The following is a 57,671-nucleotide window of genomic DNA, read 5'->3' as shown; positions in this document are numbered from 1 at the left end:
GTGAAGAACATCCGAGCATCGAAACACCGATCGGCGATTTCTTCGGCATGGGCCATGCCCGCACCCGCAATTTTGCCAGCCTGCCGGTGCAGGCAAGTCCAGAGGATGGCAAGGCCTTCAACTGCTATTTTCCGATGCCGTTTGCCAGCCATATGCGCTTCACCGTCACCAATGAAGCTGAGGACGACCTGCTTTTCTATTACTATGTCGATCTCGAACTGCATGAGGAACTCGAGGAAGGCCTGGGCCGCTTCCACGCCCAATACAGGCAGCAGCGACCCGATGGCATCGACGAGACGGGGCTGGCCAACGAGCAGGTCCTGTTTGGCGGGGAAAATACCGACGGGAACGGCAACTACACCATCCTGGAGGCGGAGGGTCACGGCCACTATGTCGGCCTGCTCTATTCGGTCTATTCGCGGCGCCGTTCCCCTCTATGGGACTGGTATGGCGAGGGCGACGACATGATCTTCGTCGATGGCGAGCCGGGCATTTCCGTGCCGGATGCGGTGCGCAAGCCCGATCCGCGTATCGGCCCGAAGGCCGAACTGGTCGGCGATCGTGGCGAGACCAGCCCCGGCGCCAACGACGCATGGCCGCCGACGCTGCACGGCACCGGCACGGAAGATTATTTCAATACGGCATGGTGCCCGACACAGGACTACAGTGCGTCCTATCACGGCATCATCGCCGCCGGCGGGCCGAACTGGACCGAGCCGGTTACGCTCTATCGCTGGCACATAGAAGACCCGGTCATCTTTCACAAACGCATCCGGGTGACCATCGAGCACGGTCACGCCAATCGCCGCTCTGACGACATCTCGTCGGTCGCTTTCTGGTATCAGGCGGAACCGCACAAGCCGTTCGAAGCGCTTGCCGATGTCGAGAACCGCATCCCCACCTTTCGCGCGCCTTATCACAATTGGAACGCCGCCTTCGACGAGAAGAGGCGTTAGGCCGGGATGCGTTCGAGTTGAAGCGTGCATCCCGCGCTATCTGCGTCGGGGCGCGACCCTGCCGTAGCGCGCCGCCTCAGCTGCGAGGTGGAAGTTGCTGGACAGACCAGGTGTTGCCGTCGGGATCCTCAAAGAAGACAAATCTGCCCCAGGGAAAATCCTTGATATCGCTGACCACGATACCTTGAGCGGCCAGGTGCCGGTGTGCCTCATCAATATCGGGCACGACCAGTTGCAGGCCTCTTATGGATCCCGGGGGGCTGTCGACGAGGCCCTTGCCCATGGCAATCGAACAGGCCGAACCGGGCGGCGTCAATTGCACGAAACGTATCTCGTCGCTTACGGTGTGGTCGTGATCGAGATGAAAGCCGACCTTGCCAACATAAAAGCCGATTGCTCTATCGACGTCCGATACGGGGACCGGGACCAGTTCCAGCTTCCAATCCATCACAGCCCTTTCGCAGCTTGATCGCCAAGTGGTGCCGAACACCGTGGGCGACATCCCGCCATCTTCCCAATGCCATTGTCGGCGCGGGCCGCTCATTCAGTCAAGAGATGTCCGGCAAGAGATATCCGGTTCGGGCAACGTGAGGACTGGTCTCATTGCCGGCTTAGACGGCGAGGCGTTCGGAACCGATGAGCGCAAGCCCAGTTAGGGGGACAAAGACGCATTTCGGATCAGCAGAGACGGCTTTCATGATCGGAACGCAGATGGCCGGATACGACCATGGGAAGGTTGCGCGCGCCGTTGACGTTCGAAGAACTGCGCGCCTCGAGACGGCGCTCACCGAAGCTGGCGAAGCTCGTCGGCAGCGAAGCCGAAGCGCCAAGAGCAGACCTGACGCAAAGAGGCTCTCCGACCTAAACCGGCTTCCATCGCTTTGCCAGGCTATTTTCACAGGACCACGAAACAATTGTCTCCGGTCGCCGTTTCGCCCGCAGAACCTTTCGAGGAGGCGACGATGAGCACAACCGGCTTGGACGTTTTTGACAAAACGCTGCAACTAACAAACATCTGGCTCGACGAGATCATGGCGGATCTTGGTCCAGATCGCCACGTCGCCTGGCACACATTGGGCGCCGTTCTGCGAACCCTGCGGGACAGGCTACAGATCGGACTGGCGGCCAAATTGGGAGCCGAACTGCCGCTGCTCGTGCGCGGCGCCTACTATGATCGCTATCGGCCCGCCGACATGCCCGACAAGACACGCTCGCTCGAGGAGTTCCTGCAACACATCGCCGATGAATTGAAATCGACCCGTCCTGTCGATCCCGAGGATGCAGTACGCTCGGTATTTCGCGTGCTTGCACGGCATATCGACCTTGGCCAGTCGGCAAAGGTGCGAGATGCGCTGCCAAAGGAAATCCAGGCGCTCTGGCCTGAAAGCGTGGGCGTCAAATAGCGGCGATCCTGCTCATGCGGACGTGCGACGGACCAACTGCCACGAAACGCTGAAAAGGGTAGGTATTGCGCCCGGTGTTGCCGAAATCAATGAGATCAGATGATCGGCAAAATGGTCGTAGTGGGCCGTTTCAGGACCGATCGTCGTCAATGCCGTATGACTGAATTCGCCCTCGTCGATATTGCCACACCCGATGACCGCTATGTCGCCCGGCACGGAGAGCCCGGCCTCCTCGAATGCGTGCAGGGCGGTCACGGCGGCAAGATCGGATTCGACGAAAAGCGCGGTCGGCCGGTCCATGCGGGCGGCCAGCGCCGTGACATTGGCAAACGCAGCCTTGCGCGCCTCTGCACCGCCGATCACAAGATCATCTCGCAGCGGAAGGCCGCGTGCTTGCAGGAAGCTGTGATAGGCGGCGTGACGGCTTCCGTCCACCGCTTGGGGGTTTAGAAACCTGCCGACGGTGTCCAGGTCGTCACGAACGCCGCACGATGTGTTCCGCAAGGCGATGGGCCTCCTCGGCAATCGCCAATATTATGCCTGATTTGCGCGTGGAGGCGAAATCCAACCCGGCGAAGTAGATGCCTGGCAGGGCGGCCACGCCATCCTCGTGAACAGGCTGTCCTTCCGGGTCGAGCAGACCGGAAAGCCTCACCCAACTGAAATCGCCCTTGAATCCGGTGCACCACACCACGGTCGTGATGCCGGACTCGGCAGCATCAAGAGAACGGACAGCCGGATTCGGCAGCTGCGCTGCGACAGTCTCCGCTGGGTCGGGTTCCGAAACGGGGGCATCGATTCCGGAGCGGCTGATGTATTCGTCGATATAGCGTTTGACGTTGGCGGAGGCCTCATCCGCAAAACGAACATGCTCTTCGAGATCGTCGGCGAATGACAGACGGCCGTCATCTTCGACGCCTGCGAACCGCCCCAGCAGCACGACACCTTGGGCGCCGAGCCCTTGCAGGCTTATCGTGTGTTCTACCCCAAGCAGACCACGAGGTGGAATGCGCCCCGCAAGTCGAATGATCTCGTCTCGACGCACGTCGAGAAATCCGCTTTCGACGAGCCAGAGCATGATGTCGCGACCTCGGTAGTGCCGCGAGAGCCGCCCGACCCGGCTGGTGGCAAGGAAGACTGTTCGGCCTGCTTCCGCCAGTTCTTCCGCGATCTGGGCACCGGACTGGCCGCTTCCGACCACCAGCACCGCTCCAGCCGGGAGATCAGCGGCGCTGCGATAATCAGAAGCATCGATCTGGCGCAGGCCCGGCGGCAACGCAGCGGCCCAAACTGGGCGCACCGGACAATTCAAGTTGCCGCTGGCGATCACCACGTTGCGTGCCAAAAGTGTTCCGCGCGAGGTGATCAGCCGATAGCCGCCATTCTCGTGCCCGCCGGCGAGCTCGGTCACCACAGTGTCCGGTTCGACCGGCAATTCGTTTCGCCTGGCGAAATCCTCAAGCAGGGCGACGAACTGGTTGCGCGTCAGGGCACCGAACGGATCCGAACCGTCATAGCAGTCGCCGGGCATGACGGTCTGCACGTTGGGCGTATTCATCCGGAAGGAATCCCACCGCTGGGTGCGCCAGGTCTCTCCGATGCGGCCGCGCTCCAATACGGCATGGCGCAAGCCTTGCCGAGCCAGCGAATAGCTGACGCCCAGACCGGCCCAGCCGGCCCCGACTACTACTGCATCAAGGACGTTGGCATTATCCGTCATTTGCCGCGGATCCGGAGGCTAGCGCCGTTGCAGCGCTGTGAGGCGGCACTGGCGCCATCAGCGTAACGCCTCTGCCAACGGACAACCGCCAAACAGCGGCCGATGCTGCCCGAACCCATCCCCTCGATCTGCATGGTTTCGCCCCCGACGCGAGGGCACGATAACAGTTTTATCGGGTCACGGCACGATCAAATACTCATCCGAAACCGGCAATGGTTGCGGCTTAACCTGGAAAGATTGTGAAACCGCCATCGACACGGATTACCTGCCCGTTGATGAAGCGCGCGCGCGGACCGGCGAGGAAGGCCACCGCTTCGGCGATCTCTTCAGGCTCCGCATACCGGTTCAGCGATTTCTTGCTCGAATCCATGCGCTGCGGATCGACCACGCGACTCGCCTGGAACCGTGCCGTCTTGGTGGCGCCAGGGCTTACCGCATTGACGCGTACGCCATCGTCGATCAATTCCTTGGCGAGGCAGCGCGTATAATGGACGACGGCCGCCTTAAGCGTTGAGTAGACCACCTCGGGTGAGCAGCCGATATGCGCTGCCGCCGAGGCGATGTTGATCACCGAGCCCGAGCCCCGCTTGACCATCGGCGGAACGAACGCCTGGCAAACCAACATCGTGCCGATGAGATTGTTCTCGGTTAGAACCTTGATGTCGTCGTAGTCGATGTCGAGTGCGTTGTTGGGACTGGGCTTTACGCCCTTGGCGCCGATGTCGCCGCCGGCGCAGTTGACCAGAATGTGCACGTCGCCGAGGTCCGCCTCGATCTTCCTCTTCATTTCGGCGACAGCTTGCTTGTCGCCTATATTGCCGGTGACCGCGGTCACCCGTGTCCCATGCTTCTCCAAGCCCCGGGCAGAGTCGCCGAGGTCCGCGAATTCACCATATTGAGATGGCCGGGCCCAATCGAGGTCGTGGACCGCGACGTTTGCGCCAAGTTCGGCCAAGCGGTCGGCCATCACGCGGCCGAGGCCGCGTCCCGAGCCGGTGACGAAGGCGGTCAGGCCGCTGAGGTCTCGGGTGGTCATGCTGATCTCTCCATTGCAATGAAACCGAACTTCTTCATATTGGCGGCGCTGCGGCGGATCATGTCGAGCTCATACGAAACGAGCGCGCCGTCATCGTCGCGCTCCCATGGCGTGCGGTAGTCGGCGTCGTCCGCAAGACGGTTCGCGCGCGCAGCACTCAGGCAGGCCGCGAACTCGCGTGCGGTCTTCGGCGCATATCCGTTCCACCAGTCGTCCGTGAGACAGCGAACGTGACGGGCCTCCAGCGCGCCCGGTTCGAGCACCGCCGTCAGCGTGTCGTGGTGCTCGCCAAGGATGGCTGCCAGTTCGCCAAAAGGCACGGCGCCGTCGCCGATCGCGCAGCGGACCAGACGGTAGCCCTCATCCGTGAACTGCACGCGATAGTCCTTGAGGTGAACGTGGCGGACATAGGGTGCGATCCGCTGCGTGAAGGCAAGCGGCGCCTCGCCGACAGGAAAAGTGTTGCCGGTGTCGTAGGTGATGCCGACGCCCGGTCCGCCGAGCTCGCAGAACGCGACCAGTTCGTCGCTGCCGAAGTCCTGATGGTTCTCGATGCCGAGTACCCGGCCCTCGGCCGCCGCACGCGGTCCCCAATCTGTCAACGCAGCGCGGATCGTCGTATTGAACTCACTCCATTTCCGGCCCCAGGCGTTGCGGTCGCCGCACAGGACAGGCGTCAGTGCGATACGGATCGTCGTCGCCTCGAGCAGGCGCGCAGCCCGAAATGCGTTGTCCAGCGGACCTGCCACCAGCAGCCCGCCGCTCACCACGGGGACAATATCGAGCGCACTCATACGCTTGCGCAGCGCGACGATTTCGGCATCCGGCAAGTCGGTCAACCAGGGTTCGTAGATCTCGAGCGTGCGTGCGCCCAGTTCCTGCGCCAGCGCGATGAAGCCTTCCAGTCCCACGCCGTCCGGATTGTGCCGCGGCGTGCCACGGCCCTGCAGTCCGAGATAGTAGGTCAGTCCGTAGGGGTTGAGGCCGAGACGAAGCATCAGCTTGGCGGTTCCAATGGAGGGCGGAGAGGGGTCACTAGCGCAGGCCGGCATCGACGGTGATGGACTGCTTCGTGATCATGCGGCTGTCATCCGCTGCCAGGAAGAGCACGGTCCGTGCAATCTCCTCGCCCAGGAGGACGCGACGGATCAATTGCCGCTGCACCGTCTGGTCGACTGCCTCCTGCGTCTTGAACCACAGCTCGCGCTGCCGCTCGGTCATGACGGCGCCGGGTTCGACTGCATTGACGCGGATGTTGTCGGGTCCGAACGACCGCGCCAACGCACGCGTCAGCGCCACCACAGCCCCTTTGGCGGTGGCGTAGGCCACCATCTGGTCCGCTCCGAAACGCCAGGCAATGGAGGAGAAGTTTATGATCGAGCCGAAGCCGAGTTCCTGCATATGCGGATGCACAGCTTGAGCGGCGAAGAAGTGATGCCGGAGATTGATGTCGAAGCTGCGGTCCCAATATTCGGCCGTCACGGCGTCGATGGGATGGCGCTGATCATTGGCAGCGTTATTCACCAGGACGGCGACCGGACCAAGCCGCGCGCGCACGCCTTCTACCGACGCCTTTAACGCATCGACGTCGGTCACGTCGCAATGGAGATATAAGGGAGCCCGCCCGGCGGCACCGCCGAGCTCGCGCAGCAACGCCTCCGCTGGTTCGTCCTGCACATCGAGAAAGGCTACCCGGGCGCCATTCGAGGCGAAGGCGCGGACCATATCGGCGCCGATGCCGGAGGCGCCGCCGGAGATCAGCACGACCCGATCGGCCAAGCTCGGATAGGTTGCGAATTGTACGGACATCAAATTACAGAAGCGCCTTGGTTGTTGGATCGAACAGGCAGGCGCGCGACATATCGATGCCCAGCGTTATCGTCTCGCCCATGACGGGAGCGTCGTCCGGCTCGAAGCGGCCGGTGATCTCCAGGTCACCCAGCCTGAGCACGGCAAGCGTCTCGGCCCCGGTCGGCTCGACCAGCTCGACCGGCGCCTGCATGGACGCCACAGCAGGTTTGCGCGACTTCAGGTCGGTCGTGAAACGGTAGATGTGTTCCGGCCGGATACCGAGCACGACGTCCTTTGGCGCACCGGCGGGCATCGGCGCAGCAAGGGCAAGGCTGGCGTCGCTGCCGTCAGCGGCGCGTACCGAGATGCTGGTCGAGCCGGTAAGCCGCGCCGGGATGAAATTCATCGCCGGCGATCCCATGAAACCGGCAACGAACATGTTTGTCGGCCGGTCGTAGATCCGCTTCGGCGTGTCGAACTGCTGTACCGAGCCCTGGTTCATCACCGCAATGCGGGATGCAAGCGTCATCGCCTCGACCTGATCGTGGGTGACATACACCGTGGTCTTGCCGACGCGATGGTGGAGCTTCTTGATTTCGGTACGCATGTCGACGCGCAGCTTGGCGTCGAGATTGGACAGGGGCTCGTCGAACAAAAACAGCTTCGGGTCGCGGACGAGGGCACGCCCCATCGCAACGCGCTGCCGCTGGCCGCCCGAGAGCTGGCCAGGCTTGCGTTTAAGCAGCTGTTCGATCTGCAGGAGTGCGGCAACGCGCTGGACAGCTTCCGCTTGCACCGCTTTGGGCACGCCGCGGCTTTCCATGCCGAAGGTGATGTTCTGGCGCACCGTCATCGTGGGATAGAGGGCGTATGACTGGAACACCATCGCAATGTCGCGGTCCTTGGGTTGCACCGAGTTCACCAGCCGGTCGCCGATCCAAATCTCTCCCGACGTGACGGTTTCCAGGCCGGCAATCATGGCGAGCAAGGTTGACTTGCCGCAACCCGACGGACCGACAAGCGCGACGAATTCTCCGGTCTTAGCCTCGAGATTGATGCCGGAAAGAATCTCGAGCGAGCCGTAGCTCTTGTGAAGGTTGCGGATCATCAACGCGGACATGGGCGACGCCTCATTTGATGGCGCCCTGCGTGAGGCCGCGCACGAAGTATTTGCCACCGAACAGATAGATCAGCAGCGGTGGCAACGCGCCGATCAGCACGGCTGCGCTCATCACATCGTAAGCACGTGCGGTCGTGCCGCCGGCCGTGAGCGCGACCAACGCCGCCGTAATCGGCTGCTGCTGGCCCGACGTGAAGACGACGCCGAACAGATACTCGTTCCAGATGCCGGTGAACTGCCAGATGACGGTGACAATCAGAATGGGCGGCGACAGGGGCAGGATGATCTTGCGGAAGATTCGCCAGAAGCCGGCGCCGTCAATGCGCGCCGCCTTGATAAGGTCGTCCGGTATGCTGACGTAGAAATTGCGGCAGAACAGGGTGGTGAACGAGATGCCCTGGACGACGTGGATCAACACCAGCCCATATGTGGAATTGGTCAGGCCGAGCTTGCCGAGCAGGAACGCCCACGGCATCAGCGAAATCTGGCCGGGCATGAATACGCCGAGCAGCATCAGATTGAAGGTCAGTTCGGAACCCCTGAAGCGCCATTTGGAGAGGATGTAGCCGTTCATGGCGCCGAGAATGGTCGAGATGATTGTGGCGGGGATCGTCATCGCCAGCGAGTTGAAGAAATTGCGCTTCATGCCCTCGCAGGTACCGCTGACACAGTAGGATCCCCAGGCCTGCGCCCACGCATCGAACCGGAAGCTGCGAGGTACGGAGATGAGGCCGTTGCGGGCAATCTCCGACTGCTCGCGCAATGAGTTGAAGATCACCACCAGCAACGGCACGAGATAGACCATCGCGAAAAGCGCCAGCACGGCATAGACAAGGAAGCGGCTCCAGAAATGCCGGCGCGTGGCTGCGGCAGCTTCCGGATCAAAGCCGGTCGGATTGGGGCGGGCCGGGTCAAAGCTGGCATTGGGGGCAATTTCAACCATTGCGGCCCTCCGCCCGCCGGCGCCAGACGATCCACAACGAGTACGGCACCAGCACCACCGCGACTGCCGCGAGCATCATCATCGCCGCGGCGGCACCCTCGCCGATTTGCCCGCGCTGGAACATCAGGTCGTAGACATAGATGGCGGGGAAGGTGGTGGACACGCCTGGCCCACCCCGCGTCAACGCCGCCACCAGGTCGAAGGTCTTGATGGCGAATTGTATCTGAATGACCGCCACCGCCAGGAATATCGGGGCGATGGTGGGCAGGATGACCCTGCGATAGGTCCGGAAAACCGACGCGCCGTCGATTTGCGCGGCTTTGACGAGATCCGGATCGACCGACCGCAGACCGGCCAGGAAAAGTGCCATCGCGAAGCCGGACGACTGCCAGATACCGGTTATGATCACCGCATAGATCGCCGTGTTGCGGTTGGCCGTCAGGGCGAAGCTGAAGTCGGTCCAGCCAAGCCCGCGAACGAAGGCCTGGATACCGTCGACAGGGTTATAGAGCCAGCTCCACACCGTACCGGTGACGATGAAGGACACCGCCAACGGATAGAGGAAGATAGTGCGCCAAACCGCCTCGCCGCGGACGCGCTGGTCGATCGCGATCGCGAGCAGCAGGCCAACCGCCATCGAGCCAACGATATAGAAGCCGCTGAACAGGAAGAGATTCGTATAGGCGATGTTCCAGCGCCGGTTTGCCCAGAGCGAAGCGTAATTGTCGAGGCCGACGAACCCATAGGTCGGCAACAGCGACGAATTGGACAGCGAGATGTAGAGCGTCCAGAGCGTGAAGACGAAAACATAGACGAAGCTCGCCGCTATCGACGGCGCCAGCACCAGAATGGGCACCATCGTGCCGAGGCGCTCGCGCCACGGCCGGGTCGTGGCGGCTGCTCCTGGCACAATCAGGTCATGGGTGGACATCGGGCTGCTCCGGCGAGGTCTGGCCGGGCGCTTCGCCCCCGGCCATCATCGGCAGCTTCACTTCTGCGCTTCTGCCGCATCCGCCATGGCATTGGCCGCGTCCTGCGCACTCATATCCGGCGTCGCCACAAACTCGGTGATGGTATCCATCATTGCGCCGCGGACTTTTTGCGGAACCGTCATGTTGTGCGCCATCGAACGGACGAGCGTGCCGGCGGCGATCGAGGCTTGCAGATCCTTTTGCGAGAGTTGCTGGCAGGGATTGAAGCCGTTCGAAAGATCGACGTCGAGGCGGGCCGGGATGGAGCCTTTGGTCTGATTGAAAATGGTCTGGAACTCGGGCGACAGGATGATGCTGGCAAGCAGCTTCTGTCCCTCGATGTAGTCCGGGTCCTTCTGCTTGAAGAACACGACCGAGTCTGAATTCAGGATGAAGCCGGGCTTGCCCCAATCGGTCGGCGCCTGGGCACAGACATAGTCGGCGCCCTCCTTGAAGCCGCCAGCCGTCAGCAGGCCGATCGTCCAGTCGCCCATGATGTGGAAGGCGGCCTCGCCGCGGCCGACCAGATGCGACATGGTATCCCAGTCGCGTCCGTTCATGCCGGGATCCATGTACTTCGAGGTCATGGTGCGGAACTGCTCGAAGGCCTTGACCATGCCGTCGCTGCGCATCGCCTCGACGTCGCCCTCGACGAAAGCCTTCTTGTACAGATCGAGGTCCTGACCGTACACGACAACTTCGAAAACGGTCGAGTCGGTCCAGTCGGCGGTCGAGTGCGAAATGCAGATCTTGCCGCTGGCCACGATCTTGTCGCAGGCGGCGTTGAATTCCGCCCATGTCTTCGGCATCTCGGTGACGCCCGCATCCTTCATGACCTTTGGCGATGCCCACAGCCAGTTGATGCGGTGGATGTTCATCGGCGCCGCCACCCAATTCCCCGTCGGCTTCATCACCGGCAGCAATTCGGGAGCGACGACCTTCTCCCAATTTTCCGCCTTCGCCAGGTCGTCGAGATTAGCTGTCATGCCCGTCTCGTTCCATTCGGCGATCTCGGGGCCTTTGAGCTGTACAGCGGGAGGTGCGTTGCCGGCGATCACATCGGCACGCAGTTTGGCCAATGTGTTGGCTGTATGGCCGGCGATGGAGGTCTGCTGCCAGGTGCCACCCTTGGCGGTAAACATCTCGCCGAGCTTGGCGATAGCCTGGGCGTCCGATCCGGTCGCCCATTGGTGCAAGAGGTTGGTCTTGGGCTCCGCGAGTGCTGCTCCGGTAAGCAAGGTGAAGGCGGTAGCGGCCGCAAAGGCCGTCCTCAGATATTTCATCGTTTCACTCCCATATGTGATGCACGGTTCGTATCGACCGCTTGTGGCCCGCGATTTGAGGTCGTGGCCGGTGAGATGCAGTAATCTCCGTTCTTTCCAAGATGACATATTTGGGCTATCAGTCAACGTCCTTTGTGCTCATCATGAACAAACCTTCGCTTAGAAATTGGCTGATCGACAGGCCGTCCGCGTCGCCGGAGAGCCTGATCGTCCGATGCCTGCGTGAGCGCGGCGTCCTTTCTGCGTCGCAAATTACCCGCATTACCGGTTTGGCGCGGTCGACGGTTTCAACCGCGCTCAATGGCTTGAGAAAATCGGGGATGGTGATCGAATCCTCGGCCCATCATGACGCGGCCAGGGGTATCGGCAGGCCTGCCACGGCATTGACGCTCAATCCCGCTGCGGGCACCTGCGTCGGCATCCATCTGGGCCTCGACGAAATGCGATGCGTCGTCGCCGACGTCTCGCATTCTTTCATTGTCGAACAAACTATCCCCATGGGCCTGGACTACCAGCCGCAGCAGGCGGCGCAGCTCGCCAAGTCAGTAATTGCCCGATGCTATGAAGAGAACGGTCTGCCGATGGCGGGGCTCCTGGGGGTTGGGGTCTCCGTCTCGGGCCCAGTCAGCCGCGAAGGAGTGGTGCTGCGCGCGAGTATCGTTCCGACCTGGGCCGGGGTCAACATCCGCGATGTGTTTGGGCCGACCCTCGAACAGCCGATCTTCGCCGACAATGAGAGCAACTGCTCGGCCATTGCGGAGTTGATGTGGGGTGCGGCCGTCGGCCAAGACGACTTCGTGCTCTTCAAGGTCGATCTGGGCGTCGGCGGGGCCATTGTCCAGCATGGCCGGCTGGTGAGCGGCATCGCCGGCGGCGCCGGCGAATTCGGGCATATCAGCATCGATCCCAGCGGTGACCTTTGCCGGTGCGGCAATCGCGGATGCCTGGAGCTCTATGCCAGCTTTGCCCGGCCGCTCGAGCAGATTTCGCGCATCGTGCGGCGGCCGGTCACGATGGACGACGTGATCATGATGGCCGAGCAGGGCGACGTAAGGGCGCTGCGGATGATCGAGGGACACCGCCGAGTTCGCCGGCCCGTGGGCTCGGCTTGATCGGTTCGGTGCTCAATCCGCCGCTCATTATCATCGGCGGCCGCATGGCCTTGGCGGGCGACATTCTCCTGGCGCCACTGATCGCGTCATATGAACGCCACACGCTCATCAAGTCCCGCGATGTGGCGCCCGCGCTGCGCACGCGGATAATCGTTGGCAAGCACACGGAGAACGATGCATTGCTCGGCGCGGTCGGCCTCGTGCTGCGCCACAACAGCCGACTGCGATGATATGGCTACGTTCCAGGTAAACCTTGCCGTACGAAGGCAGAGGTCATGGGTTCGAATCCCTTCGGGTGCACCAAACACCGCCATTTGCCGCCGCCTACGGCGCACGCGCCGGCCAGAGCACGCCAGCCTAGCAGGGGCGGCGACTGATTGAGTTCGAATCCTTTGAGGCGATGACGGCTCGGCCCTCATTTTGCGACATTTGGGGTCTGGTCGCACGTAAGCGGACATCACACTTCGGCGCCCACGACGCCCCAGCGATCGGCCCAGGATTCCAACGTACCCGCCCAAGGACTATCAGTCTGCATTGATTGGGTCTGCACCTTGTGGCCGTTGCGAGAGTTCAGCGATCAGATGGTCGGCAACGACCCTAACGGAGGGGAGCTGCCCGCGACGATGCGGCATCAGCAGAGTCGTCGCCACGCCACGCGCTGTCCAGTCCGGTAAGATGCGGACAAGCGCGCCGGACTCGATCAGCGGCGCACAGAAGCTGCCCGCCAGGCAAGCCACGCCGAGCCCGGCCCTCGCGGCTTCCCGCAAGGAGACGGTTTCGTTGGCGATATAGCGCGGAGATGGCGTGACCTCCGCAACGACGCCTTGCCCATCGTGAAGCGTCCAGACCCTCTCCGACGACGATGCCATAATCCCATCGAGCCCGTTCGCTTCCTCGGGTCGAGAAGGCATGCCGTTCTTCCGAATATAGTCGAGCGAGGCGACGAGCCAGGCGGGGTCGTAATCGATGCGACGTTGCACGAGTTCGGTATCCGGCAACGGGGCGAAGTGGTTGCGGATGGCGATGTCGAAACCTTCCTGCACGATGTCCACGAACCTGTCGGAGACGTCGAGCATGATGCGGACCTTCGGATAGCTCGCTGCGAGACGCGGGAGGATCGGCGCTAGACGGAACTGGGCGATCGGCAGCGATGCCGTGATCCGCACCGTTCCGCTCGGTTCCGCAAGGCGACCCTTGATCACATGCTCGGCCGCCTCCGCTTCGATCAGCATGGCGGCGGCATGACGATGAAAATCTCGGCCGATCTCGGTCACGGTGAAGCTGCGCGAGGTCCGCTGGACCAGACGCACGCCAATCGCCTTTTCCAGCTCGGAGAGCCGCTTGCTGAGAGTGGACTTGGGGATGCCCAGGGCACGCCCCGCCGCAGCGAAGCCGCCATGATCAACTACTTGAACGAAAACGAGGAGGTCGTTGAGATTCAGCATCCGGAGCTCTCATCGTTCCTAAATGTGGACGATAGGTCTACAGATAACCCACTACTGCTTCTGCGTCCAATATTGCATCTCTTTGTAGCCGCCGCCGTGGGGCGGGGCTGCAATTCGGAACGTAGAAGGACGCACGTACATGGCCAATATCTCGATCCTCGGCCTCGGGGCTATGGGGCAGGCGCTGACCGCCCGATTTCTTTCGCAGGGCCACACGGTCACGGTCTGGAACCGCACGCCCGGCAAGGCCGCATCACTGCTTGCCAAAGGCGCGCGCGAGGTGAAGTCCGCCGCCGACGCGACCGCCGCAAGTGACGTCACCGTGATGTGCGTGCTGGACTATGCCGCGTCGGATTCGGTGATCGATGATGCGGCATCGGCGCTCTCCGGGCGTTCGCTGGTCAATCTGACCAACGGCACGCCGGCACAGGCGCGCGCCACGGCCGAGCGGATTGCCAAGCTGGGCGCCGCCTATCTCGACGGCGGCATCATGGCGACGCCTCCGATGATCGGCGGCGAACATGCGCTTATCCTCTACAGCGGCTCCAAAGCGGCCTTCGATGCGCACGCCCGAACGCTCGAGGCGCTTGGCGCCGCGAACTATCTCGGCGGGGATGCCGGGCTGGCGTCGCTGCACGACTTGGCCCTTCTTAGCGGCATGTATGGCCTTTTCGCCGGCTTCTTCCACGCTACCGCGCTCGTAGATTCCGAAGGCATTGGCGCGGGCGCTTTCCTCAAGCTCCTTGGCCCATGGATGACCGCGATGATGGGCGAGCTGCCGGGATATGCGGAGAAGATCGACAGCGGCAGGCATGGCGTGAATGTGGTGTCGAACCTCGGGATGCAGGCCGCCTCACTGGACAACATCCTCACAGCTACCCGGGAGCAGGGCGTCGCCACCGATCTGCTCGACCCCATGCTGGACCTGTTCCGCAAACGGGTGGGAGGCGGATTCGGAGATGAGGATATTTCAGGTGTTTTCGAGCTGATCCGGCGAAAGAGCGGGAAAGGCGGGTGAAGCCGTCGTGGATGGCGCCATATCCCTCGCCGCTGCCGACATTCTCGGCCTCCCGGGGAGGCGGTGCACCAGCGTCCAAAATGAACCCAGCTTCGGGGTTCGCTGCCCGCCGGCAAGCGGTTCGTCATCCTCTCCTCGCGCGGCGATGCGGGATACACTCCCGGCGGTCGGCTGGAATTCGAGTTTTGCACGGGATGATGGCTGGAACACTCGGTCAGGCTCCGCTTGATCCGGACGACTTCCCTGCGTCCTCAATGACGTCGTAGTGGCATACACGCGGATCGAAGGAGAGCAGCTCGGCGACAGCGCCCGGTTCGACGACCGCCTTTTCGACATCTGACCCGGCAAATCTGCCGATGGCCTCCATCGATTGCCACCGGGTCTGCACCTGAAATTCGATTTCGGCATCAACTTTGCGCACGCTCAACTGCGCTCCGAGAAATCCGGCCGTCTGGAGCAATGCCGGAAGGACACTGGTTCTGAAGTGGTTGGGATAACCGTGCGGATTGGACGCCGCGGCGCGAGCGCGCCATTGACGAATAACCATCTTGCTCTCCTCGATGCGTTGCCGCCAAGCAGCGGCATGTGGACCTCAAATATCTAATGCACAACTCTGGCCGCGCTGAGCCAGGCTGGGCAACCACGTCGGCGACGTCAGCCAGCGTATCGTCGTCGACGCGGGGCAACTACAACTCGATTCGCTGTCGGCCCAAGGCGTCGCGGAACTCGATCGGGCCGGGGCGCGCGCTGCTGAGCAGTTCTGGTTTCGTAGACGCGTCTAAGCATCGGCACAGCCTACATATTGACTTGTATGATGCAACCCATATGGCCCGTCGCAGGCTGTGCCGCCTCGCGTTTGCGCATCTGGTAGGGGAGCCGCGACGGCGGCTCCCCAATTCCTCATACCCCGACGTGCACCGGCGCAGGGGCCGGCGTTCTGTCCCGCGAAAGAAGGAGCAGCGCAAGCGTTGCACCGGTGGCGGCGATGATCACACAGGCCCAAAAGCCCGCCGCATACCCTGCGGTCAGTGCTGCGGGGGTATCCGACGTCCCCGAGACAGCGACGGTGGCGGTGATAGCTACCCCCAGAGCAGCGCCAATCTGGAACATCGCGCTGTTTATCCCGGACGCGAGGCCTGCGTCGGCTTCCTTGACCTTCGAGAGAGCTGCAACGGAACCGGCAACGGCAGCCATTCCGATACCAGGCCCGAAGGCGATCAAGCCCGGAAGCAGATGCGCGAGGTAGGTGCCTTCGGGAACAATGAAGGTGAAGAGTGCGCACCCAGCGCCCATCAAGAGCATGGCGATCACGGCAATCGCACGCGCCCCGGCCCGACCGATCCATTTACCCGTCAGTGTTGAGGAGACGATCGACAGGATTGCATAGATCATCGTGCCAAGGCCAACGACAAGCGGCGAGTAACCCAGGACCTTCTGGGCATAAAGCGACACCAAAAGTGCCATGCCGAATACGAGCGCCCCGGCGAAGAGCATGGTCAGGTTCCCGCCGACAAATGAGCGAGACCGAAAGATGGCAAGGGGAACAAGCGGGTTATTCACCCGCCTTTCGATCAGCACGAATGCGCCGAGCAGTCCGAGCGTTGCACCCAACAGGCCCAGGGTTTGCGGATGGGCCCAGCCAACGCTGGGAACCTCGGTGATCGCCAGTACGAATGCCACGAGCGCCGCGGTAATCGTCACGGCGCCGCCGAGATCGAAGCCACCGCGGCTGCCGATAGCACGGCTCTCGCGCAGCGTGAACGGGCTGAGCCCCAGGATCATGGCGCAGATGGGGACATTAATGAAGAACACCCAGCGCCAACCGAGCCAATCGGCAAGCGGTCCACCCACCAGCAGCGCGGCGGTGGCCCCGCCGGCTCCCATCGCGGACCATAGCCCCAGGGCTCGATTCCGTTCATTTCCCTCGAAGGTTGTCATGAGGATCGATAGGGCGCTGGGGGTCAATACGGCAGCGGCAATTCCTTGAACAACCCGGGCACCGATGAGAAATCCTGGATTGCCGGAAAGCCCGCACGCCAGCGAGGCGACAAGGAAAGCAGCTGTGCTCGCCATGAACAGGCGCCGCCGACCCAACAGATCCGATACTCGACCCCCGAGAAGAAGAAGCCCGCCCAGAGCCAGCATGTAGGCGCTCATCACCCACTGCACCGCGGATGGGGTGAAACCGAGTTGTGCCTCGATCGAGGGTAAGGCGAGGAGGACGATCTGTCCGTCAAGGCAAACCATAAAGAAGGCTACGCAAAGTACCGCCAATGCAATCCAGCGTCGTGGATCGGGTGCGGCGGAAAAATTCTTGGATGGGATATCCGGCGGCGCCGGCGAATTCGGGCACATCAGCATCGATCCCGGCGGTGACCTTTGCCGGTGCGGCAATCGCGGATGCCTGGAGCTCTATGCCAGCTTTGCCCGGCCGCTCGAGCAGATTTCGCGCATCGTGCGGCGGCCGGTCACGATGGACGACGTGATCATGATGGCCGAGCAGGGCGACGTAAGGGCGCTGCGGATGATCGAGGGACACCGCCGAGTTCGCCGGCCCGTGGGCTCGGCTTGATCGGTTCGGTGCTCAATCCGCCGCTCATTATCATCGGCGGCCGCATGGCCTTGGCGGGCGACATTCTCCTGGCGCCACTGATCGCGTCATATGAACGCCACACGCTCATCAAGTCCCGCGATGTGGCGCCCGCGCTGCGCACGCGGATAATCGTTGGCAAGCACACGGAGAACGATGCATTGCTCGGCGCGGTCGGCCTCGTGCTGCGCCACAACAGCCGACTGCGATGATCCGGCTTCGCATCGATCGGTGCTTTGAGACTCGTTGTTTCACATCGGTGCGCACCCGCAACACGGCCAAGTCCCTCCGGCCGTTGGACTGGTTCACTCTGGCGCGTTAGAGCGTGGCTGATGATGAGCGTGCCGAGAGGTGTTATAAGGGTCGCGTGCGTTTATGGTGTTAACGGGCAAGCTTGGGAGCGGTTGTCAATGCCATATTGCTGCAGCAGGCCAAGCCCCACCCCTCGTCCGGCCGAGAAAACTGCAAGATGAAGCAGAGCGGAGTTGTCTTGCCGCACGGTGGTGGGCGGGTGGTGCCGGCTCTCGGGATCGACGTCCATGTGTGGCGGGTCGCCCTCGATGCTCCCCTTTCGCAGTCGGACCTGGCCGTGCTCAATCCAGCTGAATTGACCAGGGGCGGCCGGTTTGTTTTCGAGCAGGATCAGCGGCGCCATCTGGCAGCTCATGCCGGCTTACGCGGGGTGCTGTCCATTTACACCGGTCGGGCGCCGGGAGAGCTCGATCTGCGGCAGACCCCGCAGGGAAAGCCGTTCCTTGCTGACGGGCGCCTCTCCTTCAATCTTTCGCATTCGGGGGAGCTTGCCCTTGTGGCCGTGGCTGCCGCCGGGCAAGTCGGCGTGGATGTCGAACGCGTCGCCTCGAGGAGCGGGGAGATGTCCATTGCCCGTTCTCTGTTCGCGCCTGGCGAGATCGCACAACTTGAGTCGCTGGCGCCAGAGGCCCGCCGCCTCATGTTCTGCCGGCTTTGGACTTGTCGCGAAGCCGCGCTCAAGGCTGTCGGCGTCGGCCTCTCCGGAGAGGGACTCGAGATAGGGATGGACGGGAGCGGCGAAGCCTATATCCTCTCGCCGCCGCTGGAATTGGTTGAACCCCTCAGGCTCATTGAGTTCCGCCCAAGCGGGCACCACGTGGCCGCTGTCGCCTGGAGTGCACGCGGTCCTCAGGCCGTCGCACGCCGCTTCGATTTCGACTTGGGATTGCCTTGACGCTCCGGAACCGGATCTCGGTGACCCCTGTTGTTGGCGACGAGGATCGAGCGGACGGGTCCTCTTCAAAAGCAATCAGATCGGCTTAATAACTAGTCAAATTAGCCTAAAAAGTAGTCAGATCGGCTTAAATGACACATTTTGCGACAAAAATGCTAGGCTGGTGAATTTTGCTCTTGGACCTTCCGTTGGGACATGCACTTAAATACGCCGTGACTTAAATGCGCCGGGGGTTGGGCAATCCACGGTGTATACTAGGCGGGGGTCTGGGCATGAACATTCATCGTGGGGGCGATGCCCCTCAGCAGGTCATTGAGTCAACACAGCCAATCGCAGTTATCGGGATTGGCTGTCGGTTCCCCGGAGGGATCCAGGACGCGGACTCGTATTGGAACTTTCTCCTGGAGAAGAACTGCGGCATCGTCGATATCCCGGCAGATCGCTGGAATGTCGATGCTTTCTATGATCCGGAGCCCGATGCCCGGGGAAAGATGCGGACGCGCTGGGGTGGTTTTCTTGCCAGCGACGTTTTCGGCTTCGACCCGAGTTTCTTCGACATGTCGCCCCGCGAGGTGACAACGATGGACCCGCAGCAGCGCCTGGCGTTGCAAGTGGCCTTCGAGGCCGTGCAGGATTCCGATCTCACATTGGCCGATCTGCGCCGTGGACGCACCGGCGTGTTCATCGGCATCTCGACCAACGATTTCGCGCAGAACCTGCGCCGCGGACGTGTTGGCGGCGGCGACATCTTTGCCGGCACCGGTTCGGCGTTCTCGATCGCGGCCAACCGAATATCCCACCGTTTCGATCTGAAGGGGCCGAGTATCGCCGTCGACACGGCGTGCTCGTCGGCGCTCGTTGCCATCGACCAGGCAGTGCGCCACCTGAGCACCGGCACCTGTGAAACGGCGCTCGCCGGCGGCGTCAACTGCATGCTCGATCCAGGGCCGTTCATCGCATTCTCCAGCGCCAACATGCTCTCGCCGACCGGCGGTATCTACACCTTCGACGAAAGGGCGGACGGGTTCGTGCGCGGCGAAGGCTGCGGGTTCGTGTTGCTGAAGCTTCTCGACCGGGCAATTGCCGACGGCGACCGGATCTATGGCGTGATCCGTCATTCGATGGTCAATCAGGACGGGTATACGCCGACCCTGACGTCTCCGAGCGGGGAAGCACAGCAAGCGATGCTGGAGGCGCTGGTGGAAGGCGCCTCCATCGATCCGGCCGATGTCGACTATGTCGAGGCCCATGGAACCGGCACGCCGGTCGGCGATCCAATCGAGGCGGCTGCTATCGGCCGCGTATTCGGTGTGAATTCACGCCCAAAACCGGCCTATGTCGGATCGTTCAAGCCCAATCTCGGCCACCTCGAATCGGCGTCCGGCATTGCGGGTTTCATCAAGACGGTGCTGACGGCGGGAAAGGGCATCGTGCTGCCGAACCGGAATTTCGAGCGCCCGAATCCGAGCATTCCGTTCGACGCGCTCAACATCGCTGTGGCAACGAAGCCGACGCCGATCGACCACTACGGCCGGCCGATCCTGGCCGTCGTCAACTCCTTCGGCTTTGGCGGTACCAATGCCTCCATCGCCGTGGAAGGATGGCGGGGGTTGTCCGCCAACGCCAACCGTGCGCCAAGGCCGGTGATAGCCGGCCATCCGATAGCCGTCCCGATCTCGGCCGGCAGCACGGCGGGACTGGAACTGTGGGCCGGCCGTCTAGCCGATGCGCTGGAGCAGGGAGGCTCCCTTGCGGAGACGCCGGTCGAAGACATCACCGCCCATTTGAGCAGCGCGCGCGATAACTTCGCCCAACGGGCTGCGCTCATCGTCGAGCCGGAGCGCGCCACGCTCCAGACCCAACTGCGCGCATTGGCTAAGGGAGCCATCGAGCAAAGCGCGGAAGGGCCAACCATCATCACCGGCAGGGCATCCAACCGTCGGCTCGCCATCGCCTTCTCGGGCCAGGGCGGCCAGTGGTGGGCCATGGCGCGCCGCCTGTTGAAGGAAGACCGTGCGTTTCGCCGAACCGCCGAGATGTTCGACGAAGTGCTGCGTCCGATGGTCGGCTGGTCGACCGTCGAGGAGATGCTGCGGGACGAGAAAAAGACCCGCATCAACGATGCCGACGTCACCCAGGCATCCATCTTCACTACGCAGATATCCCTCTACGAACGCTGGATAAAGGCCGGCGTACGGCCTGAGCTTCTGATCGGCCACAGCTTCGGCGAGGTCGCGGCCACTTACGTTTCAGGTATCATCGATATCGAGACGGCGGCTCGCATCATCGCCAAACGCGGCCTCATACCGCTGAAGAGCGAGCGGCGCGGTGCAATGGCCACGATAGGGCTGACGGTTCAGCAACTCGAACCTTTGCTCCCCGGTGACGAAAGCGTCGTCATTGCCGCCTACAACGGCCCGATCGCGCAAACGATTTCCGGCATGGAGGACGCGGTGCTTGGCGTACTGGCCAAGGTCGCGGAAGCCTATCCCGATGCGACGGCCCGCCGGATGACCATGGATTTCGGATGGCACAGCGCGCATCTGGAAGACTGCAAGGAATGGTTCCTCGGCGAACTGGGTCCGGTCGGCTGGAAAGAAGGCCGTCTGCCGATCATCTCGACCGTCACCGGCATATTCGAGACGAAATTCGACGCCGACTACTGGTGGGCCAATTTGCGCCAACCCGTCAGCTTTACCAAGGCATTGGATTTCACCCTCGATTTCGGCATCAATACTTTCCTGGAAATCGGTCCGCACCGCACGCTAACGCCGCTCATCCGAGGCATCTCGCAGGAGCGCGGCGCAGACGCCGCCGCGGTGAACTCGCTCGATCGCAAAACTGACGATTTCTGGACGCTGGCGCGGGCCGAGGGCAGCCTGCATGTTGCCGGCGTCGAATTCGACCGGCCGAAATCGTCGAGTGGCCACGTGGCCGTTCCCAAGTTACCCTGGAACAACCAGCGCCTGCTGAATACATCCGAGGAAACCAAGAGCTTCCTGTTCGAGGCACCCCGGCACGCACTGCTTGGATGGCGCGACTTCACCGCGGGGCCGTCCTGGACGAACGAAATCACGCTTAGAGGCTTCAAATTCCTGGCTGACCATCGCGTCAGCGGCGATTGCCTGTTCCCGGCCGTCGGTTACATCGAAATCATGGGGGCCGCGCTGCGCGACCATTTCGGATCTGACTCCGTGGAACTGCGTGATTTCAAACTGTACGAAGCGCTTTCCATCGCAGAGGACGACGTCATATTGTTTACGACGACGTTCGATCCGGTCGGTAGCAGGCTGCGCATCTCCACGCTCCATCGGGGTTCGGACGACGGCTGGAGGACTCGTGCCGAAGCTTATGGCTTCAGCCACAAATATGAACTTGCACCAGCTCCCGCCGACCTCCTGCTGGATCGCCCGAACCTTGTCGAAAAGACGGAATTCTACCGTCTCGCCGAACGGCACGGGCTTGAATACGGTCCCTATTTCCAGTCGGTGAACGCACTCGACATTGTCGGCGACCGCCTAGTTGCCAGGCTGTCGAGCAAGGACCCCAACTTGTCGAAGCAGTATTTCGCCTTCCCCGGATTGCTCGACGCGGTGCTCCAGGCCGGCATCGGCCTGGCTTCGCATCGAGACGGCGTGTGGGTTCCAGGTGAATCGCTGCCGCCGGCTAATGAAGACAAGGCCCAGTATCAGTTGCGCCTGCCAACCGGCGCGCGCAAGATCCTGCTGGGCGCTCCGATGACGCCCGAGGTGATCGTCGACATCCAGCCGGGTCTCGACCCGTACTCAATGCGGTTCAGCGTATTCTCGCCGGAAGGGCAGCCGCTCATCGTTCTCGACAACCTTCAGACAAAGGCGCTGGGCAAGGTCAGGGGCAGCAGGGCCAAGCAGGGTGCCGGCTCGGGCTCCAGTGTTTTTGAGGAGCATTTCGAGAAGCAGGAAGCCAAACCCGCAGCGCCCTCATTGCGTTGCGCCCACTGGTTGGTGGTGGGTGATGGAACGCAGCGCCTCGAAACGACATTGGCTGAGTTGGTTAGCCGTGGAGCGACGGTCGAGGTCGCAAACCTGGCGCCGTTCCTGAACCTCGATGCGGATGAAGCGCTCGCCACGATCCGGGCATTCATGACCAAATCGGGTGGGAAAGGCGGCATCCTGTTCAGCGCCGCCGCCCCCGAAAAACTCGACGACAAAGCAGGCGGGGACGAGCTTCTCGCCAGGATCACGCCTATCGTCCACCAATTAATCACGCTTGGAAAAGTCATCGACCGGCTGCACAGTTCGTCCGAACCGCGGCCCGAACTGGTTGTCGTCACGTCCGGCAGCCGGCTTGTGCAAGGTGACCAGCCGATGAGCCTTTCAGGCCTGAGTGAGAGCGCCTTAATCGGCATTGCTCGCACAATGGCAAACGAGTTCAAAGGTTTGGGCATCCGTCTTATCGATGCGGATCCCACATCGCTGCACTCGGGGGTGAGCATTTCAGGTGCCGTGCTGGAGGAAACCGCAGAGACGGAATTCGTCCTGCGCGGCGCCGAACGCTACGTCCCGCGGTTGGAGCAGCTGGCTTTGCACGAAGTGGCGCCGTTGCGGCGGACGCTGGAGACGGCGCGGGATTCTTCCAACTTCGCCGTCACCATGACGGGGCCTGGTACCATCGACAACATCGTACTGCGCGAAATCGCTGATCCCGAATTGGCTTCGGACGAGGTCATGGTCGAGGTCGCCGCGGTCGGACTGAACTTCCGCGACATTATGGCGGCCACCAGCATCTTGCCGGACGAGTTGGAGAGTGACGAGGCATATTGGCGCAATCTCGGGCTGGAGTTCGCCGGCACCGTCCGCAGGGTCGGCGAACGGGTGACCAACCTCAAGCCCGGCGATCGCATCATGGGTATGGGCAAGGGCTACCTCAGGCGCTTCGCCAAGCTCCGGGCGGATCTCGCCATGCGCGTACCCGACGGCATCGATCTGATCGAGGCCGCGACCCTCCCGACAGCGTTCCTTACCGCTCACTACGCACTCAAACATATCGGCCGATTGGCACAGGACGAAATCGCGCTGATCCATCTGGCTTCGGGTGGTGTCGGCCTCGCCGCCATCCAGGTCGCGCATGATGTGGGGGCTCGAGTCTTCGGCACTGCAGGTAGCGACACAAAACGCGCCTTCCTGAAGAAATGGGGCGTGGACGAGGTCATGAATTCGCGCGCTCTCGATTTCGCCGACGAGGTGCGGTCCCTGACGCGTGGCCGCGGCGTGGACGTGGTGCTGAACGCGCTGTCTGGCAACGGCATCGACAAGAGCCTGGAGTGCCTGGCGCCCTTCGGCCGGATGGTCGAAATCGGCAAGCGCGATCTCGCCGACGACAAGCCGATCGGGCTTCGCTCGCTTTATCGCAACAACGCCTATTCGGTCATCGACCTCTCGACGCTCCCCGTGGAGAGGGAGAGCCTCTTCAGGCAATTGCTGGCGGAGGTCGAGGCAAAGGTTGCCGCCGGCGTCTACAAGCCGCTGGAGGCGACTCGCTTCCCGGCATCGCGCACGGCGGAAGCCATGCGCATGCTTTCGCGAGCGCTGCACATCGGCAAGGTGATCGTCACTTTCGACGAACCTTCCGTGGACATCGAACTTGACCTCGGCGCACAGTTCGCCGTCTCCGCTCGGGCCTCCTACCTCGTCACGGGTGGGCTCAAAGGCTTTGGCGTTGCGATCGCCGATTGGCTCAGTCAGAAAGGCGCGGGGACTATCATCCTTGCCAATCGAAGCGGTGTTCCAGATGCCGAAGCGGCTGTGGCTATCGAGATCATGGAGCAACGCGGCACGCGCATCGTTCGCGCGGCGCTGGACGTGACCGATGCTACCGCCGTTGCCAGGCTGATCGGCGAATATGCTGGGGGTGACGCTCCTCTGCGCGGCATCGTGCATGGCGCCGCGGTGATCGAGGACGCTTTCGTCTCGCAGCTCGATGCAGGCAAGATCGACCGCGTGCTGAGGCCGAAGATAGCCGGCGGGTGGAACTTGCATGTCGCCGTAGTCGAACACGATATCCCACTGGATTTCTTCGTGAATTTCTCTTCGATCGCGCAGGTTATCGGTTCGTCTGGGCAGGCCAACTACACAGCGGCCAACTCTGTTTTGAACGCAATCGCTACGTACCGCAGGGGTCGCAACCTGGCCGGCTCGTCGACCGCTTGGGGCATGATCGCCGGCAGTGGATTCGTTGCCAGGTCGGAAGCAATGACCAACTATCTCGATAGTGTCGGCATCAAGCCGGTTCAGGATTCTGAAGCGGCGGCGGCCCTGTCCTATCTCGTGCGCGCCAGATCGGAGAATCTCGGCTTTGCCAATATCGACTGGGCTGCGATCGCGCGCACGAACCCCGGCGCAGCGACGAATCCGAGGATTTCGCCGCTGCTTGGAGACAGAACCGGAGGGCGCTCTCGCATTCAGGCCGAGCTTGCAGCCGCGCCACGCGAGGCGTGGGACGACCTGCTCGCCGACATGATCCGGCGCGAAGTGGCGAAAGTCCTCAAGGTCGAGGCAAGCGCCTTGGCGGATGACCGCAAGCTCAGTGAGCTAGGTCTCGACTCCCTCTCATCATTCGAGCTGAAAAACCGCGTCGAGGCTCAGGTCGAAGTCGACATCCCTGTCGCCAAGTTCCTGCAAGCGCCGACGATCGCGGGACTGTCGCGCCTCGTCGCTTCCGCTTTCGAGGCGAAGCTGAAGGCGTCCGCCTTGCAGGTCCTGGCCGCACAATCGAGTTCCGATGGCGTTACAGCGCAGGAAGCCTTCCGGCCTCTGGGCCGCCAGGTCGATGCGATGATGCTGGATGGACGGCCGATGTCGTCGGCCGTCGCAAAGGCCGACAATCAGATCCTGGTCGAGACGAGTATTGAGCCCGGCGTGTCGCTGGCTGCGCTTGCGACAAGATTGGCGCGACTGGTCGAGAGACACGATGCGCTCCGGATGACGGGTGCGATATCGGCGTCCGGCGCCGTAGAGATCGGCTTCGAGGCTCAACCTGTTGTTGAAGTGCTTTCGCCGGGCGGTCGTTTGGGCGATGTGGCACTGCCTGGTCCGCTATGGCGGATCGGCGCGTGGCAGCGGCAGGATGGCGGTCACGACCTGCAAATCCGGGCTCATCGCGCGGCTGCCGACATGTTGTCGGTTCACCTTTTGCTCGCGCAGCTTGTGCAAGACGAAGCGGAAGCGGTCGAAGCAGCGCCTAGTTTTGCCGACTATGCGCGCGCAGTTCATCCAGTGCCCGGATCGAGCGAGTATCGTCGCGATTTCGCCTACTGGAAGGAGATCCTTCACCACGCGCCTGCGATCACACCGATCCCCGGCCGCAGTCGTGCCTCGTCTCCCGCCGGTATGGGAACGAACAGGGGCCGTGTCGGGTTGCTGGAAATTACGCTTCCCGCAGCAGCATTCGCGTCGAGATCGGAGTTGCCGTCCGCGCGCTTTCTGACCGCCTATGCCAAGGCCTTGGCAAACCGCCTCTCGCTCCAATCAATCGTCGTCGACCGCTGGTATAGCGAGCGCGGGGAGGGAGCACCAAGCGGATTGATAGGCCCCTTGGATGGGTCCTATCCGATTGTCCTGCGAGCCATGAATGAACTCGGTTACGATCTGCTGAGGAAGGTCGAGCGTGCCGACGCAAACGGCCACGCGCATCGGTCAATGGATACGTCGTCCCTGGAACTGGCGCTCGAAGAGGATCTGCGCATCCGCCATGTTTCGCTGCGCCAATTCGGCTTCGCTTTTCTCGACGGCAGCCAAGTTACGGCGCTCGCCGCCTTGGACCATCCTCTCGATGCGATCCCCGCATCCGCGCACGAGATTCAATTGTCCGCAGCGGCAAGCGACGCCGGTGTTGTCTGCCGGCTGAGCGTGGATCTCGACGTCGTCGAAGAAGCAACAGCGCGGTTGCTACTCGATCAGTTTCTGGACGAGCTTTCCTCCGAGTTCGAAACGTCAGGCCGCCTGCTGCCCACCGCAACGGGCTGGAGGCTGCGCGAGTGGTCTGGTCAGCCGAGTGGAAGCCAGGACGTCGAGCGCTCGCCGCTCGACGGCGTGCCCAACGTCGAAAGAGAGATTGCTGTGACCAGCACACAACTGGGGTTACTGCGTTTCCAGGAACATCCAGACGCGACTTCGCATGCGCGTGCCGCATTCATTGTAAGCAAGGAGTTCAAGATCCGGCCGCAGATGGACGCCGATCGTCTCAGACGAGCGATCGAAACGGTCATGGCGCGCCACGAGGTGATGCGTACCCGGTTCTTCCGCAAGGGGGCTAGATACGGCGCGTATCTGGAAAGGACGCCGACCGATTTCTTCAGGGTCGAGCAAGTCGCCGACGAGGCCGAAGCGATGGAGCGCGCAACCGAACTCGCGCAGGAAGGCATAGATATCGAGGCGCCGATGTTCCGTGTCACGATCATCCGGTTCGGCTCCGAGAGCGACCTTATCGTCGCCAAGGCACATCATCTCGTCGTTGACGGCTATTCCCTCGGCCTCATCGTCGAGGAGACAGTCAAGGCTTATCTCGGGCTGCCTCTTGATCCGGTGGAAATGAGTATCGACCGGTTCATCCGGGATTTCGACCATGTCGGAAAACCCGGTTCGTTCGAGCGGCGCGACGCATTCCTGCGCAAGGTATTCGTCGAGCCCTTGCCGCAGGTTCCCAATCTCGGGCGCAAGGCGAAAGGCTGGCGGACGAATGTCAATCTGATCGATTGCAGCCTCAGCGAGGACGTGACGCTCTCGATAGCCAGCGACCAGCAGGATGCGCTGCGCAAGCGTGCCAGGGCAGCCGGCACGACGGAAACGGCCATGATCATCGCGGCCTTTGCGCAGACCATCGGGGCGCGCGGCGGCGTGGACGACATGGTGATGCAGGTTCCAGCAGCCTTGCGCCACGACCGGCGGCTGGAGAACTATGTCAATTTCGTCGCCTCGGACGTGCCCGTGCGCGTGCGGCTGTCGCGGTTCGAGACGATCGAAGCGTTAGCCGGTTCGCTCGGAGAAGGGATCGAAGAGGCTATCCATTTCGCGCCCTTCATGGATTCGAACTACTTCGGAGACGTGCATGACGATGTCGTGGCCAAGGGGTCCTATACCTCCCTCTTCGTCGCCGGCACCCAAACAGTCGACAGATGGACACGCGCCACGCAGTCGGCCCCGCTTCAAAGGGCCCATGCCAGTGGCGAGCTTGATCTCGGCATGTTCAAAGTGACGCCCCTGCCTGACATGCGACGAGAAAAACCACGTACCAGCGAGATGGATCTGCGTACCTTTCCGACCGCGAACGGTCTCGGTCTGACCTTGATATTCGACCAATTAGGCTATGACCATGCGGAAGCAGAAGATATCCTAAGGGAAGTCATCGAACGGCTGTTGGCCGGGCAACCGGCGGTCGACGCCGCCGAGCAGGCGGCGATATAGCGATGCGTCGATCCAGGATCAGCGGGGCCGGTGGAAGCCGGTGCAGGTAAAGATACGTGATTCGCTTCATCTTAATTTTGTTTGCCGTTCTGGCGGCAGTCGGGCTCTTTTCTGGTTGGTATATCTGGCCTGCTCAGGTGGAGTCCTATGTCGCCCAGCGAAGGCTGATCGCGCGTGAAATCGCCGGACCCGGCCTCCTTGGTGCAACCAACCAGGTCATCGTGACGGCACGGATCCAGGCATTCCTGGCCGACGTTCGCGTCGACCGGAATGACGAGGTGAAGACCGGCGATATCCTCGCCACGCTAAACGCGACTGAAATCGAGTATCAGCTTGCCGCCGCGGTCGCCAACGACCGGGCTGCGGCGGAGAGCGTGCGCGAGGCCGAATTGGAGCGTGACCGGCTGGCTATCGCCGCCCGTACTGCAAAGGCAGATCTGGATCGCAGGAAGAGCCTGCTCGCCAGCAAATCGATTTCTCAGGCCGAGTTCGACCTCTTCGAAGGTACCCAGAAGCAAGCCGAGGCCGCATTGGCGCGAGCGACCGCTAGCATCGAGCGCGCAAAGGCCCAGGTCGCGGCCGCCTCCGCCGAGGTCGAGCAGATACGAAGCCGTTTCGGCGAAACCTCCATACGCTCGCCTGTCAACGGGGTGGTGGTTTCCCGCAGCCGCACGGTGGGGGACCTGCTTTCTCCGGGCGTCGAACTGATGCAGATTGTCGACCCGACGTCATTGCTGGTCATGGCACGCTTCGACGAATCCGCAATGGGGTCGCTTCGGCCGGGGCAAGTAGCCAAAGTCACCTTCTCATCGGATCCGCAACGACCCTACGCTGCTTCCATTGCGCGGATCGGCCGGCAGGTCGATCAAGAGACCCGCGAGTTTACGGTCGATCTTAAATTGCGTGAGGTGCCGGCGAACTGGGCTGTGGGTCAGCGTGCAAGCGTCACCATCCAAGCGGAATCGCCGTCACCAGGCATTGCGGTGCCACAGCGGTTCCTGGCGAGAAACCAGGGACGGGTGGGTCTATGGATTGCACATGACGGGCGGGCCTATTGGGCTCCTGTTTCACTGGGCTACTCCAGCGGCACCGATATTGAGATCACGCGCGGCCTAAAGGTAGGTGATGTCGTGCTCAGTCCGACAGGCCGCTTCCAGTACCAGGCGGTTAACCTCCAGGCATTGGGCAGGTGAATCTCGCGGTCAAAGATATCAGGCATAACCTGCTGAGGTTCATCCTGACCGTTTTCGGCGTCGGCCTGCTGATGGCGGCGACGATCGGCATGCTGGGCATGTATCGCGGCATCGTCTACGAAGCCTTGATCGTGATCGACGGCATTGGTGCCGACCTCTGGGTCGTCGAAGGGGGAAAGTCCGGACCGTTCGCCGAATCTTCCGCCGTTCCGGCCAATCTCGATCGCCGCGTGGCCGGTGTGGCCGGTGTGGCGGCAACGCGGCGGTTCATCCAATACAACCAGCAGTTCGAAATTGACGGGCTTCCGCTGCGCATGTCGGTCACTGGTGTGGACTATCCAAGCGACAGTGGCAGCTGGATACCGTTGATCGCCGGCCGGTACTTCCAATCAAATCGCTATGAGGCCATCGCCGACAAGACTCTCGGCCTGGTTGTGGGTGACGAGATCCGGCTTGGACGAGATAGCTATACGATTGTCGGCGTGTCGACCGGGCAGGTCGACATGGGTGGCGACGGATTGTTGTTCGTCACCATCCCGGACGCGCAGGTCATCAACCAACTGCTGCCCAGCGAGGCGATCCTCCTCAACCGTGCGGCCAAGGGCAAGACGCGCATGGGTCTCGGCGACGAGACCGGAAGTGTCGCTGCCGTCATCGTCGAAACTCTCCCGGGCGCGGACAAGGAGGTCGTGCGTGACTCGATCAAACGCTGGGGCGACGTCGAGGTCCTCACGCAGCAGGACCAGGAAACGCTTCTACTGGACGGCCGCCTCGGCAAGCTCCGCGTCCAGATCCTGGCTTTCACGACGATGACGCTGCTGATCTGCTGCGCCGTCATAGCACTGACCATCTATACGATGACGATCGAGAAGGTCGCGCAGATAGCACTTCTGAAGCTGATCGGCGCGCGTGACCGGGTGATCATCGGCATGATTGCGCAGCAGGCGGGGTTGATCGGCTTTTGCAGCCTCGTTCTGGCCATAGCCATCTCGTTTACGATCTATCCGAGGTTTCCAAGAACTGTGCTGATCACCGAATCCGATCTTGGCGTGTTGTCGTTCGTGCTGATGGCACTCAGCCTTGCGGCCAGCTGGTTTGCGATTCGTCGCGCGCTCGCGGTCCGTGCCCAGGAAGTGTTGGCCTGATGTCGAAGCGCCGCCTCGCCACGCTGGAGGTTCGGAACGCCAGCAAGGTCTACCAGAGCGGGGGCTCGCCGGTCACCGCGCTGGCGGCAGGTTCGCTGACCTTGAGCCCCGGCAGCGTTACCGGCATCGTCGGGCCCAGCGGCTCCGGCAAGACGACGCTGCTGATGATCGCCGGTCTGCTGGAGACACCGACCACGGGAGAGGTCCTGTTCGACGGCAAGGTGATTTCGCGTCCCGGTGCGAAGCTCAACGAGCTACGAGCCTTCAGGCGGAGCCATCTTGGGTTTGTGTTCCAGAAAGCGAACTTGATCCCCTTTCTCACGGCCGCCGAAAACATTGCCATCGCCATGCAGGTCAACGATGTCGGTCGCCAGCAGGCGCAGGCGCGAGCCAGCCGGCTTCTCGCCGCATTGGGCATTGAACATCGCGGCTCCAATTATCCTTCCCAACTTTCCGGCGGCGAGCAGCAGCGCGTTTCAATCGCCAGGGCCTTGGCAAACGATCCCACCGTTATTCTGGCCGATGAACCTACCGCCGCACTGGATGGTACACGGGCGGAGATGGTGATGAAGGTTTTCAGGCATCTGGCGGACAGCCGCAATGTCGCGATCTGCGTTGTGACTCACGATACGCGCTGGAAAACTTATTTCGATTCGATGCTCGAGCTCGAGGATGGGCGGGAACGAGCGCCGTCTCCCTTTGGCTTGATGGCTGAACGGCATTAATCAACGGGCGGCGTGGGCCAAGGCGCGGTACAGAGCCGGCTTCAATGATCCGGCTTCGCTTCGGGTGGTGCTTTGATTCTACGAACTGCTCGCCGAAGCGGCGGAACTGATGTTTGCCTAAGCGATACGCACCGTGCGCTGCCTCGGCTTGATCGCGGTGGCGAGCAGCAGGCCGGCGACGATGAAGGCGGCGCCGGCGAGATCGTAGTCGTGCAAGCTTTCGCCAAGGAACAGATAAGCGAGCACGGCGACGAAGGCGGTCTGCAGATAGAGCAGCATGCTGGCGCGCCCGGCGCCAAGCGTCTCGACGCTGCGGTTGTAGAGATAGTACATCAGAGCGCCGCCCGGGCCGGCAACATAGGCGAGGGCCAGAAGGCCGTTCGCATGCAGCGCCGAACGATCCCCGGAAAACAGTTCCCAGAGATAGAGAGGCAGTGCGGCCAGCGCGCCGGCTCCCAGCAGCAGGACCACCATCGGCAGAAGCTCAATGCCGAATTTCGCGCGACGCAGCAGCACGGTGTAGAGGCCCCAGCAAAGCGCGCTGCCGACGATCCACAACTCGCCGGGATTGAACCGTAGCTGCATCAGCGCGGCAAGGTCGCCGCGCGCCACGATCACCACCATCCCAGCCAGAGCGACCAGCGCTCCAAGCGCTTTCCAGACACCGAGGGGCTCGCCAAGCACGAAGCGGGCAAGCACCATGGTCATGATCGGCGACAGCGCCATGATGATGCCGGCGGTTGTCGCGTTGGTGTAGTTGAGGCCCGTGTAGATCATGCCCTGACACAAGGTCAGCCCGATGGCGCCGATGACCAGCACCTCGATCACCCGGGATTGGATCAGCACGAGCATCGCCCCGTGATGACGATGGACGATAGGCAGCAGGATCGCGCAGGCGAGCGTCAGCCGCCAGAAGCAGAGCGCCCAAGGCGGCATCTCGGGGGCAACCCACTTGGCGGCAATATAGACGCCGGCGGACAGGAGCCAGCAGAGCGTCGCGAGGGAATAGGCGAGCGGAAGTGATGCGCCGGGTGTCGCCTTAGCTACATTTGGCTGTGCTATCGGCAGTGATTGGATATCCGTCTCCTCCCATCGCAGACTTTAGCAGATTTGCAGCGTCTTGCTAAGCAGCAACAACAGCTGTTTCACCGGCTGGTGCAATCGGTGGGTCATTGTGGGTCCCGCCGTTCACGGTCTCGTTCCATTCGAACGCATGTTGGCCCATGAGCAACTCGATACCGAAAAGCGCAAGCCGTATCGATGTCGCGCGATACGAATCTGAGATTCATATTGCGCGACAGATATTCGCGCGGTTGCCACAATCTTCTCGCGCCATATTTCTGCCGAGAGCAGATCTGTCGCGAATTCCTGGCCCTCGGATCACGAGCGCCGCTGTTTTTTTCGAAGCAATTGGAAGAATAAGCCACTGACTTCCGTTTGCACAAAGAGCGCGACACATATCCATGCGGAGGACGTCCGATGCATGCCGGCTTCCGAGGGAGCGTACTCGTAGCGGTGTTGGGCGCCGTCATGGCAAGCTGCGCCGGCATCCCGGCGCAAAAAACCGGGGCAATAACCGGCTATGGCCCCAACCCCACTTTACCGAAACCAAGACCGACGCTGATCCCGACTGTTAACATCGCCGAGGCGAAAGGCTGGCAGAAAGGAGGTATGCCGACCCCGGCGAAGGGGCTGACAGTGAACGCCTTCGCCACCGGCCTCGACCATCCGCGCTGGCTGCATGTGCTTCCGAACGGCGACGTTCTGGTTGCTGAAACCAATGCCCCTGCCAAGCATGACGAAGGCTTCAGTCTTAGAAAGGTCTTCATGGACCTGGCTATGAAGCGGGCTGGCGCCGCGACCAAAAGCGCCAATCGCATCACGCTGCTGCGCGACACCGATGGCGACGGCATTGCGGATGTGGGCACGACGTTCGCGGAAGGCCTCAATTCGCCCTTCGGCATGACGCTGTCCAAAGGCAAGCTCTTTGTCGCGAACACCGATGCGCTCGTCGCTTTCCCCTACTCCAATGGCCAGACCCGAGTCAGCACGTCGCCGGAAAAGATCATCGACTTGCCGGCCGGGGACCTCAACCATCATTGGACCAAGGACGTGATCGCAAGTCCGGATGGACGCAAGCTCTATGTCACCGTTGGTTCCAACAGCAACGTTGGAGAAAACGGCATAGCCGCGGAGAAGAACCGCGCCACTGTCCTTGAAGTGGATCGGTCGACCCGCCGCACGCGGGTCTTCGCCTCGGGCCTGCGCAACCCGAACGGGCTCTCCTGGAATCCTGAAACTGGCGAGCTTTGGGTCGCCGTGAACGAGCGTGACGAGATCGGCGACGATCTCGTGCCGGATTACATGACCTCGGTTCGTGACGGCGCTTTCTACGGCTGGCCCTACAGCTACTACGGACAGAACGTCGACGAACGCGCTAAGCCGCAGCGCCCCGATCTCGTGGCGACGGCGGTCAAGCCCGATTACGCCCTGGGCTCTCATACCGCCTCGCTGGGACTGACCTTCTCCAAAGGCGCCCGGCTCGGTCCGACCTACGGCAACGGCGCCTTCGTCGGCCAGCACGGCTCGTGGAATAGAAGCGTGCACAGCGGCTACAAGGTGATCTTCGTGCCGTTCCATGGCGGCAAACCGAGCGGTCCTCCGAAAGATGTGCTCACTGGCTTCATCGGGCGTAATGGCGAGGCGATGGGCCGTCCGGTCGGCGTTGCTATCGATCAGACTGGCGCACTGCTCGTCGCCGACGACGTCGGTAACGTCATCTGGCGGGTCCGCCGGGCGAATGGCCGTTGAGCGCAGGTGCCTTTCTGATTCCGACCTCACCAGCCTTCGGCTACAGCGCCACGCCCGATATGGCTGCATTCGGCTACGATCTCGATGCATATGGCAGGCTGAGCGACCCGAGACATAGGTGACATTTTGTACCGGACACATGGGTAACACTTTTGGCTTTTGGCCGGAGGCATTTGGCTCGTCAGCTTCATGCACTATGATCTGGGATATCTCGACCTGGAACAGAGGACGTTGCAGACCATCGGCAATCCGTTCGGCACGAGATTGTCACCCATGTCTTAGGTACAAACTGTTACCCATGTCTCCGGGCTGGACAAATATCTGAATTTGGTAGCGGGAGACCGCTACATCGCAATACCCACTATCGAAGACGCGTCTTCCATTTTCGCCGGCATGCGGCGTAGCTGCAAACTACGAATCTGGGGTCAGGAGTTCGAATCTCTCCGGGCGCGCCAACATTTCAATGACTTAGAAGGACATCGCAGACTAGAGAGAGAAATTAGTCTGCGATTTAGTCTGCGGAGTTCATCGTCTTTCTCTGGTCTCGACATGTGAACGACGGAGAGTTCCTAGCCAAGGGTCCAGTCGCTAGGCTGATGCGCTCACCTCTCGACGTGAACGGTGCGCTGAGGCTTCTAACCAGGATTACACCTGCCGTAGCAGTAGGGAAGCTGAACGTCCGAAGTTGGCGCAATCGCGCAGTTCCCGAAACGAAAAGTCTGACCCGCAGACGACGAACGTCTGCCGCGACGTCAACGTCGGCTTTGCGGGGGCCTCGCCCTACGCCGGAATCCGTTTCGGCAACAAGGCACGAGCCCGGGATCCCAAACAACAACTGCAGAGGAGAGCGCTTTGATCCGGCGTTGCGTACAGGATCGAATGACGCAACGGATCGACAGCCGCACACTTGTGCCAGGAAGCGGATCGCCAGATTTGGCTCGAGAGCAGGCATTTCGGACTTTTGGGATAAGTCCGGTTCGGGGCATAGTTCATGCCGATGCTCGCGGGGCGCTTGAAGGTCTGGCTCTGACCTTCCGAGCCACGGAGCCGCAACTCCACTTTCGGCTACAGAACTGCTGGCCAACTCCAAGTTCAGATTCTGCCCAAAATGAGCGCCGCCAAGGAGAAGATGACTTTCGCCGATCTGGAGCCGCTGATCTGTGACGCGGACAACGTGGCCGACGTCTTGCTGACCATGCTGGAGGTCTTTTCCACAGTACCTGACGGGAATTTCGTTCTGACCCAAGCGAGGGGGAGCGCCTTTTCTTCATTGCCACCATTGCAGAGCAGATGACGCGGAAGGTTAAGAACGCCTATTACGAAACCCTCGGGGGCGCCGCGTCATGACCGCGCCTTCAGATGACCTCGACGACCTGCAATTCGATACTGGGAACCTGCACCACTTGCCCGAAGTGCTCTATGGCCAGACCATGGAACAGGAGTTCGAGCGCGACGGGAAGAGGGTCGCTTTGGCGGACCAAATAAGCGCGCTGGCCATGATCGCCCGCGACCTCGCCGAACGTCTGAACGAAGCGGCTGGAGCGTGTATCGACAACGCGATGGCCGACGCCAAGGCCAGAAAGGCGGCATCATGAGCGCCGTCCCGACCGTCGAACCGGTCTGCGTCTCTGACACGTTCGTCACTGGTGCCGGCCCACTCCAATTTATGGGCGACAATCTCAGGCTGACGCTGCATGTCCTGCAGCGCTCGACTTATGACGGCGGCACAGAAAATGCCGTGGTGTCAAAGATTGTTGGAAGTCGCACCGATATGCTGAAAATCGCCGCCGCCATTCTCAGTGCTTGCAACTCCCGGTCAACGCCAGCGGACAGAGCGGTGGAAAACTTCATGGAGTTCCTTGAAGGGCCCGCTGGGCGCCACTGAACCGGCACCCAGACGGAACTGCTAAGCCCGCCGCCTCACGGTGGCGGGCTTTTTCCTTGCGTGTTCCTGTCGCTTTTGTCACTCCCCGCCTGCAGCAGCGTATTTTTTCGCCACTAAATCTCCGTCCTTAAGCTTCTTAACGGTAGTGGTAACATACCCGCTCTTTAGATCCGGCTTTGATCCATCATAGTGGACAGACCAAAGGTCATATATCCTTTTTCCAGAACGCCAAAATTTGTTGCAGTCCCTGTAGATTTTTGGATCACCCTTTGGCTTATTCTTGGCGCACATCTCATTACCACTTACGCTCCAAGTGCCCTTAAAAGTTGCCGTTACCTTAGGTTTGCCAAAGATTCCTTTGGTTGTGCCGTCAGATGCATAGTAAATGCTAGAGACGTCATAAATACCGGTCTTGCCTGAATATATCGCCTTGACCTCGGCTGCGGTTAATTCGACCGCGTCCTTCGGCAGCTTGCCGGCCCATGCGGACGCACACACAAAACTAGTCAAAGCGCCGCCTAACAGAAAAATTGCAAATGCACGCATAAAGACCTCCGTCTCTTTGCCCAAGCAATGACTAATTTAGCATTTCCTAAGAGGAGAATCGAGGCAGGAAATCGCCGACGTGAGGCACTTGCGCTGGCACACCCCGCTGCGCTGCGGCGCCTGCGGGTCGGGCATGTCGGTCAAGGACAGGATGGGTCGCCTGACGCGCATCATGTGCACGCGCGCCAAGGAATCGCGCTCATGCACCAATGTCAGGCCCTATGCGCTCGATCATATCGAAGCGACGGTCATCGACGGGTTGCGCGCCAGGTTGAACGACAAGGCGCTGATCGACCACTATGTCGCTGCCTACAATGACGAGCATCAAAAGCTCTATTCGGGGCAGGGCGCCTCGCGAAAAGGCCGCCCAGCGGCTCGACGCCGCCAGGCGCGAATACGACCGCGTGCTGAACGCCTATGTCAAAGGCATGATTGCGGAAGCCGAAGCCGAGCAGCGCTTGCCAGTGCTACGCGAGGAGCGCCAGCACCTTGAGGCCGAGCTCGCCGTGCTGCCGCAGCCGCCGAAGGTCGTGACGCTGAAGCCGGCGCTTGTCGCCCGCTACATCCGCGATCTGGAAGCGCTCGCCGCCGCGATCGGAGAGAATGGCTTCGTCTCGGAAGAAGCCAAGAAGATCGTCCGCGACGTCGTGTCGACCGTGACAGTCTACCCGCCGAAGGCAGGCGAGCAGCCGTCGATCCTGATTGATGGATACCTGTCAAACATGGTCGACCAAGGCCTTGGCCACCTCGTCTCCGTTCGGGGGGAGCGATGGTAGCGGGAGAGCGCTACCGCCTTTCCCCAGACCCTATAATTTACCAGTTCAGGCTTCGTTGCTGCGGTTGAGTAGAGCCGTCTGCTGGGAATCAAATTCGGGGGTCAGCAGTCTAATCTCTTCGGTCGTGCCAGATATCTTAAACGAACCAAAATCCAGCGCTTTGGTCCGGTGTTGAAAGGCAGCTTCGCGCCTGATTTCGGTCATAGAGATCAGCTTCGCCGCGTCCTGAAAGCAGACATCGCAAGCGAGGACTCGGGAGGTCGCGGTTGTCGCGCAGATCGTGGCCGTTACCGCGCCGCCGATTTTCTGGAGTGATAAGCCGCGCCCGACGCGGCGAATTCGTAACCCTACTCGGCGGCCGTCTCCGATGGCGCCTCTGCCGGCCCCGAAGGCTCGGCCTCGGCACGGGGCTTGCGCCGTGAAAACAGCGACCTGAGCGTGACGTAGAACACCGGCGTCAGGAACAGGCCGACGAAGGTGACGCCGAGCATGCCGGAGAACACCGCGGTGCCCAGAGACTGGCGCATTTCTGCGCCCGGGCCCGTTGCGATCATCAGCGGCACGACGCCGAGGATGAACGAGAAAGCGGTCATCAGGATCGGCCGCAGCCTGAGCCGGCAGGCTTCGACGGCAGCCTCGGCGGCCGACAGGCCGCGTTCCTGCGCCTGGCGCGCGAATTCGACGATCAGGATCGCGTTCTTGGCGGCAAGCCCTATCAGCACGATGAGGCCGATCTGCACGAGGATGTTGTTGTCCAGCCCTCGGAAAGACACGCCGAGCAACGCCGCGAGCACGCCGAGCGGCACCACCAGCACAATGGCGAACGGCAGCACCCAGCTTTCATATTGCGCCGCCAGCGCCAGGAACACGAACAGCACCGACAGTCCGAAGATATAGACAGCGGCATTGCCGGTGTTGCGCTCCTGATAGGCGAGCTCGGTCCATTCATAGGAGGTACCGGCCGGCAGCGTCTTTGCCGTGATCCCTTCCATCAATGCCAGCGCGTCGCCCGTGGAAACGCCGGGCGCGGCGTTGCCCTGCAGCGGCACCGAGACGTACATGTTGTAGCGCTGGACCAGCGCCGGGCCGGTGACGTCGCGGATCTCGATCAACGTGCCGAGCGGAACCAGCGCGCCGGTCGCCGAGCGCACCTTCAGTTTCAAGATGTCGGCGCGATCGAGGCGGAACGCCTGGTCGGCCTGCGCCCGCACCTGGTAGACGCGCCCGAAAGCGTTGAAGTCGTTGACGTAGGCGGTGCCCAAATTGATCGACAGCGTCTCGAAGATGTTGGGGATCGGCACGTTCAGGATGCGCGCCTTGTCGCGATCGATCACCAGGAAGAATTGCGGGCTCGACGCGGAGAACGTGGTGAACACGCCCGTCAGCCCCGGCGTCTTGTTGGCCATGCCGGCGATTTCGTTGGCAAGCGCCAGGATCTGCCGCATGTCGGCGCTGTTGCGCTCCTGGATCTGCAGCTTGAAGCCGCCGGCATTGCCGACGCCGCGGATCGGCGGCGGCGGCAGTGCGATAATGAAGGCTTCCTTGATGCTTTGCAGGCTGCCGAACAGATTGCCGATGACCTGGGTCGCCGACTGGCCGGCTTTCAGTCGCTCGTCAAACGGCTTGAACCTGGCGAAGATCACGCCCGCGTTGCTGGCGTTGGTGAAGGTCGCGCCGGAGAAGCCGGCGAAGGCGACTGCGTAGTCGACGCCTGGCGTTTTCTGGATGATCTGCGACGCCTGCTGGATGACCGCATCGGTCCTCGACAGCGAGGCGCCGTCCGGCAACTGGACGACGACGATCGCATAGCCCTGGTCGAGCGACGGAATGAAACCGCGCGGCACCGCCTGCACCATGTAGACCGTGGCGTAGATGAGGGCCGCGAAAACGGTCAGCATGGCGGCGATCGTTATCCACGACCCGACTAGCACGCGGATGATGCTCGAATACCAGTGGGCGACCCTGTCGAAGCCGCGATTGAAGCCGTCGGCGAGCGCCCGTCCGAACCGCGCCAGGAAAAAGCGCGGCGGCGCCGCCGCAGCGTGATGCGGCTTGAACAGCAGTGCCGCCAGCGCCGGCGAAAGCGTCAGCGAATTGAATGCCGAGATCGCCGTCGACACCGCGATGGTGATCGCAAACTGCAGGTAGAACTGCCCAGAAATGCCGGGGATGAAGGCTGTCGGTACGAACACGGCTATCAGCACCAGCGAGATCGCGATGACCGCCGTTCCGACTTCGTCCATGGTCAGGTGCGACGCCGGATTGGGCGCCAGCCCTCTGGCGATATTGCGCTCGACGTTCTCGACCACGACGATCGCATCGTCGACGACGATGCCGATCGCCAGAACGAGGCCGAACAGCGTCAGCATGTTGAGCGAGAAGCCGGCGGCGTAAAGCACCGCCAGCGTGCCGATCAGCGACACGGGGATCGCCACGATCGGCACGATCGCCATGCGCCACGATTGCAGGAAGACGATGATGACGATGATGACCAGCAGCATCGCCTCGAGGATTGTCTTGTATACCTCCTGGATCGACTCGGCGACGAACTCGGTCGGATTGTAGACGATGTCGTAGCTCAACCCCTTCGGGAAGTCGCGGGAAAGCTCCTTCATCTTGTCCTGGATCTCCGCGGCTGCGGCGAGCGCATTGGTGCTCGGCCGCTGGAAGATGGCGAGCGCCACGGCCGGTTTGCCGTTGAGATAGGAGTTGGTGACGTAATCCTTGGCGCCGAGCTCGATGCGCGCCACGTCCTGCAGCGAGATCAGACGGCCGTCGTCGGTCGATTTGACGATCACGTATCGGAAGTCGCGTGCGTCGTTGAAGCGGCCTTGCGTGGTGACCGTGTACTGGAACGCCGTGCCGGTGCTGGTCGGCGGCGCGCCGATCGAGCCACCCGACACCTGGACGTTCTGGTCGCGCAGCGCCTGCACCACATCGCCCGAGGTCATCCCCAGGGCGGACAGTTTTTCCGGATCGAGCCAGATGCGCAGCGAATATTCGCGTTCGCCGAAGATGATGAGGTCGCCGACGCCGTCGAGTCTGAGCAGTATGTCGCGCACCCGCGAGCGGGCGTAGTTCGAGACGTAGAGCTGGTCGTAGGTATTGTCGGGCGACAGCAGGTGCACGACCATCATCAGGTCGGGCGAGGTCTTGGTGGTGGTGATGCCGAGGCGGCGGACTTCTTCGGGCAGGCGCGGCTCGGCGACCGACACGCGGTTCTGCACCAGCACCTGCGCCTGGTCGAGATCGGTGCCCAGCTTGAAGGTGATGGTCAGCGCCATCGCCCCGTCGCCCGATGAATAGGACGACATGTAGAGCATGCCCTCGACGCCGTTGATCTCCTGCTCGATCGGCGTTGCCACCGTCGCTGCGACCGTCTCGGCGTCGGCGCCCGGATACTGCGCGCGAACGACGATGGTCGGCGGCGCGATCTCGGGATATTGCGCGACCGGGAGCTGGGTATAAGCAATCCCGCCGAGGATCAGCAGGACGATCGAAACGACCGATGCGAAGATCGGACGGTCGACGAAGAAATGTGCGAACCTCATTGCTGCAACTCGGCGGTCTCGGCCTTGGGCGGCAACGTCACCATCTCGACCTTCACCTTGGTGCCGGGCCTGGCGTGCATCAGCCCGTTGACGATGATCGTCTCGTCGCCGGTCAGGCCCGCGCGGATCACCCGGTAGCCGTCGAGAAGCGGGCCGGTGCGCACAGGCTTGGCCGACACCATCCCGGCCTCATCCACCAGGAACACGATGCGGCGATCCTGATCGGCGCCGATCGCCTTGTCGGGCACCAGCACGCCGCTATGCGGCAGCGACCCCGGCACGTTGATGCGCCCAAACATGCCTGGCTGGAGAATGCCGTCGGCGTTGGGAAAACTTGCACGCACCCGCATGGTGCCGGTCGCGTTGTCGATCCGGTTCTCGGCAAAATCGAGCTTGCCTTTGAATACCGCCTCCGCGCGGTCGGCGACGCGAACCACCACCTCGAGCCCGCCGGCGCCTTCCTGCATGCTGCCGCCACGCTCCTTCGCGTCGCGGGCGTAGCTGAAATACAGGCGCTCATCGACGTCGAAATAGAAGTCGATCGGATCGCGCGTAACGATGGTCGTCAGCAAGGTGGAATCCGGCTGCACGAGGTTGCCGACCGACACCAGCCGGCGGTCGATGCGGCCGGACAAGGGCGCCTTGATCTCGGTGAATTCCATGTTCAGGCTGGCCGTCGTCAGCGCAGCCGTCGCGCCCTGCATCTGCGCCTGCGCCGAAAGGTATTCCCGCCGGCGGTCGTCGACCGTCGCGGTTGAGATATTGCCGGTCTTGGCGAGTTCGTCGGCGCGATCCAGCTGCATCTTGGAGAATTCGAGCAGACTCTTGGCGACGTCCACTTGCGATTTGGCGGCATCATAAGCCGCCTGGTACGGACGCTGGTCGATGGTGAAGAGCAGGTCGCCCTTGTTGACCAGTGCGCCGTCCTGGAAGCTGACCTTGTCCAGATAGCCGCTGACGCGCGAACGGATGGCGACCTGGTCGACGGCTTCGAAGCGCCCGACGAACTCGTCGTCCTCGACGATTTCACGGACCACCGGCTTGGCCGCCGTCACCACGGGAAGCTGCTGGTCCTGCGCAAACGCAGTGCTGCTGAAAGCCATGCCGAGCAGGAATGCCGTCGACATGGCGGCGCGGGCAAGCCAGCCGGCCGATCGACGGGGTCGCCCGCCCGCGTCGCGATGCAATTGCCCATTCTCTGGGGTGTCCATTTGCGTCCTCGCTCGCTGGACCGGAGGTCGGTTGATCCGCTTCTACGCTCAGGCTTCTCGTCGAGATCAGAGCACTGCAGTGTTGTGCATGGCAACATGATCATTTTCCATGTGGGCTGAAATGTCCACCCTGTGGCTGCCCCGCCACCGGCTAAAGTCAGTCGCGAATTAAGGGATTCAGGATTCCTTTGATGGACGGCTTATGATTCATATTGGTCGAAGGAGACCGATATGGGCATTACCACGCCGGCCGGATTCTAATGGACTGCAACACTTCGGCATCGAGCAGTGCGTTGACATATCCCTCCCGTTGCAGCCGTTGTTCCGTCTCGCTCGTTGAAGACGATACATCGACACAAAGAACCAGTTCGAGATCCACCGAGGAAACCTGCTCCGCCGTGGCCGACAGCGACGTTGTCAGGCTCACCGCCACAGCGAATAGCACGCCTCGTGCCCGTTCGGGTTTTCTCCGACCAGCGAAGCGTGGAATGAAGGACATCATCTCGGCGCGTCCATCCGGTTGGTCAACGGGAGGATGCTGCGGTGGCAATTGCACTCGGCGTCAGCCGCGAAACCGCGCGCACCCAGCTCAAAGAGGTATTCGCCAAAACCAACACATACCGTCAAGCGGAACTCGCCACGCTCGTCACCCGCCTTCGGCCACACGCATGATGACCGATTGGTAGGAGCGTATCACGGCCGGAAGCGTCAAGAGGCAGGTGCTGGCGCAAGGCGGCCAACGCGGCACCGCAGTTGTTTTCAGGCAATGGCAAGTAATGTCGTTGTGGCCAAGATGGGGCGCCAGCGGAATGGCACCTTCTGGCTAGTTGGTCCCGTCCGCTTCCGGCCCCAATTGCCCGTCAGCAAAGCGCCAAAAGCGAACCTTGGCTATCGGAAGCGCCCTCAAGCAATAGCGCCATGGTCATCCGGTGAGCAGGCAACGCCTGTTGCCATTGCGTTTGTGCCTCCCTCCACACCGGGGCTCTGTGGTCCGCGCGCATGACAAAACGGCACGCTCGTCCGTGCCAGTGTGCCAGCGATGTAAGCGCCAGCACCGGAGGCAGTCATGGACATTTACAGTCTCGTCGCAGCGAACCTTCATTCAGGGGTCCGTCCCGCGCTGAAGGATGCCAAGTCTGAAGACCGCTACTACTCGGATCAGGTCGCCTTGCCGCGATTGGGCCCCGGGCTGCTCGGGTCAATCGCCGTCTGCGCCTTGCTGATCCTTGTAGGCATGCCTCCGAGCTGAGGCCATGCCGCGAGAGATTGGCCGTGATATGCTGCCACGCGACGTTGCCGGAGAGCGGGTGATGGACAATAGCGAGGCCGATAAGGCCGCAGTCGTGGCGGTGATCCGCGCCGAGACCGAAGCCTGGCTGCAGCGGGATTTCGAGGCATTGGCGAGCCACTGGGTGCAGTCGCCGCAGACCCGGCGAATGGAGGCCTTTGCCTCACTCGGCGTTCGGGTCGACGAAGGCTGGGACGTTATCGCCGCCCGGCTCAAGAAGATCGTGGAGCGGTTCCCCGACAAGCACGCCTTCGAAGAGCGCGTGCGCTGGGAGAAGGTCAACATCGTCGTCGACGGAAACGTGGCCTGGATGACTTTCGACCAGATCGGCAGTGATACGGGCGAAGACCGCAAACGTCAGCTCCGGATTCTTCACCGGATCGGCGGCGACTGGAAGATCGGTTGCATGGTGATGATGGAGAGCAGCGTCGAGGAAGCGAATAGCCCGCTGATCGAGGTCGACGCAGACGCCCGAATACTCTGGACGAACCGGCCGGCACGCGAGCGGATAGCGGGCCACCCGGGCCTGGTCAACGCCGCCGGTCGCTTGCGTGCCCGGCGACACGAGCATGATCTGGAACTTCGCGACGCGGTGCGCCTGGCGTTCCGCGAGTTGCAGAGCCAGAGACCCCTGAACATATCGCCGAAACAGGCCTGGGCAGTGGCGCTTGGTGAGGACGCGGTGGGGGTGCCGCTGCATTGCTGGGTTCTGCTTGAGGACGGCAAGGTACTGGTGTCATTCGACGATGCCGCGACGATCGCGCGCCGGATCACTGGAGCGCAGGAAGTCTACGGACTCTCGCCGGCCCAGGTCAGGCTTGCCCGCCTGATTGTCGATGGTCACGATCTAGCGGCCGCCGCCGATCTGCTCGCAGTCAGCGTCAACACCCTGCGGACCCAGCTGCAGCGGATCTTCGACAAGACAGGAGTGCGCAGCCAGGCCGCATTGGTTCGTTCACTGCTTAGCGCTGAGGCGCCGAACAAGTAGCCCCGCCCCGCCCCAATGCCCTGCTCATGCCGCTCGCCCCCCGGGCGGGTGAAGGGAAGTGAACCCTCATCGTAAGCGTGAGAACTTGAGTGCACTGCCGGCATGAGTCTGCTTTTTGGGCCAGGAGCAGCCCTTCTGAACGGTCCGCTTCGCGCCAAGAAGCGGCCATCTAAGCTGACGATCAAACCCACATAGAGGATGGTCGTCATGTTTCGAGTAACACACCCGCCAAATTCGTCTTGCGCAATGCGCCCGATCTCGGCAATCACGCGCTCTCGATCAGGACGGAGCGTTACGTTGGAGTAGCTCGAATAGAGCTGCATCGTCCGATCTGGATCGAGTTCTATCTGCCAGGTGCTTGCCTGAACGTCGATCATGTCAAACGCTTGCGTCGCTTCTAAAGCGGCCAATGGCGCGACCTTATCAGCACCGAACTCAAGATTGGATGAGCCGCTGTTTGACGGGTTCACCGGACCATTAGAGAGAAGGACCTTCGTTGCTTCGTGGAATGGATCGTCGCGGTCAGGGTCGCCAAAAATGTTCCAGAATGGCGCCCACCACCCACCTACTCGAAGGGCATCAACGACCCTCTGCAGTGCGTCTGCTTCGTCGACCCAGTGAAACGCGGTTGCACTTGTCCCGAGGTCAAATGATGAACTCGCAAGCACAGCATCTTCAAAGGCGCTGTTGACGACGCGAAGTGCCGGTGATCCTGCCTTCTCTTTGAGAAAGCCTGCGAGGCGAGCATCCGGCCCTACGAAAATCTGATCATTTCGAAGACTTCGCCCGAGCTCGATGCGGAGCTTGAAGACCTCAAAATTGCCGAGACGCACCTCAGCATTGCGGTCGACACTTTCGCCCGCGAAGCCGAACGGATGAGAGACACCGAGGCGGAAGGCCGCGCCTTTGAGGATGCCAAGGCGATGACTGAAGCCAACGCCGCTTTCGCGAAGGCGCTAGGCACGCCGGTCGAATAATTCGCCACACTCATACCAAGGGGGGCGCCCGCGCGCGAGGGACACTGGCTAGTAGTTGACGCGAGCCCAGTCGATGTCGAAGCCCGCAACCTCTAGTTCCTTCGCCAGCTTCGGTTTCCAAGCGCCATGGTCGTCAAACGGTTCCCAGACGATCCCGACTGTGTCCGAGGGAAGTTCAACATCGCCTCGTTTCAACGCGCAAACCCGCTCACGACCCAATTGGCCTATGAAGAACCCCCATTCGAGAATTACGTTTTGACGCGCGCGATGCTTCGGAGGATGTCCGGCTGTCCCGCCAATAGCGTCGTCGGGCGTTAGTAGAAGGACGGCAAAACCCACTTTGCTGTTGGCTTCAAATTTCTCGATGATCGTTCGCCCGCGATTGGCCTGCTCGTGCAAAATGATGGGGTCGAAACCGATCCTTTCCAGAAAGCGGGCGACGGTTTCTTTTGCCGCCTCGTCGTGACCGTGGACGACGAATACCTTTCGTTGTGGAGCTGCTATGGCAGGCTTTGGTGCAGGCGTTAAACTCTCAGCTTGGACAAAGCCATCCGACGGAAAGGGAGATGGCAGCCAGGCACGCGGAGGCTTCGTCGGCCGCTGCCAGTTTGGCCGTGGCATGGCATTGGGAGGTGACGTTGACTGCGACAAGGCATTGGCGACTTTTTCGATCGCATCTTTATGATGAGCTTCTGCGTCTTTTTGAAGAGCCTCCTCGAACTTCACCCGCTCGGAAGATGTAACGTTCGGGATGTCACCAGGCAGCACGAAGCGTTTATTCTCTTCAACCGCCCGCTCTACAATCGCGTCCCAGAGATTTTGCTCTTCGGCGGTGTTGTCAGTGGGGTTTTCGATAGCGACTTGGCAAGCGAGTTTGCGCGTTCCTGTAGGCCCGATCCGCTGCCAGCATTCTTGTCGGAGAGGCCGAATTCGAGGAGCATCTGTTGAAATCCCGAGTGGCCAAGGGATTTGAGAATGCTCGAAGCGGCTAGAACCGTTCGTCGCGAGTATTTGCTTCCAGCCAATCAGTTAGCCTCCTGAGTCTTCGTCGGAACAGTACTCGACCCGAGTTCAAAGATCACCATCTAAGCCGCCTATGTCTGTGCAGGACGCGCGCGGACGACCCGGTGTAGCCGAAGGGCTGGGACGAGCTCGTCGCACGCCTACGGCCCTAGTTTTCGATCCTGGTAAAAATGCTTACGGGGTTCCCTCTCACTCCCATATGGAGCACCGGGAGCACAGTGGAGCACATTTGGATAACTGGATAACCGTAGAGCATAGGAAATTTTCAGTAAGTTTCTGATTTCGCTAACATAAAAAATTAAGCGCAACGTAAGTGTGCATTCGAGTTGACACCATACGTGCGAACTGTCATCGTTGAACTGCCTACATACGCCGATAGACCGTCGGTCAGACAGCAACTAAGTCATTGTAATTATTGGAAAATTTCTCTATGTTAGTGTTGTTCGATCAGCTCGGCCTCCACCCCCGAGTCAGAGAGCGACACAGACGGCTGCGGGGTCCAAACCCGCAGCCACTTATCTTGGAAGGCTAAAATGAACGTACCTAAACTCGGTGTCAAAAAAACGATTGAGATGAAGCAGGCTGAGCTTCGGAAAGAAGTCTTCGGCCCGATCAGTCAAGCGCACACTTGGTCGCGTAAAACTGCGAAGGGCTTCACCACTATTCCCCGAACCATGCCTTTGCTGGGCGCGATCATGGACGGTCTGTCGGGCAAGGGTAAGCCAGTTTCGACTACCTACCTGGAGCTCTGGTGTCGGAGCAATGACGAGGGATTTGTGACGCTCAGCAAGCAGGTCGAGACCGCTTATGCGTCCGGCTTCTCAGGAGAGCGAGCAGTATCGACGTGGAAGGAGCGCGTTCGGAAATTGGAAGAGTTGCAGTTTCTGATGACGAAGCCGGGGGTGTCGGGAAGCCTGCATTACGTCCAGCTTTGGAACCCATACCTAATAGTCAAGTTTCACAAAGCCCAATCTACACCTGGCTTTCGGCCGGAACTTTACAATGTGCTGTTTGAGCGAGTGCAGGACATCGGCGCGCGTGATCTCGACTAGTTCCCATTGCCGTTACCCCGGCAACGAAAATGAAAAACCCGCCATCTGGCGGGTTTGAATTATCCAGCTATTCCAGATACTTTTGGTAGCGGGAGAGCGCTACCGCCTTTCCCCCCCTCAGAGACCATGCGATATTGTCTACAGTGTCGGGCGTGATGAGCCTGTCTCGGTGCTGCAAAGACCCGTAGGGAACGGGAGAGTCTGACCCGAAAGCTATCCACAACCCGAACGGCAGCTTTGCGCCTATAAGTGGTCGTATCGCGAACTCGAGCCATTGCCTGAAAGCGGACATCCACCGGGAGTAATTCAAACTGCCTCGGGCTTCCTTTTCTCACGGGCCTTCGCGGAGCGCCTCTTCGCCGCAGCTGAAGGACTGCCTAGCCCAAGCTGCTCGAAGAACGCTCTATTCCTGACCTCGATCCCGCAGCATCTTGGCATAGGACATGACGCGTATTCGCGCCTTGTGCGGTATCGACCAACCGTAATACCCTTCACCATCGGGTGTACATGTAGCTTCATTGTCTCCGTGCCGCGGATTGCTCCTCCTCAATCCGACCGGAGGCGTGCGACCGCCAAGATCGATATGGACTTCGAAGTCAGCTATCGCGCAATGTTCTCGCTGATCGCTGAGGTGGATGTGTTTGGGCAAGTCCGCGGTGGCCAGCGCTTGGCCGATTCTATCGTTGCTGATGTCGGCGAGGTCAATCAATCCTCGACTTCGATGAGGTCACCGGGATCGTCAACCCGTCTCACGCCAAAGTCTGTGGGTGGCGCAGACGCGGCAGCGCCGGCTTGGTTAGGCCCAGCCTAAGCAGAATTATCGAAAATCATTATTTGTGCATCGCACACAGCGTGCTTTGCTCCATCCGCCGGCTGAAAGAGAACAAAAAGAACGTCAGGCGGCAGCCTTCGGCGATGCGTCCGAAGCGGGTTGTTTTGGCGCCGACAGCGCCTGACCTCAGAAAAGACAGGGGAACGTGATGACGACAATAATCTCGAAGTTTCGCCGCGCCGCACTGGCGGCCGGCATTGCCCTGAGTGCCCTTTCGGTGAGCCTCCACGCCGAAGCCGGCAGCTTGAAGCTGGGCATGACGACCTGGGTCGGATACGGCCCGCTCTTCCTTGCGCGTGACATGGGCTACTTCAAGGAAGGTGGGCTCGATGTCTCGCTCGAAATCATCGAGGAAGCCTCGCTGTACATGGCCGCCGTCGCCGCCGGCGAGCTCGACGGCAGCGCTTCCACCATAGACGAAATCATGAAGTACCGTTCGAAGGATGTCTGCTTCAAATCGGTCTATGCCCTGGACGACAGCCATGGCGGCGACGGCGTCCTGGCGCCGAGCGGGGTCAAGAGCATCGCCGACCTCAAGGGCATGGAGGTTGCGCTGAACGAAGGCTCGGTGTCCCAGTTCTGGTTCAACATCCTGCTCAAGCAGGCGGGTCTGAGCCAAGCCGACGTTAAGATCACCAACATGACGGCGGATGATGCCGCCGCTGCCTTCATGGCCGATCGCATTCCTGTTGCCGTCACCTGGGAACCGCACCTGACGCTGGCCAAGAAGGAAAACAAGGGGCAGGTGCTGATCGACTCCTCGAAGACACCCGGCTTGATCGTCGATGTGGTGGCGCTGAACTGCGACTACATCACCAAGAACCCTGGCGATGTCGAGGCGCTGGTGAAGGGGCTCTACAAGGCCAACGAGTTCATCAAGGAAAATCCTGCGAAGGCTTATGAAGTGATGGCCAAGGGCGTCGGCGGCTGGCTCAAGGATCCGAAGGACTTCGCCTCCTCCGCCGCGGGCGTGAACTTCTACGGCAAGGAGCGCAATGCGCAATTCTTCGCTGGTGGCGAGAGTGGTGAAGCCGGCAAGCTGATCAAGCTCGGCGGCGATGTCTGGGGCGGTTTCGGCAAGCTCAAGATGGACATCAAATTCGACGACCTCGTCGATCCGTCCTTTCTTGCGAAGTGATCTGGCCTTGTAAAGTGAGCTCGCTGGACCGCGGGCCGAGCCTCGCGCCTGCGGTCTATCCAGCCCAAAGGGTTTCCCTGTGACATTGGCACCGAATGCAACGTCTCCCATCAGCCATATCGTGACCACGAACGTGGATAAAAGTCAGCCCGGTCGATCCGCCTGGAAAGCTGTCACCACACCTTTTCAGGCCGTGTCGCGCCCTCTCTCCATCACGCTCAGCGTCCTGGTCTGGGGCGCGGTCATCGGCGGCTGGTTCGCCTTGACCTATTCCGGAGCGGTCAAGGAAATGTTCCTGCCGCGCCCCGAATCCGTATTGTTCACCACCATCAATATGGCGCTTGACGGGTCCTTGTGGGAGCACGTGCTCGCCAGCGTCCAGGTGGTGCTGATCGGCTTCGTCATTTCGAGCATCGTCGCGGTGCCGCTCGGATTGACCATGGGCACCTACCGCATCGTCCAGGCCGCGCTCGACCCGCTCGTCAATTTCATCCGCTATCTGCCGGTGACGTCCTTCGTGCCGCTGTTCATCCTGTGGATCGGCATCGGCATCGAGCAGCGTGTGGCCGTCATCATCTTCGGCATCTTCTTCCAGCAGCTGGTGATGATCGCCGACAGCGCCCGCAGCGTTCAGCGCGACCTCGTCAATGCGGCTTACACGCTTGGCACGAAACGCGGCGACACGGTCTTCCATATCGTCTTTCCGGCCACGCTTCCGAACGTGCTCGACGTGCTGCGCGTCACCATGGGCTGGGCCTGGACCTACCTCGTCGTTGCCGAACTCGTCGCCGCGCGCAGCGGACTTGGCTACATCTCGCTCAAGGCAATGCGCGGTTTCCAGGTCGACGTGATCTTCATGGCCATCGCCATGATCGGCATCCTTGGTCTTTGCACCGACCAATTGTTCCGGGGCATCCGCCGCCTCGTCGCTCCCTGGGCCAATTGAGGAGTACGCCGACATGGACGCCCTGACACTCGCGACGAAACCAAAGAGCGCCGACATCGGCGTCGACAATGTGGTCCTGCGCTATGGCAAGGGCGACAACGCCGTGCTGGCGCTGGACGGCATCTCCTTCCATGTCGTGCCCAATGAGTTCTGCGTGATCGTCGGTCCATCCGGCTGCGGCAAGTCGAGCCTGCTCTATCTCGTCGCCGGCCTCGAGGAGCGTACCGGCGGCATGATCTCGGTCGGCGGCAAGCCGGCTACCGAGCCGGGTCCGGATCGCGGCATGGTGTTTCAGGCCTATACGCTGTTCCCTTGGCTCACCGTGGCGCAGAACGTCGAATACGGTCCGAAGCGGAAGAGCATGCCGGCGGCCGAGCGCAGGGCCATCGTCGAGCATTTTCTCCAAGAGGTCGGCCTGGCGAAATTCGCCAACCATTATCCCTCGCAACTGTCGGGCGGCATGAAGCAGCGCGTGGCGATTGCGCGTGCGCTCGCCAACGATCCGCAGGTGCTGCTGATGGACGAACCCTTCGGAGCGCTCGACAGCCAGACCCGCCACTCAATGCAGAAGCTTTTGCTGAGGATCTGGGACCATTCCAAGAAAACGGTCCTGTTCGTCACCCATGACATTGACGAGGCGATCCTGCTGGCGGACCGGGTGCTCGTCATGTCCGGCCGGCCCGGCCAGATCAAGAAGGAAATCCGCGTCGGCCTCCCGCGTCCGCGCAGCATGGATCTGGTCATGGAGCCGAACTTCATCGGCATGAAGCGGGAAATCCTCGAGCTCTTGAAGAACGACGAAGACGACGAGCATTAGAAGGCATGAGCATAGCGACCGCGGAATTCGACTATATCGTCATTGGCGCGGGCTCGGCCGGTTGTGTCCTGGCCAACCGGCTGAGCGCCAACCCCGCCAACCGCGTCTGCCTGATCGAGGCCGGCGGCAGCGACGACCGCACAAGGGTGCGCGTGCCGGCCGGCATCCTCTCGCTCTACGGCAATCCGACTTTCGACTACGGCTACAAGGGCGTGCCGCAGCCGCTGCTCAACAACCGCCGCATACCGGTCAACCGCGGCAAGCTTCTCGGCGGATCGAGCTCGATCAATTCGATGGTCTACATTCGCGGCGCCGCGCAGGACTACGATGAGTGGGCAGCCCTTGGCTGCGCGGGGTGGTCTTATACCGATGTGCTGCCGGTGTTCAAGAGACTGGAGCGGAACCTCCTGTCGCAGAACCCGGACTATCACGGCTTCGACGGCGAACTGCTGGTCGACAATCCGCGTGATCCCAACGCCGTATCCAGCCTGTGGGTAGAGGCGGGCCGGGACGTGGGCCTGCCCGAAAACCGCGACTTCAACGCCGATGGTCAACTCGGCCTCGGCATCTACAATGTGACCCAGAACAAGGGGGAACGGTGCTCGGCCTATACCGCCTTCGTCCGGCCGGTTCTTGGCCGCCCGAACCTCCAGGTCCTGTCAGGCGTCGAAGTGCTTGATCTGGCAGTCGAAAGCGGGCGCGTCACCGGCGTCAATGTGATCAAGGACTGGGCAGCCCAGCGGCTGACATGTCGCGCCGAAGTGGTGCTGAGCGCGGGCGCGATCGGATCGCCGCGCATCCTGCTTGCTTCCGGCATCGGCCCGGCCGAGGAGCTGAAGGCGGCGGGGGTGGAGCCGGTGATGAACGTGCCCGGGGTCGGAAAGAATTTGCGCGACCATGTCGACGGCATGATCACGATGCGATCGAACAGCACCAGGACGCTCGGCCTGTCGCTCGCCAATCTGCCGGCAATGCTGGCCGCACCCTTCCAGTATTTCGTCCGGCGCAAGGGCATGCTGACGACCAACTATGTCGAGGCCGGCGGCTTCGCCAAAACCAGATATGCCGGCGATATTCCCGATGTCCAATTCCACTTTGTTCCGGGCTACCGCAGCCATCGCGGCCGGCTTGTCGAATATGGCCATGGCTATGCCGTGCACACCTGCGTGCTCAGACCCGGAAGCGTCGGCGAAATCACGCTCGAGCGCGACGGCACCCGCCGCAACGTTCTGATCGATCACCGCTTCTTCAGCGACGGGCAGGATGCTTTGACTCTGGTCGAGGGCATCAAGCTGGCGCGCTCGATCCTGGCCTCGCCGGTCTTTGCCGATATTCGCGGACCGGAAATCCTGCCGGGACCCGAGGTCGTCACCGACGACGAAATCCTCGCCTATCTGCGTGCCGAAGCGCTGACCGTCTATCACCCGATCGGCACGGCGAAGATGGGCACCGATACCATGGCGGTGGTCGATCCCGCCTGTCTCAAGGTGCGCGGCTTCGACAATCTGCGCGTGGCCGACGCTTCGGTCATGCCGACGCTGATCGGCGGCAACACCAATGCGCCATCCATGATGATCGGCGAAAAAGCGGCCAGGGCGATATTGTCGTAGCATTCCCCGGGGGGCATGGCGGCTCGCCAAACTCCGGATTGCACGCGAGGCGGAACGATCGGCGGGGGCGTTTCCTTCCAGCGTGCGGTTTCAGCGAGCGCTTGCATTGTAGGGCGCGCGAAGCGTGACCTGCCTGCGGCCCATCCCGTTGAACCCGACCGAGACCTCAGCGGCCCTGCCAATCTCGGCGGCATGGTGCGTCAATATCCGAAGCGTCTCTGACGCGTCTTCCTCGGTCAGTTTGCTCTTTGCGCCGCGCAGCCCCTGGCCACGGCGAAATTCGGCGGGGCTGCAGCCGAAGCGGGCTCTGAACTTGTTGTAGAAGACCGCCGGGTTGCCGAAACTGTTGCGCTCCATGATCACGCTGATGGTATGGTCGGTGATGCGAAGTTCATGCGCGGCGGTGTCCAGCCGCTGGTTCTGGCAATAGTCGCGATAGCCTATCCCCAGATGACGTTTGAACAGGCGCGAAAGGTGGCTGAGCGTCAGACCTTCGGCAGCCGCGATCTCGCTCAGGGATTGATTGTCCTGCTGTTCCCCGACCGTGTCCATGATCTTGAGTATTCGACTACGGCTGGCGGAACGGAGCTGAGCCGCGCCCCCATCCGGCTCTTCCCAGGGGGTCGCGCGGTAGACGAAACAGGCGAGGAGATTGGCGATTGTGTCTCGAACCATCATCTCCTCGGGATGCCCGGCCTGGTCGAGGACCAGCCGCGCCATCAGCGCCTTCATAGGAGCGATCCTGTTCATGAAAGAACGGCCGTGCAGGAAGGTGCGGCACAGATAATGCCGGGACGAAAAGCCGGGCAAACCCAGCCGCTCGAAATATGCGGCGTCGAGATGCACACCGCAGATCAGCGCATCGCGTGAGACCGACGTGGAGTTGTGCGGCACGTCCGAATTGATGACGATCACGTCGTCCTGGTTCATCTCGCAGACCTGTCCATCAACCACCAGTCGAAACCGGCCGCGCAGCACAAGAAGTATCTCCATCTCGCGATGCCAGTGATACGGAACGTCTATGGCGCCGTGGACGAAGGCCCAAAAGTGCCGTGTCGCCGTGGGGGCATGGCTTTCAAAGCCGGCATCCTGTTTGCCGCGCACCTCGCCGGGCCGCAAATAGGCGATGTTCATCTCTCGTCCTCCGTGAAGGCATCGCTCAATAAGCATCAAAAACTGTCGTACTTCCAGCACAAGTTTCGCGGCTAGATTTGCGCCCCGCCGGATGTCATCAAATCGTCGTCCTGAAAGAGATCGGACGCCTTGGTGCTGCCAGGCAATTCGCGGGCGGCGAGCCAGTGGCGCATGGCAAATCGGATGAAATGTGCATGAGCTGGAATGTTTCCGACAGGCAAATCAATGCCCTCGTTGCGGAAATGACCGTCGAAGAGAAGGTTGCTGCGGTCAGTGGTCACGGCTTGTGGCGCACCGCGACCAATTATCGCCTCAACATCCCCGAATTGCTGATGACGGACGGCACCTATGGGGTGCGCTATTCGATCGACCAGATCGACGGCATGCAGGATGGCGACGGGCAACTCGCCGCGTTCCTCGGTGTCGTCAACACTGATCTTTCGACGGGTGTCGAAAACGCATTCGGTTCCACCCGTCCGGCAACCTGCTTTCCGAACGGCTCCTCACTGGCGTGTTCGTGGGACGTTGGTCTGGCCTATGATCTCGGTCAAGCGCTGGCTGCCGAATGTCAGGCTTTCGGCGTCAACATTCTGCTCGGTCCCGGCATCAACATCCGCCGCACGCCACTTGCCGGCCGAAGCTACGAGTACTATTCGGAAGATCCGGCGTTGAGCGGCGAGATTGCCGCGGCCGTCATCAACGGTTTGCAGCAGAATGGCGTCGGTGCCTCGCTGAAGCACTTCGCCTGCAACAATTCGGAAGTCCAGCGCACGACAATGAGCTCTGTCGTCGATGAGCGCGCTCTGCGCGAGATTTATCTCGCGGGGTTCGAGCGGGCCATCCGCAAGGGCAATCCCTGGACGGTGATGAGCTCCTACAACCGGCTGAACGACGTCCAGGCGGCGGAGAACCATTGGCTGCTGACCGAGGTGCTGCGCGACGAGTGGGGCTACGACGGCGTTGTCGTTTCCGACTGGCACGGGATCAAGGATCGCCCCGCCTCGATGAATGCCGGCAACGATCTCGACATGCCGGAAAGCGGCGCGCGCAAGCAGGAATTGATCGACGCGGTCAAGGACGGCCGGGTGCCGATGGCAGCGCTCGACCGGTCCTGCCTACGTATCCTCAAGCTCGTTCGTACTGCGCGCAACGCCATCAGGCCGAACGCCGAGGCCGACCTCAAGAAGCATCACGCGCTCTCGCGGCGCATGGCGGCGGAATCGATCGTGCTTCTGAAAAACGAGAACGCGATCCTGCCCCTCGATGCGGCGAAGGCAGGCAAGATCGCCGTGGTCGGGGCTGCCGCAGCCGAACCGGTCATCCAGGGTTCCGGCTGCGCGACGACACGTCCGACCGAAGTGGATATTCCGCTGGATGAGATCCGCAAGCTTGCGCCCGGTGCCGCGGTCAGCGTCCATGCCGTAACCGATTTCGAAGCTGGCAGCACATCCGAACAATCGGCTCTCGCGGCCGTCGATGCGGCCGATGTGGTGCTGTTCTTCGGCAATACCGAGGTCGGCTACGACGGCGAGGGCTCCGACCGCACCCATCTCAATCTTCACGCCGGACAGGACGAGCTGATCGAGCGTCTCGGCAACCGCAATGGCAAGATCGTCGTCATCCTGTTTGCTCCAGATGCGGTCGTCATGCCGTGGATCGACAGCGTTCAGGCTGCGGTTGCTGCCTTCTTCGGCGGGCAGGGCATGGGCAAGGCCATTGCCGATGTCCTGTTCGGCAGGCAGAACCCCTGCGGCAAGCTGACGGTGACATTCCCGGTCCAGATGGAGGACATCCCCGGCTATCTCAGCTATCCGGGCGAGAATGGCCGCCATGTCTACAGCGAAGGCATTCATGTCGGCTACCGCCACTACGACAGGCGCAAGCTTGCCCCGCTGTTTCCATTCGGCTTCGGGCTCAGCTATTCGACGTTCACCTATTCCGACATCTCCACCAGCACCGACCGCATCGATGGTTCGGGCACGATCCGCATAGCGTTCGACATCACGAACACCGGCAGTGTCGCCGGCAAGGAAATCGCTCAGGTCTATGCCCGGCCGCACAGTCCGCGGTTGATGCGGCCGATCCGCGAACTCAAGGGTTTTGCCAAGGTCGAGCTGCAGCCCGGCGAGACCAGGCGCGTCGAGGTGACGATCGAGAGCGGCGATCTGCGCTATTACGACCCTGCCTATCGGCAATGGCTGCTCGATGCGGGCCAGATAAGCTTCGAGGTCGGAGCATCTTCGCGCGACATTCGTCTGGAGAAGACGGTCAAGGTGGACGCGCCGGCGCTGCCGTCCACGGTCCTCGACATGGAGAGCCAGCCTTTCCTCTTGCTGGAGCAGGACTTTGCTCGTCGCCGCTTCCGCGACTTCCTCAAGGCGCAGCTCGATCTCGACGACGAAGAGGCTGCAAAGATGATGGAGTACTGCGCCAGCTCCTTCCTGGGGATATACAAGACCGTGTCCTGGGTGGCCGGCGAAAAGATCTCCAAAGCCACGATGGCGGCATTTCTCGACAGTCTCAACAAGGAGATTGGAGAGGCGGTCAGCAAGGCAGCATGACGTGATGACGGCGCCGTTCGAAGCTGACCGAACAGGTAACCGGACCGCCGCCCCGGACGTCCCGGGGCTTGAGATCAACAAAGCATCAGGGGAACTGAGATGAATTTAAGACGCTTTACTTTCACGATATCCGCACTCGGCCTGCTCGCCGGCTCCAATGCCGCGCTCGCGCAAACCGTCGACGTGCAGCACTACTGGACGAGCTCCAGTGAATCCAAGGCGATGAACACGGTGGCCAACGCCTTCAAGTCGAAGGGCGGCAAGTGGATCGACAGCCCATCGGCCGACTTCGACGCCGCGCTTGCGGCCGCCACCAGCCGCATTGCCGGCGGTGAACCGCCCTCCGCCATCCTGATGACGCCGAGCTCCGCCTTGCGCGACCTTGCCGCTTCCGGCCAGCTTCGCGACTTCGACGATCTCGCCGCCAAGGAAGGTTGGCAGAAGGTGATGTCGCCCCTGGTGTGGAGCAAGCTCAATGTGGGCGACCAGCTCGTTGCGCTGCCCGTCGGCATCCATGCGCAGAACTGGGTCTGGTACTCCAAGCCCCTCCTGGACGAACTCAAGATCGAGCAGCCCAAGACCTTTGACGACCTCTTCGCGGCAGCCGACAAGATCCAGGCATCCGGCCGCGTCGGCATAGCCGTCGGCGGCGAGCCCTGGCAGGAAGTCGGCATCCTCTTCAGCTCGATCCTTGCGATCGGTGGCCCCGACTATTGGAACGAGCTGATCGTGAAGCGCTCGCCCGAGGCGCTCAAGTCGCCGGTCCTGGCAAAGGCCTTCGAAACCTTCCGCAAGGTATCGACCTATGCCGACCCCGCCAGCCCGGGCCGTTCCTGGAACGACACCACCAACCTCGTCGTCACCGGCAAGGCCGGCTTCCAGTTCATGGGCGACTGGGCGCGCGGCGAGTTTCTGGCCGCCGGCAAGGTTGCCGGCAAGGATTTCGGCTGCTTCCTCACGCCCGGCGAAAAACCGAGCTACGCGATTCTGATCGACGTCTTTGCCTTTCCGGTGAACAAGGATGAGGACCGCATCAAGGGCCAGACCTTGCTTGCCCAGGCCGTCATGGATCCTGCCGTCGAAGAGCAGATCGCCGAGGTCAAGGGCTCGGTGCCGTCCCGCACCGACGTGGATACGACCAAGCTCGATGTCTGCGCGCAGCTCGGCGCCAAGACGCTTGCCACGCCGGGTGCCGCGGTGCAGGCCGCCTATGATGCGCTGGCAGGCGATCTGAACGGGCAGGTGACCGACCTTGCCACCCAGTTCTGGACCGACAAGTCCATGACGACGCAAGCGGCGGTCGAGAGCTTATCGAAAATCCTGCAGAGTGAATAGTGAGCTGTGCCGGGCCGGGCTAGTGGGGGCCCGGGCCACGCGGCGGGGGGGGACTGTGAGGTACTGGGAGGTTATGGGTTATTTGGGCGCAC

Annotated in this window: 47 protein-coding genes and 5 pseudogenes (1 of these 52 running past the window's edge); 29 read left to right on the top strand and 23 right to left on the bottom strand. The window is 61.6% G+C overall.

Translation table 11 applies throughout. The features are described from left to right. Positions 1–956, top strand: partial view of a glycoside hydrolase family 172 protein gene (locus NKG95_RS11145; RefSeq protein WP_353040636.1) — the 3' portion only. Its footprint begins 241 nt before the window's first position; only the last 956 of its 1,197 coding nucleotides appear in the window; the start codon falls outside the window, past its left edge; its stop codon occupies positions 954–956. A 76-nt stretch (positions 957–1,032) separates the two neighbouring features. Here NKG95_RS11145 and NKG95_RS11140 read toward each other — a convergent pair whose 3' ends face one another. Next, positions 1,033–1,458, bottom strand: coding sequence for a VOC family protein (locus NKG95_RS11140; RefSeq protein WP_352845630.1), 426 nt, complete (start codon positions 1,456–1,458; stop codon positions 1,033–1,035). A 460-nt stretch (positions 1,459–1,918) separates the two neighbouring features. Here NKG95_RS11140 and NKG95_RS11135 point away from each other — a divergent pair, with 460 nt between their 5' ends. Continuing rightward, a complete protein-coding gene (locus tag NKG95_RS11135; protein ID WP_023720283.1) occupies positions 1,919–2,359 on the top strand; it encodes a DUF2267 domain-containing protein in 441 nt (146 codons plus the stop codon). 12 nt (positions 2,360–2,371) lie between these two features. On the opposite strand, the gene NKG95_RS11130 is transcribed toward NKG95_RS11135, so the two are convergent. From NKG95_RS11130 to NKG95_RS11090, 9 genes are all read right to left on the bottom strand, one after another. Continuing rightward, positions 2,372–2,863 (bottom strand): substrate-binding domain-containing protein, encoded by a 492-nt coding sequence (locus NKG95_RS11130; RefSeq protein ID WP_353004797.1) that lies wholly within the window; start codon positions 2,861–2,863, stop codon positions 2,372–2,374. Further along, the gene (locus NKG95_RS11125) at positions 2,835–4,079 is read right to left on the bottom strand and encodes a flavin-containing monooxygenase (protein ID WP_352482017.1); all 1,245 of its coding nucleotides are present in this window, start codon (positions 4,077–4,079) and stop codon (positions 2,835–2,837) included. The genes NKG95_RS11130 and NKG95_RS11125 overlap by 29 nt, the downstream gene beginning before the upstream one ends. 223 nt (positions 4,080–4,302) lie before the next feature. Continuing rightward, a complete protein-coding gene (locus NKG95_RS11120) occupies positions 4,303–5,115 on the bottom strand; it encodes an SDR family NAD(P)-dependent oxidoreductase (RefSeq protein WP_023720285.1) in 813 nt (270 codons plus the stop codon). Next, positions 5,112–6,113: a sugar phosphate isomerase/epimerase family protein gene (locus NKG95_RS11115; protein ID WP_352640242.1), complete on the bottom strand. Its 1,002-nt coding sequence runs from the start codon at positions 6,111–6,113 to the stop codon at positions 5,112–5,114. Before NKG95_RS11115 ends, NKG95_RS11120 begins: the two co-directional genes overlap by 4 nt. 37 nt (positions 6,114–6,150) lie before the next feature. Beyond that, positions 6,151–6,924, bottom strand: coding sequence for an SDR family NAD(P)-dependent oxidoreductase (locus NKG95_RS11110; protein ID WP_023720287.1), 774 nt, complete (start codon positions 6,922–6,924; stop codon positions 6,151–6,153). Positions 6,925–6,928: 4 nt separating this feature from the next. After that, positions 6,929–8,026, bottom strand: a complete 1,098-nt coding sequence (locus tag NKG95_RS11105; protein ID WP_023720288.1) for an ABC transporter ATP-binding protein — start codon at positions 8,024–8,026, stop codon at positions 6,929–6,931. 10 nt (positions 8,027–8,036) lie between these two features. Further along, positions 8,037–8,969 carry a carbohydrate ABC transporter permease gene (locus tag NKG95_RS11100; protein WP_353004800.1) on the bottom strand — a complete coding sequence of 311 codons (933 nt, stop codon included), beginning with the start codon at positions 8,967–8,969 and terminating at the stop codon, positions 8,037–8,039. Beyond that, positions 8,962–9,900 (bottom strand): carbohydrate ABC transporter permease, encoded by a 939-nt coding sequence (locus NKG95_RS11095; RefSeq protein WP_352515695.1) that lies wholly within the window; start codon positions 9,898–9,900, stop codon positions 8,962–8,964. Before NKG95_RS11095 ends, NKG95_RS11100 begins: the two co-directional genes overlap by 8 nt. A gap of 57 nt (positions 9,901–9,957) precedes the next feature. After that, positions 9,958–11,223, bottom strand: a complete 1,266-nt coding sequence (locus tag NKG95_RS11090) for an ABC transporter substrate-binding protein (protein ID WP_352965034.1) — start codon at positions 11,221–11,223, stop codon at positions 9,958–9,960. 101 nt (positions 11,224–11,324) lie between these two features. On the opposite strand from NKG95_RS11090, the pseudogene NKG95_RS11085 reads away from it, so the two are divergent. The 3 genes and pseudogenes from NKG95_RS11085 to NKG95_RS11075 all read left to right on the top strand — a co-directional run. Then, a pseudogene (locus NKG95_RS11085) lies at positions 11,325–11,540 on the top strand (ArsR family transcriptional regulator); the annotation flags it as partial. A gap of 3 nt (positions 11,541–11,543) precedes the next feature. After that, a complete protein-coding gene (locus NKG95_RS11080; RefSeq protein WP_353040707.1) occupies positions 11,544–12,335 on the top strand; it encodes an ROK family protein in 792 nt (263 codons plus the stop codon). Beyond that, complete coding sequence (locus NKG95_RS11075; RefSeq protein WP_353040634.1) at positions 12,332–12,565, top strand: hypothetical protein; 234 nt, start codon at positions 12,332–12,334, stop codon at positions 12,563–12,565. Before NKG95_RS11080 ends, NKG95_RS11075 begins: the two co-directional genes overlap by 4 nt. A 294-nt stretch (positions 12,566–12,859) precedes the next feature. Here NKG95_RS11075 and NKG95_RS11070 read toward each other — a convergent pair whose 3' ends face one another. Continuing rightward, positions 12,860–13,780 (bottom strand): LysR substrate-binding domain-containing protein, encoded by a 921-nt coding sequence (locus tag NKG95_RS11070; RefSeq protein ID WP_352858846.1) that lies wholly within the window; start codon positions 13,778–13,780, stop codon positions 12,860–12,862. A gap of 139 nt (positions 13,781–13,919) precedes the next feature. Between NKG95_RS11070 and NKG95_RS11065 the strand changes: the two genes are divergently transcribed. After that, the gene (locus NKG95_RS11065; RefSeq protein ID WP_352642728.1) at positions 13,920–14,798 is read left to right on the top strand and encodes an NAD(P)-dependent oxidoreductase; all 879 of its coding nucleotides are present in this window, start codon (positions 13,920–13,922) and stop codon (positions 14,796–14,798) included. Between the two features lie 214 nt (positions 14,799–15,012). Here the strand turns inward: NKG95_RS11065 and NKG95_RS11060 are convergent, their stop codons facing one another. Further along, on the bottom strand, positions 15,013–15,225 hold the full coding sequence (locus tag NKG95_RS11060) for a hypothetical protein (RefSeq protein ID WP_352715389.1): 213 nt from the start codon (positions 15,223–15,225) through the stop codon (positions 15,013–15,015). Between the two features lie 473 nt (positions 15,226–15,698). Then, a complete protein-coding gene (locus NKG95_RS11055; RefSeq protein ID WP_353040635.1) occupies positions 15,699–17,153 on the bottom strand; it encodes an MFS transporter in 1,455 nt (484 codons plus the stop codon). On the opposite strand from NKG95_RS11055, the gene NKG95_RS11050 reads away from it, so the two are divergent. The 7 genes from NKG95_RS11050 (at position 17,113) to NKG95_RS11020 (ending at position 31,098) form a co-directional block, all read left to right on the top strand. After that, complete coding sequence (locus tag NKG95_RS11050) at positions 17,113–17,370, top strand: ROK family protein (RefSeq protein WP_502913941.1); 258 nt, start codon at positions 17,113–17,115, stop codon at positions 17,368–17,370. The genes NKG95_RS11055 and NKG95_RS11050 overlap by 41 nt on opposite strands. Next, entirely contained in the window at positions 17,367–17,600 is a 234-nt protein-coding gene (locus NKG95_RS11045) for a hypothetical protein (RefSeq protein WP_353040634.1), read from the top strand. The genes NKG95_RS11050 and NKG95_RS11045 overlap by 4 nt, the downstream gene beginning before the upstream one ends. Before the next feature lie 257 nt (positions 17,601–17,857). After that, positions 17,858–18,595, top strand: a complete 738-nt coding sequence (locus tag NKG95_RS11040; protein ID WP_352642734.1) for a 4'-phosphopantetheinyl transferase family protein — start codon at positions 17,858–17,860, stop codon at positions 18,593–18,595. A 272-nt stretch (positions 18,596–18,867) separates the two neighbouring features. Continuing rightward, positions 18,868–28,035 carry an SDR family NAD(P)-dependent oxidoreductase gene (locus NKG95_RS11035; RefSeq protein WP_353040633.1) on the top strand — a complete coding sequence of 3,056 codons (9,168 nt, stop codon included), beginning with the start codon at positions 18,868–18,870 and terminating at the stop codon, positions 28,033–28,035. Between the two features lie 56 nt (positions 28,036–28,091). Continuing rightward, positions 28,092–29,228, top strand: coding sequence for an efflux RND transporter periplasmic adaptor subunit (locus NKG95_RS11030; protein WP_352642738.1), 1,137 nt, complete (start codon positions 28,092–28,094; stop codon positions 29,226–29,228). After that, the gene (locus NKG95_RS11025; protein WP_352858854.1) at positions 29,225–30,373 is read left to right on the top strand and encodes an ABC transporter permease; all 1,149 of its coding nucleotides are present in this window, start codon (positions 29,225–29,227) and stop codon (positions 30,371–30,373) included. Before NKG95_RS11030 ends, NKG95_RS11025 begins: the two co-directional genes overlap by 4 nt. 101 nt (positions 30,374–30,474) lie before the next feature. Next, positions 30,475–31,098, top strand: a complete 624-nt coding sequence (locus tag NKG95_RS11020) for an ABC transporter ATP-binding protein (protein ID WP_352715402.1) — start codon at positions 30,475–30,477, stop codon at positions 31,096–31,098. A gap of 117 nt (positions 31,099–31,215) precedes the next feature. On the opposite strand, the gene NKG95_RS11015 is transcribed toward NKG95_RS11020, so the two are convergent. After that, positions 31,216–32,175: a DMT family transporter gene (locus NKG95_RS11015; protein WP_353040705.1), complete on the bottom strand. Its 960-nt coding sequence runs from the start codon at positions 32,173–32,175 to the stop codon at positions 31,216–31,218. Between the two features lie 402 nt (positions 32,176–32,577). Here NKG95_RS11015 and NKG95_RS11010 point away from each other — a divergent pair, with 402 nt between their 5' ends. The 5 genes and pseudogenes from NKG95_RS11010 to NKG95_RS10995 all read left to right on the top strand — a co-directional run bounded on the left by NKG95_RS11010 (position 32,578) and on the right by NKG95_RS10995 (position 35,794). Next, positions 32,578–33,909, top strand: coding sequence for a PQQ-dependent sugar dehydrogenase (locus NKG95_RS11010; protein ID WP_352918991.1), 1,332 nt, complete (start codon positions 32,578–32,580; stop codon positions 33,907–33,909). 168 nt (positions 33,910–34,077) lie between these two features. Continuing rightward, a pseudogene (locus tag NKG95_RS34275) lies at positions 34,078–34,191 on the top strand (transposase); the annotation flags it as partial. Positions 34,192–35,017: 826 nt separating this feature from the next. After that, a complete protein-coding gene (locus NKG95_RS11005; RefSeq protein WP_023720306.1) occupies positions 35,018–35,203 on the top strand; it encodes a hypothetical protein in 186 nt (61 codons plus the stop codon). 49 nt (positions 35,204–35,252) lie between these two features. Next, on the top strand, positions 35,253–35,504 hold the full coding sequence (locus NKG95_RS11000; RefSeq protein WP_353040632.1) for a hypothetical protein: 252 nt from the start codon (positions 35,253–35,255) through the stop codon (positions 35,502–35,504). After that, a complete protein-coding gene (locus NKG95_RS10995) occupies positions 35,501–35,794 on the top strand; it encodes a hypothetical protein (protein ID WP_353040631.1) in 294 nt (97 codons plus the stop codon). The genes NKG95_RS11000 and NKG95_RS10995 overlap by 4 nt, the downstream gene beginning before the upstream one ends. Before the next feature lie 78 nt (positions 35,795–35,872). Here NKG95_RS10995 and NKG95_RS10990 read toward each other — a convergent pair whose 3' ends face one another. After that, a complete protein-coding gene (locus tag NKG95_RS10990) occupies positions 35,873–36,340 on the bottom strand; it encodes a DUF995 domain-containing protein (protein WP_156948081.1) in 468 nt (155 codons plus the stop codon). A gap of 79 nt (positions 36,341–36,419) precedes the next feature. On the opposite strand from NKG95_RS10990, the pseudogene NKG95_RS10985 reads away from it, so the two are divergent. Together NKG95_RS10985 and NKG95_RS10980 are read left to right on the top strand one after the other, a co-directional pair. Continuing rightward, positions 36,420–36,593: pseudogene (locus NKG95_RS10985) on the top strand (recombinase zinc ribbon domain-containing protein); the annotation flags it as partial. A gap of 61 nt (positions 36,594–36,654) precedes the next feature. After that, positions 36,655–37,116 (top strand): hypothetical protein, encoded by a 462-nt coding sequence (locus NKG95_RS10980; protein WP_353040709.1) that lies wholly within the window; start codon positions 36,655–36,657, stop codon positions 37,114–37,116. A 45-nt stretch (positions 37,117–37,161) separates the two neighbouring features. Here NKG95_RS10980 and NKG95_RS10975 read toward each other — a convergent pair whose 3' ends face one another. The 4 genes from NKG95_RS10975 to NKG95_RS10960 form a co-directional block, all read right to left on the bottom strand. After that, positions 37,162–37,320 (bottom strand): hypothetical protein, encoded by a 159-nt coding sequence (locus NKG95_RS10975; protein WP_353040630.1) that lies wholly within the window; start codon positions 37,318–37,320, stop codon positions 37,162–37,164. Between the two features lie 143 nt (positions 37,321–37,463). Then, entirely contained in the window at positions 37,464–40,667 is a 3,204-nt protein-coding gene (locus NKG95_RS10970; protein ID WP_353040629.1) for an efflux RND transporter permease subunit, read from the bottom strand. Beyond that, positions 40,664–41,794, bottom strand: a complete 1,131-nt coding sequence (locus NKG95_RS10965; RefSeq protein ID WP_352494795.1) for an efflux RND transporter periplasmic adaptor subunit — start codon at positions 41,792–41,794, stop codon at positions 40,664–40,666. Before NKG95_RS10965 ends, NKG95_RS10970 begins: the two co-directional genes overlap by 4 nt. Before the next feature lie 322 nt (positions 41,795–42,116). Continuing rightward, on the bottom strand, positions 42,117–42,380 hold the full coding sequence (locus NKG95_RS10960) for a DUF1194 domain-containing protein (protein WP_352482031.1): 264 nt from the start codon (positions 42,378–42,380) through the stop codon (positions 42,117–42,119). A 564-nt stretch (positions 42,381–42,944) separates the two neighbouring features. Between NKG95_RS10960 and NKG95_RS10955 the strand changes: the two genes are divergently transcribed. Both NKG95_RS10955 and NKG95_RS10950 read left to right on the top strand, forming a co-directional pair. Next, on the top strand, positions 42,945–43,127 hold the full coding sequence (locus NKG95_RS10955; RefSeq protein ID WP_353040628.1) for a hypothetical protein: 183 nt from the start codon (positions 42,945–42,947) through the stop codon (positions 43,125–43,127). 61 nt (positions 43,128–43,188) lie between these two features. Continuing rightward, entirely contained in the window at positions 43,189–44,154 is a 966-nt protein-coding gene (locus NKG95_RS10950) for a LuxR family transcriptional regulator (protein ID WP_502913940.1), read from the top strand. 569 nt (positions 44,155–44,723) lie between these two features. On the opposite strand, the pseudogene NKG95_RS10945 reads toward NKG95_RS10950, so the two are convergent. Both NKG95_RS10945 and NKG95_RS10940 read right to left on the bottom strand, forming a co-directional pair. After that, positions 44,724–44,987 (bottom strand): annotated as a pseudogene (locus NKG95_RS10945) (class I SAM-dependent methyltransferase); the annotation flags it as partial. 192 nt (positions 44,988–45,179) lie between these two features. Next, positions 45,180–45,899, bottom strand: coding sequence for a TIR domain-containing protein (locus NKG95_RS10940; protein ID WP_353040626.1), 720 nt, complete (start codon positions 45,897–45,899; stop codon positions 45,180–45,182). A 788-nt stretch (positions 45,900–46,687) separates the two neighbouring features. Here NKG95_RS10940 and NKG95_RS10935 point away from each other — a divergent pair. Further along, the gene (locus NKG95_RS10935; protein WP_352884425.1) at positions 46,688–47,206 is read left to right on the top strand and encodes a hypothetical protein; all 519 of its coding nucleotides are present in this window, start codon (positions 46,688–46,690) and stop codon (positions 47,204–47,206) included. Between the two features lie 628 nt (positions 47,207–47,834). Here NKG95_RS10935 and NKG95_RS10930 read toward each other — a convergent pair. Next, positions 47,835–47,918, bottom strand: a pseudogene (locus NKG95_RS10930) (XRE family transcriptional regulator); the annotation flags it as partial. A 268-nt stretch (positions 47,919–48,186) separates the two neighbouring features. Between NKG95_RS10930 and NKG95_RS10925 the strand changes: the two are divergent. From NKG95_RS10925 to NKG95_RS10910, 4 genes are all read left to right on the top strand, one after another. Beyond that, complete coding sequence (locus NKG95_RS10925; RefSeq protein ID WP_353040625.1) at positions 48,187–49,176, top strand: ABC transporter substrate-binding protein; 990 nt, start codon at positions 48,187–48,189, stop codon at positions 49,174–49,176. 121 nt (positions 49,177–49,297) lie between these two features. After that, on the top strand, positions 49,298–50,122 hold the full coding sequence (locus tag NKG95_RS10920; RefSeq protein WP_353040624.1) for an ABC transporter permease: 825 nt from the start codon (positions 49,298–49,300) through the stop codon (positions 50,120–50,122). Positions 50,123–50,135: 13 nt separating this feature from the next. After that, on the top strand, positions 50,136–50,939 hold the full coding sequence (locus NKG95_RS10915; RefSeq protein WP_353040623.1) for an ABC transporter ATP-binding protein: 804 nt from the start codon (positions 50,136–50,138) through the stop codon (positions 50,937–50,939). Positions 50,940–50,944: 5 nt separating this feature from the next. After that, a complete protein-coding gene (locus NKG95_RS10910) occupies positions 50,945–52,549 on the top strand; it encodes a GMC family oxidoreductase (protein ID WP_353040622.1) in 1,605 nt (534 codons plus the stop codon). A gap of 90 nt (positions 52,550–52,639) precedes the next feature. Here NKG95_RS10910 and NKG95_RS10905 read toward each other — a convergent pair whose 3' ends face one another. Further along, positions 52,640–53,683: a helix-turn-helix transcriptional regulator gene (locus NKG95_RS10905; protein WP_353040621.1), complete on the bottom strand. Its 1,044-nt coding sequence runs from the start codon at positions 53,681–53,683 to the stop codon at positions 52,640–52,642. A 194-nt stretch (positions 53,684–53,877) separates the two neighbouring features. On the opposite strand from NKG95_RS10905, the gene NKG95_RS10900 reads away from it, so the two are divergent. Beyond that, positions 53,878–56,244, top strand: coding sequence for a beta-glucosidase family protein (locus tag NKG95_RS10900; protein WP_353040620.1), 2,367 nt, complete (start codon positions 53,878–53,880; stop codon positions 56,242–56,244). A 99-nt stretch (positions 56,245–56,343) separates the two neighbouring features. After that, positions 56,344–57,579 carry an ABC transporter substrate-binding protein gene (locus tag NKG95_RS10895; RefSeq protein WP_353040619.1) on the top strand — a complete coding sequence of 412 codons (1,236 nt, stop codon included), beginning with the start codon at positions 56,344–56,346 and terminating at the stop codon, positions 57,577–57,579. The last annotated feature ends 92 nt before the right edge of the window (positions 57,580–57,671 follow it).

Origin of the sequence: Mesorhizobium sp. M1423, from assembly GCF_040317575.1 — a bacterium.
Taxonomy (GTDB): Bacteria; Pseudomonadota; Alphaproteobacteria; order Rhizobiales; family Rhizobiaceae; genus Mesorhizobium.
Note: the sequence above shows the minus strand (reverse complement) of the source record. Positions and strands in the feature narration are given on the sequence as shown.

What these genes read in the sequence shown, in the direction of transcription:
- NKG95_RS11140 (WP_352845630.1), bottom strand. Translation starts at nt 1,458, where the DNA reads ATGTCGCCCACGGTGTTCGGCACCACTTGGCGATCAAGCTGCGAAAGG.
- NKG95_RS11135 (WP_023720283.1), top strand. Translation starts at nt 1,919, where the DNA reads ATGAGCACAACCGGCTTGGACGTTTTTGACAAAACGCTGCAACTAACA.
- NKG95_RS11125 (WP_352482017.1), bottom strand. Translation starts at nt 4,079, where the DNA reads ATGACGGATAATGCCAACGTCCTTGATGCAGTAGTAGTCGGGGCCGGC.
- NKG95_RS11120 (WP_023720285.1), bottom strand. Translation starts at nt 5,115, where the DNA reads ATGACCACCCGAGACCTCAGCGGCCTGACCGCCTTCGTCACCGGCTCG.
- NKG95_RS11115 (WP_352640242.1), bottom strand. Translation starts at nt 6,113, where the DNA reads ATGCTTCGTCTCGGCCTCAACCCCTACGGACTGACCTACTATCTCGGA.
- NKG95_RS11110 (WP_023720287.1), bottom strand. Translation starts at nt 6,924, where the DNA reads ATGTCCGTACAATTCGCAACCTATCCGAGCTTGGCCGATCGGGTCGTG.
- NKG95_RS11105 (WP_023720288.1), bottom strand. Translation starts at nt 8,026, where the DNA reads ATGTCCGCGTTGATGATCCGCAACCTTCACAAGAGCTACGGCTCGCTC.
- NKG95_RS11100 (WP_353004800.1), bottom strand. Translation starts at nt 8,969, where the DNA reads ATGGTTGAAATTGCCCCCAATGCCAGCTTTGACCCGGCCCGCCCCAAT.
- NKG95_RS11095 (WP_352515695.1), bottom strand. Translation starts at nt 9,900, where the DNA reads ATGTCCACCCATGACCTGATTGTGCCAGGAGCAGCCGCCACGACCCGG.
- NKG95_RS11090 (WP_352965034.1), bottom strand. Translation starts at nt 11,223, where the DNA reads ATGAAATATCTGAGGACGGCCTTTGCGGCCGCTACCGCCTTCACCTTG.
- NKG95_RS11080 (WP_353040707.1), top strand. Translation starts at nt 11,544, where the DNA reads ATGGTGATCGAATCCTCGGCCCATCATGACGCGGCCAGGGGTATCGGC.
- NKG95_RS11070 (WP_352858846.1), bottom strand. Translation starts at nt 13,780, where the DNA reads ATGCTGAATCTCAACGACCTCCTCGTTTTCGTTCAAGTAGTTGATCAT.
- NKG95_RS11065 (WP_352642728.1), top strand. Translation starts at nt 13,920, where the DNA reads ATGGCCAATATCTCGATCCTCGGCCTCGGGGCTATGGGGCAGGCGCTG.
- NKG95_RS11055 (WP_353040635.1), bottom strand. Translation starts at nt 17,153, where the DNA reads ATGTGCCCGAATTCGCCGGCGCCGCCGGATATCCCATCCAAGAATTTT.
- NKG95_RS11040 (WP_352642734.1), top strand. Translation starts at nt 17,858, where the DNA reads ATGAAGCAGAGCGGAGTTGTCTTGCCGCACGGTGGTGGGCGGGTGGTG.
- NKG95_RS11035 (WP_353040633.1), top strand. Translation starts at nt 18,868, where the DNA reads ATGAACATTCATCGTGGGGGCGATGCCCCTCAGCAGGTCATTGAGTCA.
- NKG95_RS11010 (WP_352918991.1), top strand. Translation starts at nt 32,578, where the DNA reads ATGCATGCCGGCTTCCGAGGGAGCGTACTCGTAGCGGTGTTGGGCGCC.
- NKG95_RS11005 (WP_023720306.1), top strand. Translation starts at nt 35,018, where the DNA reads ATGAGCGCCGCCAAGGAGAAGATGACTTTCGCCGATCTGGAGCCGCTG.
- NKG95_RS11000 (WP_353040632.1), top strand. Translation starts at nt 35,253, where the DNA reads ATGACCGCGCCTTCAGATGACCTCGACGACCTGCAATTCGATACTGGG.
- NKG95_RS10995 (WP_353040631.1), top strand. Translation starts at nt 35,501, where the DNA reads ATGAGCGCCGTCCCGACCGTCGAACCGGTCTGCGTCTCTGACACGTTC.
- NKG95_RS10990 (WP_156948081.1), bottom strand. Translation starts at nt 36,340, where the DNA reads ATGCGTGCATTTGCAATTTTTCTGTTAGGCGGCGCTTTGACTAGTTTT.
- NKG95_RS10980 (WP_353040709.1), top strand. Translation starts at nt 36,655, where the DNA reads ATGACGAGCATCAAAAGCTCTATTCGGGGCAGGGCGCCTCGCGAAAAG.
- NKG95_RS10975 (WP_353040630.1), bottom strand. Translation starts at nt 37,320, where the DNA reads ATGACCGAAATCAGGCGCGAAGCTGCCTTTCAACACCGGACCAAAGCG.
- NKG95_RS10970 (WP_353040629.1), bottom strand. Translation starts at nt 40,667, where the DNA reads ATGAGGTTCGCACATTTCTTCGTCGACCGTCCGATCTTCGCATCGGTC.
- NKG95_RS10965 (WP_352494795.1), bottom strand. Translation starts at nt 41,794, where the DNA reads ATGTCGACGGCATTCCTGCTCGGCATGGCTTTCAGCAGCACTGCGTTT.
- NKG95_RS10960 (WP_352482031.1), bottom strand. Translation starts at nt 42,380, where the DNA reads ATGATGTCCTTCATTCCACGCTTCGCTGGTCGGAGAAAACCCGAACGG.
- NKG95_RS10955 (WP_353040628.1), top strand. Translation starts at nt 42,945, where the DNA reads ATGGACATTTACAGTCTCGTCGCAGCGAACCTTCATTCAGGGGTCCGT.
- NKG95_RS10950 (WP_502913940.1), top strand. Translation starts at nt 43,189, where the DNA reads ATGGACAATAGCGAGGCCGATAAGGCCGCAGTCGTGGCGGTGATCCGC.
- NKG95_RS10935 (WP_352884425.1), top strand. Translation starts at nt 46,688, where the DNA reads ATGAACGTACCTAAACTCGGTGTCAAAAAAACGATTGAGATGAAGCAG.
- NKG95_RS10925 (WP_353040625.1), top strand. Translation starts at nt 48,187, where the DNA reads ATGACGACAATAATCTCGAAGTTTCGCCGCGCCGCACTGGCGGCCGGC.
- NKG95_RS10915 (WP_353040623.1), top strand. Translation starts at nt 50,136, where the DNA reads ATGGACGCCCTGACACTCGCGACGAAACCAAAGAGCGCCGACATCGGC.
- NKG95_RS10910 (WP_353040622.1), top strand. Translation starts at nt 50,945, where the DNA reads ATGAGCATAGCGACCGCGGAATTCGACTATATCGTCATTGGCGCGGGC.
- NKG95_RS10905 (WP_353040621.1), bottom strand. Translation starts at nt 53,683, where the DNA reads ATGAACATCGCCTATTTGCGGCCCGGCGAGGTGCGCGGCAAACAGGAT.
- NKG95_RS10900 (WP_353040620.1), top strand. Translation starts at nt 53,878, where the DNA reads ATGAGCTGGAATGTTTCCGACAGGCAAATCAATGCCCTCGTTGCGGAA.
- NKG95_RS10895 (WP_353040619.1), top strand. Translation starts at nt 56,344, where the DNA reads ATGAATTTAAGACGCTTTACTTTCACGATATCCGCACTCGGCCTGCTC.